Raw genomic sequence first — 57671 nt, forward strand, 5'->3', positions numbered from 1 at the left:
ACCCTCGCCCATCACGAACCCGTCGGCGCCCGCGCCGAACGGGCGACAGACCCCGTCCCGGGAGAGCATGCCCATCTGCGCGTACTGAATGTGCCGGGCGGGGTGCAGGATCAGGTTGACGCCGCCGGCGATGCCCGCCGCCACCTCACCACGGCGGATCGCCTCACACGCCTGGTGCAGCGCGACGGCCGAGGAGGAACAGGCGGTGTCCACGGCCAGGCTGGGCCCGGTGAGGTCGAGGTGGTAGGAGACGCGGTTGGCGATCTGGTAGTTCTCGGCGTAGGGGAAGGGCGCGTGCCCGGTGACGGCCGCGGAACGGCTGAGCGCCGCGTAGTCGTTGGCCATCACCCCGACGTAGACGCCGACGTCGGCGCCGAGACTGGCGCGGGTGTGTCCCGCGTCCTGGACCGCCTCGTGGGCCACTTCGAGGAAGAGCCGCTGCTGCGGATCCATCATCTCCGCCTCGCGTGGGGCGATGCCGAAGAACTGGGCGTCGAACCGGTCCACGTCCGCCAGCAGAGCCGCCCAGGCGGAGTACGTCGTTCGCGGGCCGCTGGCCGGACTCAGGTAGCGGCTGTGATCCCAGCGCTCGGACGACAGCTCCCGGACCGCGTCGCGGCCCTCGGTGAGCAGATCCCACAGTTCGTCGACCGTGTCGGCACCCGGATAGCGGCCGGCCAGCCCAACCACCGCGACGGCCTCGTCCACTACTTCCGTCGTGTCGCCGGACGGCACGGCGACGGCCGACGGCGGCGCCTGAGTCGCGCGCGTCTCCCGCGGGCTGTCCGCCAGGGAACGGGCCAGGTCGTCGATGCCACGGTGCTCGAACAGCAGCGTCGTGGGCAGTTCGCGACCCAGCCGTTTCTCCAGCGCCACCGTGAGGTTGACCGTGTCGAGCGACGACAGGTGCAGCGCCTCGAACGTGGCGTCGGTGGTGACCGGGACACGCGGATGCGCCAGCGTACGCGCGAACACCTCCCGTACGGCGGTGCGTACGGCGTCCAGGTCGGTGGTGTCGGAGGAACCGCCGGCGGCCGGGCGCCGCCCGGCGCCCTCGGGAGACGGTTCGGAGTCGGTGCCGTGTACGCGTTGGTTCAGCGCCGCGAGGTCAGGTACCCGTTCGGCCAGTTCGGTCAGGGTGGCGAGTCGCACCGGGTCAAAGGGTGCGCTGGCCAGCTCACGTTCACCGCCCGCGGCCTCCTCGGGGGCACCGGCCTCCTCCGGGCGGAAGGTGATGGCGGCGGTGTGCTCGACCGGCATCCGGTAGCACACGGAACCGTCGTCACGCCGCCGGGCGTGCTCGGCCGCCACGGACTCCAGGAAGGCGTGGGCCGGTTCGTTCTTCGGCGTGGGCCGGAACTCGGCCTCCAGGAAGCGTGCTCCGTCCGCGCGGGCCAGTGTGCCCAGTCGGGCCAGCAGCTGGTGTTCGACACCACGGCCCAGCACCCGGCAGCTCATCAGGAAGGTGTCGAGTACGACGGTGTCGCTGTCGCGGTCCTGCCGGGTGAGCGCCGCCCCCACCAGTCCGTAGTCGCCGAAGCGGTCGCGTACGTCGGCGACCCAGCAACGCGCGTCGGCACCGTAGTCGGTGAGCACGCCACGGATCTCCGCCTCGGTGCGCCGGATGGTGGAGAAGTTGAACTGGTTGGTGCGCTGCGTGAGTTGGGCGACCCGCGCCAGGTCGCTGTCCGTGGCCCTTCGCACGTCGATGGTCAGGTCGAGGTCCGCGATGAAGTCGGCGAAGCTGAGCGTCGTCCGTCGAAGACCCTCCCGCTGACGGTGCGCCGTGTAGGTGTCGGCACGCCTCCGGTCCTCCGCGGTGACCTCCGGGCTGTCGAAGGCCCAGATCCGCTCCAGTAGGCCGGGAACCTGACCTGGTTGGTCCGCGGGGAAGGTGAGGGCCAACACCTGGGGGCACGCGGAGCGTACCGAGGCGACCTCCACCGGGTTGTCGTCGAGGAACACGAAACTGTCGAGTCCGAGACCGAGTTCGGCGGCGAGTGCGGCGAGACCCCGCGCCTTTGGCTCCCAGTTGATCCGCCAGGCGGCCAGGTGCTCCCAGCGCAGCGGCATCGTGGTCCGGCGTCGGAACACCTCGGCGACGCCGTCCTCGTCGTTCTTGCTGGCGAGGCAGATCAGGACGCCGCGCTCCCGCAGCCGCAGGGCCCACCGCTGGAGCTCCAGGTGGGCGTCGTCGAGGATGACGCCGTCCGGCCCGTCCTCCCCGCACACCCCACGCCACAGGGTGTTGTCGCAGTCGAGCACCAGCACCTTGAACGGAGCGGAGAGAAGGCCGTGCGCGGAGCGCGTCAGCGCGGTGCCCAAAGCGGTGTAGGCGGGGTCCGTGTAGGGGATGTGGGCGTGAGCGAGCCGGGCGGGGTCGTGGTAGTCATCCGTCTCGTAGCCGGCGCCCCACCGGTCACCGCCGGTAAGGTGAACCCCGCTCAACTCGGCGAGTTCACGGTTCAGTGTCTCCCTCGCCTCATCGAGCGCGCGAGCACGGCCCCCGACCGCGGACGAAGGCTCGGGGGGGCAGATGTGCACCAGCAGCGGGGCGCCTCGCGCGGCGGCGTAGGACCCGGCGGCGGCCACGAAGTCGTCGACGGTACGGGCGAGGTTCCCCTCAGCCGCCACCCAGTCCTCCGGGCGCAGCAGCACGGCGTTGCAGCCGCCGTCGTTGCGACGGAAGGCACTCCGCGGGTCGAGGAGTTCGCGGAACACCTGGCCGTACGAGGCGAATTCGAAGCGGAGCCCGAGGCGCCTGCCCCAGTACTCCAGTACGGGGGCCAGCGGGTCGGAGGTGAACGTGCCGGCGATCACCAGGGCCGGACCCACGTCGTGGTCCGGTTCCGTATCGGGCGGCCCCGGTCTGGAGGTGGGAACGGACCGGGCCGAACTCGGCGGCGTCTCGTCGTTCGCGGCCCGCGCGTCAGCCCCCGCGTCCGCCGGCGCGTCGTCCCCCACGTCCGCCAACGCCTCGGTCCGCGCGTCCGCCGACGCCTCGAAGGTATCCAGCAGGTGTGCCCGGCCGGGTTCGGCCTCCTCCAGAACGCGGCCCACCACGGCGGCGGCGACCGGCTCGACCGGCGTGCCCCCGCGCTGCCCCGCGATGCCGCCCGACAGGGACGTCGCCAGCCGGGGCGGCCGGACGATGAGGAACCTCGCCGTGGGGTACTCGACGGCGGCGCCGTGCAGGAGACCCTCCACGGCGTACTTCGCGGTGACGTAGTGCGAGCGCCCGGCGGGTGGTTCGATCACCCACTGGGAGGACAGGGCGAGCACCCACCCATGGTTGTCCGCCACGTCCCTGGCGAAGGCGGACAACGGACCGCGGGTGAGGGCGAGGCTGTCCGCGACGTACGCGTCCGCGCGTTCGCCCGCCGCCGCGTCCAGGCCGAGGGTGTTCACCGGTGGGCAGGCGCTGAGCAGCAACACGTCGAGGCGTCCCTGCTCGTCGATGACGCGTTCGCGTGCCTCCGCGCACCAGGCGGGATCGGACCAGTCGCCCTGGAGGAGACGCAGCCGCCCGGACGCCTCTCCCAGGCCGGAACGCACCGCCTCGGCTTCCGCGCGGCTGCGGTGGTATCCGCCGTACACCGTGGCGCCCCGCAGTACGAGTGCCTGGGTGAGGGCGGCCCCCAGTCCACGACTGGCGCCGACGACGAGTGCCACCCGCCCGCTGAGCGCCGTGTCGGAACGTCCCAGGTTCTCCAGCACGCCCTGTGCCCGGGGGGCCGGTGGCTCGTCGCGTACCAGTGCCTCGGCGTCGACGGTCCCGGTGAGTCCCGGCCCGGACACCCGCCCGGTCAGCTCCAGGCGACCGAACCTGGCGTCCACGGTGGTGACCTCCGCGTGCGCCCCGGGTACGGACGTCGCCGCCCCCGACCGGAGGCTGACGGCGTAGCGGGAGGCGAGTGCGGGCCGCCCGGGCGCCTCCATCCCGACCAGGTAGCTGGCCCAGCCCAGGAGCGCCGCCAGCGGCACGGTGACTCCGGCGCGTGCCGCGCCGCTACGCTCCAGCAGTTGGTCGTACGCCACCTCGTCGGGGGCGAACGCGGCCGTGGTCAACTCGCCCGGCGTCAGGTCGTCGAGGGCGCGTACCGCGGCGACGCGGCGCGGCGTCCCGGATGCCGGTGGCAGCTGCCCGGTCGTCGGCGCCGCGTAACCGACCTCAAGGTCGAGGACGGGACGGGCTCCGTCCGTGATCCGCACCCGCGCCCGCCCCTCACCCGGTTCGGTTGTCGCGGTGTAGTGCTGTCCCGTGAAGATCGGGGCGTGGAAGCGGGCTTCGAGGGAGGCTGCCTCCTGACCTTCCGCCGGCTCGGGGAGGGTGGCCAGCGCCCGCAACACACCGAGGGCGCCGTGCACCACGGGCTGGCCGAAGGAGGTGTGCCGCGCGTAGACCTCGTCGGTGTGCAGCGGGCTGTGGTCGCCGCTGGCCCGCGCGAAGGTCTCGACGTCCTCGCCGACGACACGGAACGGGATCGCGGATGTGGTTGGCATTCCCTGAACCCTTTCTGCGGTCAGCTGGTGGCCATGGCCGGAACCGGCCGTTGGGCTCGGATTTGACCGATCAGACCGGTGAGTACCTGGCCGGGGCCGAGCTCGTGGAACTCGGGCTCGGGCTGGTCCAACAGGAAGTCGACGGAGTCGCTCCACCGCACGGGGCTGGTCAGCTGCCGAGTCAGCAGGTCGGGGATCTCGTCGTCCTCGTAGGGCCGAGCGGTGGCGTTGGAGATCACCGGGATACGGAGCCGGACGAAGCGGTATCCGGCGAGGAACCGCTCGAACTCCGTGGCCGCCGACGCCATGTGACGCCCGTGGAAGGCGCCGCTCACCTTGAGCGGGAAGACGGCCTTCGCCTCGTCCTTCAGCAACACGCTGGCGGCGGCTAGGTCGTCCGCGGTACCCGAGAGGACCGTCTGCTCGGGCGCGTTGAGGTTCGCGACGTCGACTGGTGGAGCGTCGTCCCGCTCCAGGACGCTCCGCACCTGGTCGGCCGTCAGGCCGAGCACCGCGGTCATCCCTCCGGGAGCCGCCTCGGCCATCAGCGTGGCCCGGCGGGTGACGAGTTCGAGCCCGGTGACGAAGTCGAAGGCGCCCGCGGCGAACAGGGCTACGTACTCACCGAGGCTGTGGCCGGCCACGAAGTCCGGGGTGACACCGGACTCCCGGACGCGTTCGACGTACGACAGGGCACCCACCGTGTACATCGCGCACTGCGTGTAGCGGGTGTCCGCGAGCAGTTCCGGCGGGCCTTCGAGACACAGCTCCTCGATGGAGTAGCCGAGGACGGCGTCCGCCTGCCGCACGAGATGCGGGTAGCTCTCGAAGAGTTCCTTTCCCATGCCCAAGCGGTGCGCGCCCTGGCCGGGGAAGACGTGGATGACCGTCACATCAGTCCTTTCTGCGGGACTCGACCGGGTCGGCCAGGCGAGGGAGGCGTCCGGGGGTCTTCGTGTGGACTCGGACGGCCCGACACTCGCCAGCCGTGCGTGGTGCGGCCGCCGTGGCTGCCGCGGCTGCCGGGCGTCAGGGTGGGCCCTCGGTAGCCGGGTGTGCGGAGGCCGGCCCGGAGACACCGGGGAGTGCCGCGGTCTCGTCCAGCCGGCGCTGCCACAGCTCCGCCGCACCGTCCATGAGGAGTTCGGCCAGCTCGTCGACGTGCCGTGCCCGCCAGCTCTCCCGACTGGTGCCGCGCAGCATGCTGTTGAGCGCTCCCAGGGAGGGGCCGCACGCGATCTGGTAGTCGACGCGCTGTTCCGCGGATCCGTTCATGGCGAGCCGTGAGGAGTGCACGAAGTACCACTTGAAGGTCAGGATCATCCGCAGCTTCGGGTCGTGCTCGGCGGCGACCAGCTGGTCCGGGTCGCTTTTCCGCAGGTACTCGGAGGTCTCCTCCCACACCTCCTCGAAACTGCGGTGGAAGTACTTCGTCTGGATCTGCCGGGCTGTCCTCTCGTCCAGATCCTCGAGGGAGTCGTGCCGCAGGGTCAGCTCGTACAGCTTGTTCGCGCGGGTCGGGAACAACAGGCCCTTGCGCAGGACCTGCGCCTTGGCCCCGATCTCCAACATGTCCCCGGCCGGCACGATCGCGGTGTCCTGTACGCCGGCCTGCTGGAGCATGTCCTTGACGGCGTCGCTGGTCCCCGCCTCGACGGTGCACTGGTTGATACTGCCGGTGAGGACGAAGTCGGCGTTCATCATGAAGGCGGCGGCGACCGCCTCCGGCGTGCCGATCCCGCCGGCGACGCCGATCCGTACGCTCGCGGCTCGCGGTACGGTCTCCGCGGCCATCCGGTCGCGGAGCCGCGCGATGTCCGGGAGCAGGGTCACCATCGGTCGCTGGTCCGTGTGGCCGCCGGAGTCGGCCTCCGCGCAGATGTCGTCCGCCATGGTGATGTGGGTGGACAGCTCCGCCTCCTCGGCGGTGACCCGTCCGGCCCGCAGCAGGTCGCGGACGATCCCGGCGGGCGGGGGGCTGAGGAACGCCTCGGCTGTTTCGGGCCGGGACACCTTCGCGAGCACCTTGTGGGGTGCCGTCACGCCGCCGTGCGGAGCGCGGGTCAGCCCGGTGACCCGGTAGCGCACCAGGGCGGGCGACATCTGGATGAACGAGGCCGCCTCCAGACGGGGTACGCGGTGCGCGAGGAGGAGGTCGACCATCTCCTCCTCCTTGTGCGGGGCGCCGGGCGCGGACAGCAGGTTCATCCCGTACGCCCGGTCCGGCCCCAGGGCACCGTTGAGGTTCCGGATCACCTCCTCGACCCTCTCGGTACGCACCCCGCCGGTACCGAAGTAGGCGAGCAGCCCGGCCTTGGCCATCCGGGCGACCATCGCCTGGGAGGCCGTCCCCTTGTACATCGAGCCGGCGACGTACGCGTAGCGCACGCCGTGGTCGCCCCGGAACTCCGCCGACCCCAGATACTCCGGCGGCAGTCGCCGCGCCGTCGGGGGCGCGGCGGTTATGGTGCCCTCCTGCTCCATGTGATTCATGTCCTGTCCGTGTCCTCGCCCGCGCGCCGCGCGGAGGAGTCGATGGTCACTTGGACTGGCGGAACCGGCCGTGGGCCGCGGACCGTTCGCTACTCGGCCGCTTTCTCGAACCGGTCGAACACGGCGGGGACCTCGGTCGCGAGATGGCTGTAGAGGTGTTCGAGCCGCACCAGCCGCTCACGACGCTCCTCGGAGGCGCCGTCGAGGACCTCCAGGCCCCGCTGGAGCACCTGGTGGAACTTGGGCATGTGGACGAGTGAGTGACGCACCGCCTTGGGCCAGTTGTGCTCCGGCAGTACGAGCCGGTAGTCGTCGCCACCGGGCTCCTCGTGCTTCTCGAAGACACCCGGGGTCGCCAGCAGTTTCGCCGCGTGGTCGACGTCTCCCGCGGTGACGCCCAGCGCTTCGACGATCTGGCTGACCCGCTGCTCGGCGGGGTCGCAGATCATCATGTAGCCGAAGACGTAGCCGGTGTTCCAGGCCATGTTGTCGATGCGCCGGTAGTGCTCGGCCACCTTGTGGACGAAGGCGCGTTCCTTCTCGGTGAGGCTCGCCGCCGGTGGCGGCTGGTCCGCTTGCTCGGTCATGGTCGTCCTCTCGCGTGGCGGGTCTGCGGGGCGCGGTCGCGTGACGGCACGCCCGTCAGGGGCTGACGGTGGTGGCCGGTGGTTCGTACCGGTCGAAGACCGCGGGAATCTCATCGCCCAGGTAGCGGAAGAACTGCTCCATGTTGACCAGGCGGCGACGTCGCTCCTCGGAGGCGTCGGCGAGGGCTTCGAGCCCGTACCGCATTACGGAGTGAAAGGACGGCAGCGCGAGCATGGCCTGCTGAACGGTCTGGGGCCAGACCTCGGCGTTCATGGCCAGCGAGTACTCACCGTCCGGCAGTTCCGTGCGCTCCAGCACTCCCGGGGGCACCAGGAGCTTGTCGATATGGTCGACGGCCTCGCGGCTGACTCCGAGCACCTCGCACAGCCGGCTGGCGGGCTGTTCGACCGGATCGCTGATCATCAGCCATCCGATGAGGAAGCCGTGCTCCCACGCCATCCTGTCGGTGTCCCGGTAGTGCTCCGCGACGCGGTTCACGTAGTCCCGCTCGTCTTTGGTGAGCCCAGGAGTCGCCGGCTTGTCATCGCTGAGTGCTGGCATGTAACGCCCCTTCACGGTATCCGGTGGACGAATCGTCGGTGGACGAGTCGCGTCTGAGCCTCGCGCGCGCGGCTCACTCGGACACCAGGGTTCACCCCCAGCATTCACCGCCTGTGACCCCCGGGAACGGGCCCCGGGATCGCGGGTACGTGCCGACAGCGGACCGTGCGCCTGGTCAGCGAACCCGCCCGGGTGGCGAGCCGGGGTCTCATTCCCAGCCGTCGAGAGCCTCCTGGACGGTGGAGACGATCCCGGCGTCCAGCGTCGTGGCCACGTCGATGTCCGTGGTGCGGCCGAGTCCCACGTCGCGCACCGCCGCGCTCATCCGGAACGCCACTCCGTGGACGTACCGGATGTCGCTCCGGAAGGACCACTCGGAGCCGGTCGCGGGCGTCCCGTCCGGCCGGTGGACCCGCACGGGTTCCCCTTCCGGCCCGAAGCCGAACGCGTCGAACGGGAACCGCTGACCCTGGCCGATGGCCTTGGTGTACGACTCCTTCAGAGTCCACAGCCGCAGCAGCCCCGAGGCGCGTTCACGCGGTGGCAGCGCGTCGAGGTCCCCGCGTTCCCGCACCGTGCAGACACGCCTCTCCAACCCGGCCGCGCGGAGTCGCCGGTCCGCCGGTTCGGCGTCGACACCGATCAGCCCACGTGTGGTCAGCCCCACGAGCAGCAGGTCCGCGGTGTGACTGAGGCTGATGTCGATCTGGTCGCAGCCCCGCACCGCGGGACGCCCGGTCGGCCCGCGGGTGAGTTCTATCTCGGCTACGTCGGTGCACAGCGCCACGGCCACCGCGTGCCCGAGCAGCAGGTGGGAAGCGGCACGGCGCTCGCGTGCCGCGGCGTGTGCCAGCTGGCGTCGGCCGGTCCGGCCGCCACCGACGGCCGTCGACAGGGTCTCGTTGTCCGCCGCCTGTGGACGCCAGTCGGGGAGCCGCCCGTGGACGAGCACGCTGCCGTGCGCGTGCAGGGTCTCGCGCGCCTCGATCCACTCGTCCCGTCCATCGGCCGTCACCGCGATCGACGCGCCCAGCCCGGCGACGCCGTACGAACGCCGCCTCACCGGGGGTGGCCCGTCAACCTGGCGCCGTACAGGTCGTAGTGACGCCCGTCGGCGAACCGGGCCAGCACCTCCTGGTGCACGCGGGAGGAGCACTCACGCGGCAGTTCCACGTCCCCAACCCCGAGCAGCCTGCCGATGCGGTGCAGCGCGGCCGTGGGCCACGCGGGATCAGCGAGGAACGCGTCGTCACCGCCATGCTGCTGTCGCCAGACACCGAGGACGGCGGCGGCGGCGAGTACCAGCGCGTAGCGCTCGGCCAGGGCGAACCACCGCGCACCGACGGGCTCCCCCGGAACGGACGACGGTAGCCCTAGCACACCGTCACGCAGAGCGGACAGCTCAACGATCATCCGATCGGTCAGGGTCCGCAGGGTCCGCGGCACCGGACCACGGCCGGGCAGGGCGACGGCCACGGCCAACAGCGTGGCACTGAGACTCTCCCCACCGCTGGCCACAGCGAGTTCACCGAAGTGGAAGGGCGGCATCCGGGCGCCCGGTACGAACAGTTCCGCGGGCGCCTCGTCCCGCGTGAACCAGGAATCCCGGGCGAGCCGCTTCAGCTGCGGAATGATCGTCGCCTGGCACGCGGCGGTGTCGGCGTGTCCCAAGCTGAGCAGTGACAGATCCCCGAGACGCTTCCGGAACACCACCGCCGTGCCGTCAACGGCGTGGAACCCCGCCCCCAGGATCGTCGCCATGTCGTACATCGTCCGCGGGAGAATCCTCGGCAGCAGCGACTTGACCGCGGCCGAGTGGATACCGGCCTCCGTGGGCGCCAGTTGCAGCGCCCGGGTGGCCACCAGCGCCAGGCTGTCGTAGACCAGCAGGTCAACGAAGGCTCCGGCGAGCGTGCTGGCCACGTACCGCTGCTCCGGCCGGGTCGTTCCGACATCTCCGGCCCGGTGCGTGCCACCGGCGAGGACGGTGGCGTGTAACGAGGCGTCCACCGTCGGGACCGCGAGTGAGGCGGTGAGAGCCCGGCTGATGTGCCAGGACCGCAACGCGGTGGCCATGCCGCCGCCCGGAGGGCCGAGAAGCGCGCCAGGCGGCGCCGGACACGCGTCGAACCGTGCCCCGGCGTGGAAGTACGCGCGCGGGCCCGACGGTCCGACGGTGGACGGGGCGGTGACCCGGTACCGGTCGGCGGGCAGCCGGCGTGGGTCGAGAAGCAGCGCTGACTGGGCCGCGTCGTCCTGACGTTCGCCAGTACGGCAGAAGAGGACGAGGCCGTCCGCCCGTCGCAGATTGTCGACCACGGGCTTGTTTCCGGTGACGAACAGGTCTCCGACGCCCCGGCCCACGCTGAGTGAACCACGAAGAACGTCGTTGGTGTGCGCCGTCTCGTGGTGGGCGACGGACACCCTCGACCCGTCCAACAGCAGCCGGCCCAGCCAGGACCGCTGCTCGGCACTACCGCTGAGCCATACCCCGGAGGCGGCCAGGAAACTGCTCAGCCCGTAGCCCATCCCGAGGGCCGCGTCCCGGCGGAACACCGGTCGCAGCACACGCACCAGTGCCTCGGGGGAGTCGAACCGCCCACCCAGTTCGCGGGGTACGAACTCCGCGCCCATGCCGGCCTGGTCGAGGAGCGCCTCCGCCTCGGCCGGCACCACGCCGGCCCGGTCCGCGGCCAGCAGCGCCGGGTGGCCGGCCGGGTTGCCCGGCGCGGTCGGATCACCGAGCAACGCCTCGACCAGATCGGCCCGCGACCGCGCGGGGGCGTGCCGAGCGCCCGACACGGCGCGGTGCGTCGCGTGTGACCGCGGCACCCGGTCCGGAGGACTCACCGGAGGCACGCGTCAGGACGTGGGCTGCGCTCGTACACCACACGGGCCGACCAGGGCACGCGGCAGTTCCGAGCGGCGGGCGATGCCGAGCTTCGCGTACACCTGCCCCAGATGCCATTCGACCGTCTTCACCGTCACGAACAGTGTCTGTGAGATCTCCTTGTTGCTGAGGCCCGTGGCCGCCTTCCGCGCGACCCGCTCCTCCGCGGGCGTCAGCGGCACTCGCGGCCCGTCGCCGACCTTCGCCAGCCGCGTCCCGGCGAGCCGCAGCTCGGAGCGTGCGGTGTCCTCGATATCCGCGGCACCGATGCCGTGCGCCAACTCCAGCCCCGTGGTGAGGCGTTGCCGGGCCTCGGTCCTGCTGCCGGCGCGGCGCAGCGCCGCGCCGAGTTCGACGAGCGTACGCGCTCGCTCCAGGGTGTCCGGGACGTCGGTCAGCAACTGCTCGGCCTCCTCAAGCTTGGCGATCGCCGCCGTTCCGTTCAGCAGGGCCGCGAGTGTACGCAGCGCCGCCGCGATCGGCCTGGCGGCCCCGAAGTCACGGCACCGAGCGACCTCCTCGACGGCCAGGGTACGGGCGACACGCACACCCCGGGTGGCGGCCAGGCCACGAGCGGCCTCCGCGAAGTACTCGCAGGTGGCGGACGGATACAGCCAGTTCTCCGCGAGGGCCAGCTCTCGGCAGTCGAGCAGCTCGCGCAGCCCCTCGTCGAAGCGTTCCATGCGAATCCGGAGGCGTCCGCGTGCCAGCCGCAGGGGGACGAACTGCGCGGCGTCCGAGAGCTGGCGCGCGAAGCCGGTCACCGCCAACAGCTCATCCGCCTCCTCCTGACGGCCGGTGTCGATCAGGCAGTGCACCGCGACGGCGGCGGCCAACGGGGCCGCGGCGACCGCCAGGGACCTGTCGCCGTGGTGCCGCAGCACAGCGCCGGCGGCTTCCTCCGCCTCGGCGAGCCGTCCGGTGTCGAGGAGCACCCGGGCGTGCAGACTCTTGGCCGTGGCCGCCGCCAGGAGGTGCCCGGAGTACGAGGCGGCCGTCATGACGTCGGTGAGGACACGTTCGGCGGCGGGAAGGTCGTCACACTGGGCCAGGGTCCACGCTCCGACGGACACCGGGGGCAGCTCGGTGTCCCGCGGTGGCAGCCGTGCGCCGCTCGCGACCGCGGAGGAGGCCAACCGGGCGACGCGTACGGCGGGCCGGCCACGGTTCCAGGCTTCGATCGCGGAGTGCGCCCGAAGCGCCTCGCCCGAAACCTCCCGTACGGTCATGGAGCACCGGTGCTCCCGTCCCGGGGTCATGCGGAGCAACACCCGCGCGGCGGCCCGCGAGTGGCCCGGTACCGGCTGGGTCTCGTCGTCGCCCCCCTTACCGCCGCGGGACCCGGTTCCCAGATACGCCTGGACGACGTCCGCGGCCTCGCACTGGCGTCCGGAGGCCGCGAGGGCCACCGCGAGATCGGTGCGCACCGCGTGCGAGATCGCCGCCCCCCGGAACCGGTGCGACGCCTCCGTCAGATGGTCGACCGCCTCCGGCTCCCGCGCCTGCAACTCCACCAAGCCCAGTTCCGCCAGTGCCGACACCCGCAGGGGCTCCGGAGGTTCCGCCTTCGGCACACACCGCAGATAGCGCGCGGCGTCGGTGGGGGTTCCTCCCCTGACCGCCGCCCGGGCCGCGGAGCACAGCACCTCCGCGGCCCACGACGGCGCGCCCGAGTCCGTCCGGCACAGGTGCTCGGCGACTGTCGCGTCGTCAGCCCCGGCGGCGCGCAGCGCGAGCGCCGCCCGTTGGTGCGCCGCCGCCCGTTCCCGCGGCACCATGTCGGCGTACACCACGTGGCGCGTGACCGAGCTGACGAAGGAACAGGGCACGCCCGGCTTCAGAATGTGCGCGTCCCGAAGTCTCTCGATCTCGTCGTTGATCTCGTCCTCGGGGATGTCGGCGACCAGGGCGCAGTGCCGTGGGTCGGCGTGGTTCTCCAGCACGGCGACGGCGTTGGCGAGCGCGAGGGCTCCCTCGGACAGTCCGCTGAACTGCCGGCGGATGTCCCATGCCAGTCGGGTCGGCGTCAGTAGGGGGAGACACGGCACGGCCGACTCGACCGGTTCGACACCGCGAGCCGCCATCTCCTCCACCAGTTCCGTGAGATGCAGCGGATCGCCCTCGGTGAGCGTCATGCAGGCGTCCACGACGGCCTCGTGCGGCGCGCGGTCCAGCCGCTCGGTCATGATCTCCCGGACGGCCATCGCGCTCAGCGGAGAGAGCCGGGTGACGGTGGCCGAGGGTGCGGCGGAGACGGCGGTGATCAGGTCCTGGGTCACGCACGGCTGTGACGGCACGGGCGTGCTCGCCAACACGACCAGGACCGGTTCGCCCTCCAGCCGGTTGGCCAGGTAACTGACAAAGTGCACGGAGAACGGGTCCGCCCACTGGACATCATCGATGACGAGCATCAGCGGCCGGTCCGAGGCGAGATTTCTGCACAACCAGTATAAGCCGTGTACCGAAGAATACAGCGAGTTCTCACCACTACCCTCAAGCTGCCCTTGCGGACTGTCCTGGTCGTAGTCGAACAATGTGCCGATCAATGTCGCCGGACCGGAAAGCGCCGCCCCTCCGTCATCCTTCCCGGCGGCCACCGAAACAAGCGAGCACTCGAAGAGCTGACGTACCACGACCCAGGAGAAGTTCTGCTCGAACCTACTGCCCCGTGCGTGCAACACCCGGAACTCCCGGGACTCCGCCTCGTCGCGTGCGTACCGCAGCACACTGCTCTTTCCCAGGCCCCGTCCCCCCTCCAGGATGAGGACCCCGCCGTCTCCGCTGCTCGCCCGACCCAACGCGGAACGCAGCAGGTCGATCTCTTTCTCCCGCTCCAACAACCGATGATTCCGTTTCATGAGCAACTCCCCCTTGCGCAAAGAACAAAAACTGGCTGGCTTCGCGGTGCGGTAATCAGCGGGAAAAACCCGAGGAATACAACATGATCAAGAATGAGATATAGCAGAACAGAGAGGTGATCACGCCCAATAATACCCCGTGTCGTGTCACCCGGAGCGACAGCGCCCCAGGAAGGTTGCGCATAGTGCTTCACTTAAAGTGGCCATCAGCTGCTGGCTCTCGGCAAGTGACGACATTGAACCCCGCCCACTCGTGCCAGGCAAGGGACCCGACACGTTTCAAAGCCTGAGCATTCTCGTCGGAGGCTTCCGAGCGGTATCAGCCCGAGAAATCCGTCATGAGTACTTTGGACGCTCTATCCACGGAATGTCACCTGATGGCACCGCACGGCGCCATGTCGGCGCGGGGATCCGCGACTCCCCGCGCCGAGAGCCGTGCGGTGGCTGGTCGGGCGCGGAGCCGCGGGACAAGGCCGGCCCAAGAGTCGCTTAAGCCGTACCCGCGAGGGTGATCACGCCGCGGGTCACCTCGGACAGGTCCGGCGATGGGTCCGTTCGTACGGTTGGTGGCCGGAGAGGGGAGAGCACATGCGCGTCCTGTTCGTCACGTTCCCATGGCGGACCCATTTCCAGCTCAACGTGACGATGGCGTGGGCGTTGCACACCGCGGGCCACGAGGTACGGTGCGCGAGCGGCCCGGAGCTGACCGACGTCATCACCGGCTCGGGGCTGACGGCGGTGCCGGTCGGCTCGGACGAGACGGTGCAGGAGAAGCTCGCCCGGGCGCAGAAGGAGGGCCGGCTCCCCACTCCGGAACAGCTTCAGGAAATGGCCCCCATCGACATGGCCGAGGAACGCCCGGAGATGCTCACCTGGGAGCGTCTCACATTCCTCTCCGGAATCGTGGCGGGAAACGGAAGAATTCTGAACGACTCGATGGTCGACGACCTGGTCGACTACTGTCGGTGGTGGAAGCCGGACCTGGTGGTCTGGGAGGCATCGAGTTACGCGGGATCGCTCGCGGCCACCGCGGCGGGGGTACCACACGCGCGGATGCCGTTGGCTCTCGACGCGGACGCCCTGATGCGCCGTAACTTCCTGCGGCTGCGGGCCCAGCAGAACCCGGCGGACCAGGAGGATCCGGTTCGGGACTGGCTCACGGAGTGGGCCGAGAAGTACGGCTTCCCCTTCTCCGAGGAGTTGGTGACCGGGCAGTTCTCGATCGATCAGATGCCGGAGTCGATGCTGGTGGAACGCGAGGTGCCACACGTCGGGTTCCGCTACGTACCGTACAACGGCCGTGCCGTCGTGCCCGGTTGGATCCGCGCTGAACCGCCGGCTCCCCGTGTGCTGGCCACGTTCGGAGTGAGCATGCAGGACATGCCGGAGTTGCAGGCCCTCTCCGTCGAGCAACTGCAGGAGACCCTGGACCTGTGCGCCGACCTCGAGATGGAACTCGTCCTGACTCTTCCGAACGACATCCGCAACGAGCTCGAGAGAATCCCCGAGAACACGACGGTCGTGGAATTCGTCCCGCTGAGCGTGATCATCCCGTCGTGTTCGGCCGTCATTCACCACGGAGGAGTTCCGGCCTTTTCCGGGGCACTGACACATGGCATTCCCCAACTCATGATCAGTCGCATCGCCCCGGACGCCGCCCCGCGTGGGCGGGCACTTGAGGAAGCCCGGGCGGGACTCTGGCTGCCGCCCGAGGAGACAACCGCGGCGGATATCCGGGAAAAGCTCGTGCAACTGCTGGAGGATCCGTCGTTCCGATCGGGAGCGGAGCGGCTCCAGCGGGAAATGCTGGCCCAGCCGTCACCCAACGACGCGGTACGCGAGGTGGAGCGGCTTGCGGCCACCCGCGGTTCCCACTGACGCGACGTGCGCTGACATCAGGAGAGTTGCGGGTCACGGCCCGTGACGGAGACCGGGGAGGAGGCGGGGAACGTCCAGTGGTCCTCATCGTCGGCGGTCAGAATCGCCCGGTGCATGTCCCGGAGGGCACGGCCTGGCTCCAGTCCCAGCTCGTCGTGGATCGTACGGCGGGCTCGCTGGTAGACACGCAGGGCATCCCCACGACAGTCGCTGCGGTGGAGCGCCAGCATGAGCTGACGGTGAAACGTCTCACGCAGTGGGTTCTCCATGCTCAGCAGATAGAGGTCGCTGATGAGTTCGCGGTGCAGCCCCAGTTCCATACGCGAGTCCATCAGCATCTCCATACACTCCAGACGCGTCTCGCTCAGCCACGTCTGGAATCCCTGAAGAATCGGCCCGGGCGGCGTGTCCTCCAGGAGTGCTCCCCGGCACAGGGCCAGGGCCTGCTCCAGGCTCTGCGTCGCCGACGCGTAATCGCGCTTCGAGATGCCGTGTCTTCCCGCTTTCACAAGACGCTCGAACTCGTGCAGGTCGAGTTGCCCGGACTCCAGGGTCAGCATGTAGCCCGGTGGCCTGGTGAGAACCGGGCCCGGGGTTCCTCCGGGACGCTTGAGCATTTTCCTGATCTGGGAGATGTACACGTGCAGGCCCGCCGTATCCCGCTGCGGAGGCTCCTCCCCCCAGATTTCCCGGATCAGCTGCCCGTTCGTGACAATCTGGTCGGAACGTATGAGCAACACAGCTAGCAGCATCTCCACCTTGGGTGCCGAAACGGTCGTTGTGCTGTCACCGTCGACGACCCGCAGTGGGCCCACTATCTCGTATCGCACGCTGTACACCCCCGCTACCTGGAAAGGCGATGACCGGATCGCATGATCCCGCCGGTGGCCGAGACGGCTCAAGAGGAGGAAGCACCGGTATGAGCGGCGGCGCCCTGCCCGGGGTGATGCTGGGGTGCCCACCGGTGCACCGGACGTCCGGAGTTGCCGATACTGAGCCGCATCTTCCATCGACAGCCGAGTCGGTCCGACAGCGATGCCGGAGGCCGTTGACGGAGAGGGGGCTTCTTCTCCACCTGACCGGCCGGGTGGTTCGCGAAGCCGTCCGTACCCCTACTTTCCTTACGGATTCCACCGGGAGGACCTGTGCCTGACGACAGCAGCGCCGAGCTGAAGCTCGCGGACATCCTGTTCGCCCCCGACCGCGAGAAGGCCTTCGCCGGGTTGCTGGACGGCCCACCGGTCCGCCGGGCGAAGTACCTCGACGGCACCGACATCTGGCTGGTCACCCGGTACCAGGAGATTCGCACGGTGCTGACCGACGAGCGCTTCAGCAACGACGCCACCAAGCAGTCGTCGACGGACCTCGCGAGCAACATCGGACTGCCCGAGGACGTGGCGCCCTACTTCACCCACACCCTCGGCACGTACGACCCACCCGGCCACACACGACTGCGCCGGCACGTCGCGCGCGAGTTCAACGCACGCCGCGTGCGGGAACTCCGCCCGCGAATCAAGGAGTTCACCGACGAGCTGCTGACCGCGATGGCCGACCGGGAACAGGCCGACCTGCTTGAGGCACTGGCCCGCCCGTTGCCCCTGAACGTCATCTGCGAACTGCTCGGGGCTCCAGCCAGCGACCGGCAGCAGCTGCATGACGCGTTGTCAGGCATGACCAGCGGCGACCTGGAGAAGATCGGCGCGGCGGCCCGCACCCTGGCCGGCTACTTCCAGGGACTCGTCGAGGAGAAGCGGAAGAGTCCGGGGTCGGACCTGCTCTCCGGGCTCACCGCCGCGCACGACCAGGACGATGGCCGGCTCAGCAACGAGGAACTGATCTCGATGTCGCTGAGTCTGCTCTTCGGCGGACGCGACACGACGTTCAGCCTCATCGGCAACGGGGCCATGCTGTTGCTGACACACCCCGAGCAGCTTCGCTGGGTGCGGGAGGACCCGGATCGAATGTCGCACGCGGTGGAGGAGCTGCTGCGTCTCGGCGGCCCGGCGGACATCGCCGTTCTGCGCTACCCCCTGGAGGAGGTGGAGTTGGGCGGCGAGACGATCAGCCCGGGCGAGCCGGTGCAGGTCGTCTACGCTTCGGGAAACCGCGACCCGGAGCAGTTCGAGGACCCACACCAGCTCGACGTCCGTCGAGATGACAGGTCACACCTGTCCTTCGGCCACGGGGTGCACCACTGTGTCGGTGCCGCGCTGGGCCGAGCCGAAGGTGAGATCGCGCTGCGCACTCTGTTCACGCGCTTCCCCGACCTCACCCTGGCGGTCAGTCCCGAGGAAGCGGTGTACCAGCCGGGCATGACACGCGCGCTGGCGACACTTCCGGTCAGGCCCGGCCGGTCCGTCGAGCCGGCCCCCTTCGAATAGGTCGCGTCGTTCGGATCTTCGGGGAACAGGGAGCCCCCAGACGCCCGAACCTCGGCGGACGGCCACCACGCGCTGTCGCGGGCGGGGGCTCTCGTTTCGTGGCCTCGTTGCTGCCACAAGCCCGCGCGACAACGGGCCAGGCGCCCGACCGTACGCGGTGGTGATCGCGTCGCCCGCGCTTAGAACGGCTTTAGCCCGCCCGGCGACACTTCCCGCTGGAGTGTGAGCAACCGACCGCGGCTGGTGGAGAGGATGCCATGACAGGAAGATTCCAGGTCAGTCGGCAGTGGGAACGCATCGGTGAGTTCTGGGTCACGGAGGAGGCCTCCGCTGACCTGACGGACTTCAAGTCGGACCGGAGGAACTACAAGATATCCCTCTGGGATCCGAACACCAACGGAGTTCGGTATCTGAAGGCCCTGCTCTACGACCGCGCCACGCGGCTGGGTCCGGAGGAGTGGGAGAAGGTTCGTCGCATCAGGAACCGTGAGGTCGGGAACCCGAACACGGTGCGCGTCGACGGCCAGTCCGTGTGCATGGACTACCTCCAGGCGGTGCTCGAACTCGGCTTCATCGAGAAGGAGGTCGACCTGACGGGCGGCAACGTGGTGGAGATCGGAGCGGGTTACGGACGCACCTGCCACGCCATGCTGTCCAATCACGACCTGTCCTCCTACTGGATCGTCGACCTCCGGAACACTCTGCTGCTCAGCCGGCGGTATCTGCGGGAGGTGCTGGACGACGGGCAGTTCGCGAAGGTGCGGTTCGTCGAGAACGACAGCATCGACACCGCGCTAGGGTCCGAACGTTTCGACCTGGCCGTCAACGTGCACTCCTTCACCGAGATGACCCCGGCCACCGTTCAGGACTATCTCGACCTGATCGACAGCCGGTGTGCCGCCTTCTTCGTGAAGAACCCGGTCGGAAAGCACATGGACAAGACCATGGATGGCCACCCGGAGGGTGAGGAGGCGGTGCGGATGGCACTGGAGACCGGCCCGCTGCGGCAGGTTCTCGACATCCATGACAGCGAGGCGGTGCGGGCGGCGGTCCCCGAATTCGTCTCCGCGTACCGGCCCGGGGACGACTGGACATGCGTCGCTGACGGGCAGGGCGTGCCGTGGAGTTACTTCTGGCAGGCGCTCTACAAGAAGGACGGCGGCGCCCTCTGACCCGTGCTGAGCCGTGCCTGAACAGTCCGTGCCTCGCACGCGCCCGTCCGTCGGGCGGGACCTTCCTCTGGGGAGCAAGGGATGGCCCAACCTCAAGTGTCCGCGCACTACGGGGAACATCTGCCGGCGACCGGCCAGCGGGTGGTCGTCCTGGGCGGCTCGGGCTTTCTGGGACGGCACATCTGCGCGGCGTTCGCCGCGTCAGGTGCCGCCGTGGTGGTGCGGGTCTCGCGCCACGCACGGGATGTCCCGTGGACCAGCGGCTGTCGGGCCGTGCGGCTGGCCCCCGGTGAGGACGTGTCGGCCCAGTTGGCCCGGCTGTGCGTCGACGAGAGAGCGACGGTACTGGTGAACGCCGCGGGCGCGGTCTGGGACAGTACCCATGAGCACATGACCGCGCTCAACGCCGAGTTGGCCGCGAGGGTCGCGGAGGACGTGGCCAGACTGCCGTCGCCGCCACGGTTCGTCCACCTCGGAACCGCCTACGAGTACGGCCCGTCGCACGCCGGCGACGTGATTGACGAGGAATGGCCGCCGAAGCCGGACACGGTCTACGGCCGCACCAAACTGCTCGGGTCACGGGCGGTCGTACGGGCGGCGCGGGAGCGCGGTCTCCATGGGACGGTGCTGCGGGTCTCCGTGGCCTGCGGTCCCGGTTCCCCTCCCAGCAGTCTTCCCGGGATCGTCGCCAGACACCTGGTGTCCGGCGACGAGGAACTGCGGCTCACGCCCCTACGCGCCCACCGTGACCTGGTCGATGTCCGGGATGTCGGGGAGGCCGTCGTCGCGGCGGCACTGGCGCCGCGATCCGAGGTCGCCGGGCGTGTCATCAATATCGGTGGTGGTCGGGCCGTCCCGGTGCGTCACCTCGTCGACCTGATGCTCTCGTACGGCGACCGCCCCACCCGGGTCGTGGAGGAGCGGTCCGCCCACAGCACCCGCTCGGACGCGTCGTGGCAGCGGTTGGACATCTCGCGAGCGCGGCGGTTGTTGGGCTGGTCGCCGCGCCGCCCCCTCGGGGAGTCGGTGCGCGACCTGCTCGCGGCCGTGGGGGTACCGGACGTAGGCCCTCACGTGAGCGAGTCGGCGGAACGGAAGGCGCAATGGTCAACAGAGGGGCCCAGATGAGCGATCTGACCACGGACATCCTCGACGGTGTCCGCAAGTACCACCAGGACCGCCAGGAACAACGGGAGTTCGTTCCCGGTACCACCGAGATCTGGCCGTCCGGTGCCGTGCTGACCGAAGAGGACCGGACCGCTCTGGTGGAGGCGGCCCTGGAGATGCGGATCGCCTCGGGAGGGATCTCGCGCAGGTTCGAGTCGGCCTTCGCGCGCAGGATGAGGCGTCGGAAGGCTCACCTGACCAACTCGGGGTCCTCCGCGAACCTCCTCGCTGTCTCGGCGCTCACGTCACACCTCCTCGGGGACCGGCAGCTCCGGCCCGGTGACGAGGTGATCACGGTGGCGGCGGGATTCCCGACCACGGTCAACCCGATCCTGCAGAACGGTCTGGTACCCGTCTTCGTGGACGTCGAGCTGCGGACGTACAACACCACGGTGGAACGCGTCGCGGAGGCCATCGGGCCGCGCACCCGGGCGATCGTCATGGCGCACACGCTGGGCAACCCCTTCGAGGCGGCGGAGATCGCCCGACTCGCCGAGGAGCGGGAGTTGCTGTTGGTCGAGGACACCTGTGACGCGGTGGACTCCACCTACGACGGGCAGCGTGTCGGGTCGTTCGGCGACCTGTGCACGGTCAGCTTCTACCCCGCCCACCACCTCACCATGGGCGAGGGCGGTTGCGTGCTGACCTCGAACCTCGTACTGGCCCGGATCGTGGAGTCACTGCGGGACTGGGGTCGGGACTGCTGGTGTGAGCCGGGGGAGAGCGACACCTGCCGCAAGCGGTTCGGCTACCAGATGGGCACGCTGCCGGCCGGCTACGATCACAAGTACATCTTCTCCCACGTGGGATACAACCTGAAGTCGACCGACCTGCAGGCCGCGCTCGGTCTGAGCCAGCTTGACAAGCTCGACGGGTTCAGCTCGGCGCGGCGGCGCAACTGGCGCCGGCTGCGCGAGGGGCTGGCGGACCTGCCGTGGCTGCTGCTGCCCGAGCCGACACCGCGTAGTGACCCCAGCTGGTTCGGGTTCGCCCTCACCGTCGATCCGCAAGCACCGTTCAGCCGGGCACAGTTGGTTTCCTTCCTGGAGGCACGCAAGATCGGCACCAGGAGGCTGTTCGCGGGTAATCTGACCCGGCATCCCGCGTACGCCGACCGGCCCCACCGGGTGTCCGGCGATCTGGTCAACAGCGACCTGGTCACCGAGCACACGTTCTGGGTGGGCGTGTACCCCGGCCTCACCGAGGAGATGATCGACTACGTCGTCGAGTCCATCACGGAGTTCGTGGGGAGCCAGCGGTGACCGGCGTTCGAGAAGCGCCGACCCTGATCCGGGCCCGAAAGGACGTCGACATCACCGGACGCCTCGCGAGGTCGGCGGCGACCTTCCGGGGCCCGGCGGGGGAGGTGGCCGAGGTTCGGGCCTGGCTGGAGCGGCGACGCGAGGCGGTCCCGTTCACCGTGGAGCGGATCCCGTTCGCCGAGCTGGAAAGCTGGTCGTTCGCCGAGGACACGGGCAATCTGACGCACCGAAGTGGCCGGTTCTTCACCGTGGAGGGGCTGCGGGTCACCGTGGGCGGGCCGCGTTTCGAGCGGTGGTACCAACCCGTCATCCGACAGCCGGAGGTCGGGATTCTCGGCATCCTCGCGAGGGAGTTCGACGGGGTGCTGCACTTCCTGCTACAGGCCAAGACGGAGCCCGGTAATCCGAACAGGCTGCAGCTGTCCCCGACGGTGCAGGCGACCTGCAGCAACTACGGCAAGGTGCACCAGGGTGCGGCCGTCCGGTACCTGGAGCACTTCACGGAACCGGGACGGGGCCGGGTCCTGTCGGACGTGCTTCAGTCCGAACACGGCTCCTGGTTCTACCGCAAACGCAACCGGAACATGATCGTCGAGGTGGCCGAGAAGGTGCCGGTACACGAGGACTTCCGCTGGCTGACCCTGGGCCAGGTAGCCGAGCTTCTGCACGACGACCTGACCGTGAACATGGACGCGCGATCCGTCCTGGCCGCGCTCTCCGGCCGACACGCGGAGCGGGCCCTGCACTCCGACGTCGACGTGCTGTCGTGGCTCGCTCGGACGCGCGCCGCGACCTCCCTGCGCGCCGAGACCGTTCCACTCGCCACAGTGCCCGGCTGGACCCACACGCCGTCCTCGATCCACCACGAACACGGGCGCTACTTCCGGGTCGTGGCGGTCTCCGTCCAGGCGGGCAACCGGGAGGTCGCGCACTGGACACAGCCTCTCTTCGAACCCCGGGACCGGGGAGTCGTCGCGTTCCTGAGCCGTACCTTCGAGGGCGTGCCGCACGTGCTCGTGCGTGCCCGCACCGAGGGCGGCTTCCTCGACACCGCCGAGTTGGGCCCCACGGTCCAGTGCACGCCCGGCAACCACAGCCACCTGCCCGCCGCCGAACGACCCGCCTTCCTCGACGTCGTGACGGACCCGGAACCCTCCCGCGTCCGCTACAGTGCCCTGCACTCCGAGGAGGGCGGTCGCTTCCTGAACGCGCTCAGCCGCTACCTCGTGATCGACGCCGACGAGAGTCAGGCGCCACTGGTGCCGCCGCCGGGATTCCGGTGGGTCTCGTACGGGCAGCTTGACGCCCTCACCCAACACAGCCACTACGTCAGTGTGCAGGCCCGGACACTGTTGGCCGGTCTGCACGCCACACCCGTCGAGGCCGCGCCGAACCACTGGGCCGCCGCGTCATGACCCGACGCACGCGACCCCGACCAGTTGAGCCACCTGGTGGTGGAGGCGGTTTCGCGTGGCCGCGCCGGATCAGACGGTGACCCGGCGGGCCACCCGCTCGACCTCGCTGACCAGCCGTGCCTGCCGCAGGCTCGCGTCGTCGTGGTCGACGGCGGCCCCCGCCCCGCCACGTACGGCGTCGACGAAGCTCCGGACAACGTTCGCGAACTGATCGTCGGCGCGTGTCACGATCTGCTCACGGTGGTCCTGCCGCTCGAACCGCAGCACCGGCTGGTACGTGGTCGGCGGCGTGAAGGCCCGCTCCAGCACGAGCCGGCCGCCGCTGCCGGCGAACTCGCAGCTGGTCCGGTAGGAGTGCTCCATCCCGAAGGCAAGGTCCACCGTCACCCCGCCCGCCGCGCACGCCAGGACACGTCCGGAGATCACGGTCCGCGTGCGCGCCTGAAGACGCAGCACCGCATGAACGACCTCCACGTCCGGCCCGAGGAAGTGCGACGCGGCCCGGATCGGGTAGACCCCGAGGTCCAGCAACGCGCCGCCGCCCACCTCGGGTTGGTATCGGATGTTCTCCTCGGGCAGCGGCGGGATCGTGAAGACGCTGGAGAAGTCACGTAGCTCGCCGATGGCCCCGCTGTCGAGTTCCCGGCGCACCCGGGCATGCTGGGCGTGCTGGGGAAAGGCCATGTTCTCCCTCAGCACCAGCCCCGCCGAGCGGGCCAGCCGCAGGAGTCTTTCGGCGTCCCCCGGGTCGGCGGCCAGCGGCTTCTCCACCAGCACGTGCTTGCCCGCGCACAGCGCCTTCTCGACCCACTCCGTGTGCAGCATGGCGGGCAGCGGAACGTACACCGCGTCGATGTCGGCGGAGCCGAGCAGCGCCTCGTACCCGTGTACGGCGGCACAGCCGAACTCGCGCGCGAACCTCGCCGCCCTCGCCTCGTCCCGGCTGGCCACAGCGGTCAGTTCGAGTCCGGGCTCGGCGGCCAGTACCCGCAGCATGCGGCGCCACGCGATGTCCGCGCAGCCGAGCACGCCGCAGCGCAGCGACGTCGTCAATGCTTCCACGGTACGGTCTCCTCGCGCCATTGGGTTTCCTCGCGCCGCTCGGTCAGCTCGACTTGGGTCATCACGCCGAGAGCGCTCGTTCGACGAGCGGCTCCCACCAGGAGCGGTGACTCCGGTACCAGTCGACCGTCTCCGCGAGTCCGGAGTCGAAGTCGTGCAGGGGACGGTATCCGAGCTCGTTCCTGGCCTTGTCGTCCCGGACCGAGTAGCGCCGGTCGTGACCCCTGCGGTCCGTGACGTGGCGCACTCGACTCCAGTCGGCTCCGAGGCTCGCCAGCAGACGGGCGGTCAGCTCCCGGTTGCTCAGCTCGGTACCGCCACCGATGTTGTAGACGGCGCCGGGGCGGCCCGCGGTGCGTACCAGTTCCACCGCCCGGCAGTGGTCCTCGACATGCAGCCAGTCGCGCCGGTGCGTCCCGTCGCCGTAGAGCGGGACGTCACCGCCGTCGAGCAGACTCGTGACGAAGCGCGGAATGACCTTCTCGGGGAACTGCCGTGGACCGTAGTTGTTGGAACATCGGGTGACCCGGACGTCCAGGCCGTGCGTACGGTGGTAGGAGAGGGCCACGAGGTCGGACGCCGCTTTGGAGGCCGCGTAGGGCGAACTGGGGGCGAGCGGGTCCTCCTCGGTGCTGGACCCGCACTCGACCGAGCCGTAGACCTCGTCGGTGGAGACGTGCACGAAACGCTCCACCCCGTGCCTCAGTGCCGCGTCCAGGAGGACCTGGGTCCCGGTCACGTTGGTGTGGACGAAGGCGCTCGCGGCGCTGACTGAGCGGTCCACGTGGGACTCCGCCGCGAAGTGCACCACCTGGTGGGCGTGTCCCATGAGCCTCGTGACCAGGTCGGAGTCGCAGATGTCGCCACGGACGAAGGTCAGCCGGGGATCACCGAGGTCGAGGTTGTCGCGTGTGGCGGCGTAGGTCAGCTTGTCCAACACCGTGACACGGGACACCCCGGAACGCCGATCGGCGCCGGGCGCGAGGAGCATCCGCACGTACGCGGAACCTATGAACCCGGCGGCGCCCGTGACCAGGATGTTCACATGCTCTCCAGGAAGTCGGTGGGCGGCATGCCCACATCGAACGAACGGGCTCGTTCCATGACGTAGTGACCGTACGGCGAGTTCCCCATCTCGGCGCCGAGCGCGTAGCAGTCGTCCGTACCGATGAAACCCATGTACATGGCTATCTCCTCCACACAGCCGAGGCGTGTGCCCTGGCGGTGCTGTACGTCCCGTACGAAACGACCCGCGTCGAGCAACGTCTCGTGGGTACCGGTGTCGAGCCAGGTGACGCCTCTGCCGAGCCAGACCAGGTCCGCCCGATCCTCTTCCAGGTAGGCGCGCAGCACGTCGGTGATCTCCAACTCGCCCCGGGCGGAGGGGCGCAGCTCCTTCGCGATGTCCGCGACCCCGCCGTCGAAGAAGTACAGGCCGGGTATCGCGAGGTTGGAACGTGGATGCCGCGGCTTCTCCTCGATCGAGACGAGGCCGCCCCGCTTGTCGACCTCGGCGACGCCGAAGTGCTCCGGGTCCGCGACCTGGTGGCCGAAGAGAACACACCCACGCAGCTTCCGCGCGCTGCGGCGGAGCGTGGAGGGCAGGTTCGCGCCGTGAAAGAGATTGTCGCCCAGAATCAGCGCGCACTCCTCGCCGCGTATGTGGTCGGCCCCGACGTTCAGCGCGTCGGCGATTCCTCGCGGCTCCTGTTGAGCGGCGTAGTCGATCCTCAGGCCCAGCTTCTTTCCGTCCCCGAACAGTTCACGGAACAGCGAGAGTTCGGAGGGGCGGCACACGATGAGAATCTCGTCGACGCCCGCCAGCATGAGAACGGAGAGCGGATAGTAGATCATGGGTTTGTCATAGACCGGAACGAGTTGTTTCGATCCCACGAACGTCAGGGGCTGTAGTCGGGTCCCGTTTCCCCCCGCCAGGATGACGCCCTTCATCGATGACGCCCTTCTTCAGGTACGGAGGATGGGGCCGGGGCAGCCACGGGTTCGCCACCCGCGGGTTGTCCCGCCAGTCCGGGAGCGCCCTCCGGCGGATGCCGGGCGGGCACTCGGGGAAACACGTCAGCCACGTCTCCTCCGGTGTTCGGGGGTTTCAGGACCGGTGCACCGAGGCGGCGGTACCGCACCCACGGCGTACGCCAATCCTCGACGAGTTGTCCAAAGCGTCTCTAATGCGGGTCGGAACCGCCGGTCACCGGGGCTCCGTCCGGCCCGGCGGATGGCCCGCGCGCACACGACGCCCCCGCCCCGGCCCGCGGAGACGGGCAGAGGCGGGGGTCTTCGAGCGCGACCGGTTCGGGGGGGACCAGTCGCGCCCGGGCTTTGGTCAATCGGTCAGCTGTTCACGTCTCGCCGGTTGAACCGGATGGTGCCGACGGTCAGGAACACCGCAGAGAGAATCACCAGCGCGGCGATGTGACCCCACTGGAATCCGTACCGCAGCGGCTCGCCACCCATGTAGTAGTACAGCGGGGAGAGGTACTTGATCCACTCGGCGTCGAACTGGGCGTACAGCGAGTTGGCGACGTAGGCGATGACGCCGACCACGGTGGAACCGACCAACACCGCCACCTTGCTGCCGAGAGCGGTACCGATACCGAAGGCCAGCGCCGCGAAGGTGACGGCGAGCAGGAACAGTTGCAGGCACTGGGCGAGAAGCTCCACCGGCGTGACGCTGGTGAGTTCGGCACTGTCGCGGATGGCGAGCAGTGCCAGCCAGACGACAAGGCTGATCCCCAGGGCACCCACCGCCGCGTCCGCGAAACGGTGCAGTACGAGCTTGGTGCGGGTGATGGGGTGAGCGAGCGTCAGGTCCATCTCGCCCGACTCCTCGTCGCTCGCGGTGCTGCGCAGGCCCGCGGTAACTCCGTAGATCATGGCGAGCAGCGGCAGAATGAGACCGAAGACGGTGGCTTGCAGATAGCCGGCGGCTGAGCCGTCGATGTTGAGGGACTCACGCACCCCGGCGGGCATGCTGTCGGTGTTGTTCTTCTGGTCGGGATACGTGCTGGCGTATCCCATTCCGATGACCGCACAGCCGATGGCCCAACCGACGAGACTGCGCCTGCTGTTGTTGAGGGAGTGGATAAAGAGGGCGGAACTCATGACAGGAGTCCTTTCCGGTCCGGTTCGCAGGGCCGCTGAATGGTACGAAGTGGCTCAGGCATCGTGGACCGGAGCGGGACGCGGGGCTTCCTCGGCACCCTCGTAGTAGGAGTGGAACAGGTCGTCCAGGGCGGGCTTGGAGACGTGCAGACCGGTGACGGTGTGATGGGCGATGGCTTTGACCAGGACGTCCGGACGGCCGGAGAACTGCCCGGTGAGTGAGGTGCCCTCGCTGTCGAGGCGCAGCCCGTCGGCGCCCGGCATGTTGGCGAACGCGTCGGAGGGCACGGGGCTCTCGAAGGTGACCTCTATGTCCCGGACGGCGTCCGACCGTAGGTTGGTGACCTTGTCCAGCGCGACCAGGGACCCGTCACGGATGATGGCGACGCGGTCCGCGACGGCCTCCACCTCGCTCATGATGTGGCTGGACATGAAGACCGACTGTCCGTCGGCGGCGGCTTCCGTGATCAGGTCGAGAAACGTCTGCTGGACCAGGGGGTCGAGTCCGGAGGTGGGTTCGTCCAGGATCAGCAGCTCCGGCTTGTGCATGAGGGCCTGGACCAGGCCGACCTTCTGCTTGTTCCCCTTGGAGAGTTTCTTGATCTTCAGCGTCTGGTCGAGGCCCAGTCGCTCGGCCAGCTCGTCGACTCGCTCATTCGGCACCCCGCCCCGCAGCGCGGCGAGAAAGCGCAGGTAGCCGCGGACGGTCTGCCGACCGTCACAGACGAAGTCGCCGGCCAGGTATCCGACCCGACCTCGCACTTCGACCCCGTCCGCCAACGGGTCGCGGCCGAGCACCCTCGCCGAGCCCGAGGTGGGTCGGATCAGGTCCAGCAACAGCCGGATGGTCGTCGTCTTGCCCGCGCCGTTCGGACCCAGGAAGCCGAAGATCTCTCCCGGCTCGACCTGGAAGGAGAGGCCGGACAGGCCACGGCGCGTGCCGTACGTCTTGGTGAGCTCGCTGAGCTCGATAGCCTTCGTCACAACTCTGACTATGACGAGTCTTCAGTGATCTGTAAAGACTCTGAGAGTCGAGAGTCATATCGTTATAGTGAGAAGACCATGGCCGCGCACACTCAGGACGCTTCGCGAGGAAGCACGAAGGAGTCCCGGATGGACCAGGACGCTGAACTCCGAGCCACCGCCGAGAAGCTGGCGCTCTCCCTCGCCGAGGGCGGGATGCAGCGGACGATGGCCCGGGTGATGACCGCCCTGCTCTACACCCAACAGGAGACGATGACCGCGGGGGATCTCTGCGAGCGGCTTCAGATCAGCACCGGAGCGGTATCCGGCGCGATCAAGCAACTCGTACAGGTCGGCATGATCGAACGGGTGCCCGCGCCCGGCAGCCGACGCGACCACTACCAGTTCCGAGGGCACGCCTGGGCGACGATGATGAGCAACCAGAACGCGATCCTGAAGGTTCTGGAGGAGGCCGCCGCGGAAGGTCTCCGGATCGTGGGCAAGGACACTCCGGCCGGGCACCGACTCGACGAGATGCGGGACTTCCACGCCTTCATGCAACGTGAGATGACCTCCCTCTTCACCCGGTGGTGCGAGCAGTACGAGACCCCGGCCACACAGTCGGAGGCGCTGCGCTGACAGCACGGCTCCGCCTCCGTACGCCGGCGGTGCGCCCGCTTCGGGCGATGACCACGGGTCCACAAGCCCCGGGGCGTTGCTGGGGTCTCCCCCGGGGTGACTCCCCGGCACCGGAGAACAGACTGGACCGCTGAAAGTCAGCGGACCCGGCTTGGTCGTGTCGTTTGGATCTTCGGGGAAGAGGGAGGCCCCAGGCAGCGGGGCCGGGTACGTGCGGCTGCGAGGCGGAGGAGCGCGCGGCGGTGCTGTGTGCGACGACGACGCGGCAGCTGTGCGTACCCGGCCCGGGGACCCCGCAGAGATCCGGGCGACACGACCAGCGCCTCGCCCGTCGGAACGCAGACGCAGGAGGGAACTCATGGCTGACCAGTCCGCGACACCGCCGGCGTTCTTCACCGACGGTGGTCCCGCGTTGTACGCGTGGATGCGGAACGCCCGGGACAACACCCCGGTCAAGTTCGACGAGACGTCGCAGTGCTGGAAGGTCTACCGGTACGAGGACGTCCACCACGTGCTCACCGACTGGGAAACCTTCTCCAACGACATGTGCCGTATCGTCCCCGAGCACCACTTCACCAGGGGAAACCTCTCCACCATGGACCCGCCGGTGCACAAGCAGCTGCGTGGCGTGATCAGCCAGGGCTTCACGCCACGCACCCTGGCCCAGTTGGCGCCACGCATCGAGGAGCTGGTCAAGGAGCTGCTGGACGAGGTCGGTGACCGGAACGAGATCGACATCGCGCGGGACCTGTCGTACCAGTTGCCGCTGAACGTCATCTCCGAACTGATCGGCGTCCCGCGGGAGGATCGCGGGATACTCCAGCGCACCGCGGACGCACAGCTCGCGCTGACCTGCGAGAACCCCGCTGACAGCGACTTCGTCGTCCAGGTGCAGAAGGCGATGGAGGAGCTACAGGCGTACATCAAGGACCTGATCTCCGTCCGGCGCGCCGCCCCACGTGACGACCTCATCAGCAAGTTGGTCACCGCGAGGGTCGAGGACCGCGCACTGGACGAGGAGGAGATCGTGAACTTCACGGTCCTCCTCCTACTCGCCGGACACCTGACGACAATGTCACTGCTGGGCAACATGATGCTTACCCTGAGCGAGCACCCGGACCAACTGGCGGAGGTACGCGCCGACCGTTCGCTGGTGCCCAACGCCATCGAGGAGGTCCTGCGCTACCGCACCCCGGTACCCGAGGGCGGTCGGGTGACCAACCGGGACGTCGAACTGGGCGGCACGGTCATCCCGGCCAACAAGATGGTGCTGTGCTCGCTGATCTCCGCCAACCGGGACGAGCGAGAGTTCCCCTCCCCGGACACCTTCGACATCCGGCGTGGCTCCAACCCCCAGCTCGCCTTCACCACCGGCATCCACTACTGCCTCGGCGCCCACCTGGCCCGCCTGGAAGCCAAGATCGCGCTCAACGCCGTCCTGGACCGGTACGCCCAGTTGAATCTCACCGAGATCGCGTGGTACCAGTCGCACTCCCTGTGCAACCCGAAGCACCTGACCTTCGACGTACAGCGCGCATGACGTCGGTCCGCGAGTCCTTCGAACAGTGGATCCTACGCCCCCAGGCCCGCGCCTCGGCACCGCTGCGTCTGATCTGCGTGCCCTACGCGGGCGGCGGATCCGCCGCGTACCACACCTGGGCGCGGGAGTTGGGCGACGCGGTGGAACCATGGCTGCTGCGCCTACCGGGACGGGAGGCACGGCTGCACGAGCCACCACTGGACAACGTGGAGGAGATCGTGCGGCGGGCCGCCGCGGCCTCGGCCACCGAACTGCGGGAGCCGTTCGCGGTGTTCGGTTACAGCGTCGGGGCCTGGATCGCCTTCGAACTCGTACGGGAACTACGCGACAGGTACCACCTGCGAGCCGCGCATCTGGGAGTGGCGGCGCGACCCGCTCCGCAGATCCCCAGGAGCCGTCCCCTCATGCACACGCTCCCGGACGACCAGTTCCTCAACGTCCTGGAGCGCCGCTTCCAGGCGATTCCACCGGTGGTCCGTGACTCCCCCGAGCTGCGGGCCCTCTACCTTCCCGCGCTGCGGGCCGACACAACGGTGCTGGAGACCTATCGACACCGGCCCGGACCGCCCCTGGACTGCCCGATCTCCGTGTTCGGCGGCACGGAGGACTTCGACTGCCCCGAGTCCGACCTGGCGGCCTGGGGCGAACTGACGACGGGAGACCACACGGTGCGGATGCTGCCGGGCGGGCACTTCTTCCTGCACACCAGTCAGTCCCAGCTGCTGGAGGCACTGTCGCTGGACCTGTGCCGCTCCCTGGTGCCCTGAGCGGACACGGCGTACGGCCACGCGGTACGGGGAGCCGGTGGCACGGGAGCGCCACCGGCCCGACCCGCTCTCCCGCGCACGTCGACAACCGGACCGCTTTCTCATCAGTTCGGGCTCGGCACGCCATCCGTCGTCAGGGACACCGTCGTGGTGCCGAGCCGGGGCAGGGGTACCGGCAGGGAACCAGCGTTACCTTGAGCGTTTTCCAACTTCAGTTTGAGCCAGTGAGGTGGAGGGTGAGGACCGCTTGGACAGGCTGGCGATGCGGTGGTGGAGCATCGCAGTTTGCGCACGAGCCGGCGGGTCCACTGGCGGCACTCACGCGCGAGCGTTCGGTCATCGCCGCTTCTCTTGATCAGGCCCTGACCCACTCGGAACGGCAGGCCTTGCTCGTGCCGTTGGCACCACTCTTCAGACAGACCGTCATCTTCACGTTCATGCCATCGGGAAGACCGATCTTCCGTTCTTTGCAGGTTCCAGCGCTGCCTGCCGCATCCACTCGGTTACCGTTCAACCAGCCAACAGCTCGGTAGCCGTCCGCATCGATGTCGCACACCTCGAACCGGTTGGACCCTTCGCTGTACCACGCGCTCCCGCCCGGGTCGCCGTCAGTCGTCCTGATGTACCAAGTCCTGTTCGCCTCCACATCCGCATAGGCGGGGGCCGCCAGAACGCCCGTGCCGGTGAACGCGAGTGCTGCGAGAGCAGGCAGCACTGATGCTCGGATGAGTCGCTTGCGCGTCCTTGCCATGGAGTCTCCAATCCCCCTGGCGAAAAGGGAGGCTTGACAGCCACAAGCCACCAGCGCTTGCCATGACCGAATGGCTGCCGTCCCCTCCTGCCCCTCGGGCTTCGCCTCGTTGGTCGCTACTATGACAGAGCAGGGCACAGGACTGCGAGGTGCCCGGATGAGTTCGTGGCGGGCGCCCGGTGGCATTCGCCTCGGAGGATTCTGCCCTGAGACCACCACCACCGCCCGCCGGTGGCGGCAGTGAGTCTCTTTGAAGTTCCCCCCTCCCGGCACTTTGTTTACGGGTCTCCAGGTTGGGGTCGTCTGTTGCGGTTCGTTCGTTCTGATCGGTCTCCAAGGCGTTGGGCTGGGCTGATCAGTGACCGAGCCGCTCGGCCAGCGTAGTCAGCGCCTCCGTGCCCACCAGATCCCCTGGCAACAGTGACACGTCGCACAACGGTACGTCCGGAACCTCTTGCCGCAGGCGGACAAGGTGCTCCTCCTCCCGCTCCCGCCGCTGGGTGAGCAGTGCGCTGGTGTCCCCGGGCGAACGGCGGTTGGCGACGAGTGCGTTCACCTCGACACCGAGGTTGGTGAGCGTCTGATACATCTCCACCGTCTCCGCGACAGGGAGCAGTTCGGCGGCCAATACGATCACGACCCCGGTCTGCGCCGAGTCCGTCATCACCTCACGCAGCCGGACGAAGCGGTTACGTCGGCGCAGCAGGATTCGACGTAGCTCGGCGTCGCGGTCGGTATCCTCGCCGCCGCCGAGACCGCGTACCGCCGCGCCGAAACGCTGCGACCGGTCACGATTGGCGAGCAGGGTCTCCGTCCAGGAGGTGAGCTGCTCGGGCAGCGTAAGCAGCCGCAGCGTATGGCCGGAGGGAGCAGTATCGAAGACGACGAGGTCGTACTCGGCCTCGCCGAGTTCCACGGCCTCGGCAATCCGTTCCAGCACCGCTGACTCGTGGGTACCGGGAGCTTGCCGGGCCGCCTCCAGGTGCCGGGCCGCTGACGCGTGCATCCGTTCGGGGAGCAGGCGTCGCATCGTGCCAGCTACAACGGACAAATGCTGCTCGACCGTACGCTCGGGATCGATCTCCAGTCCGTCGAGGTAGCCCGTGGCCCCGGTCGCCAGCCCGGAAGCAAGCTCCCCGGGGTCAGCGAGGCGCGTGGGCTCGTCCCCTACTCGGCGCTCCCAGAGGTGTCCGAGGTTGTGCGCGGGATCAGTGGAAACGAGCAGCACACGGGCACCCGCCCCGGCACGACCCAGGGCGAGAGCCGCCGCGATCGAGGTCTTACCGACCCCGCCCTTGCCACTGACGAAGACGACCCGACGCGAGGCGATGAGGTCTAGCAGCATCCGATGTGCTCCAGAGGCGAACGGTCCATACCCATGCGCCGGTGCCAGGCGTGGAAGTCCTCGTAGAGAAAGGGCATCAATTCGGCTGTGTAGTAAGCCGCTGGGTCCGGCACACCCAGTGCCTCCGCGAGGATGATCATCCGGAAGAGATCATCCTCCTCCCGCCGAGCGCGGGCGAAGGTACGCCGATACGGACCAGCGTAGAACTCCTCCAGCCCGGCCCGGAACGAGGCCCAACTGGACGTCACTCGTTCACCTCGACCCTTTCCCTCACATCCGCGTCCGGTGCCTCCGGATCCTCCTGAGACGCCCGCCGCATCGCGATCACCGCCTCGAAAGCGACCCACAGGGCAGCGATGATGATGACGACATCGACGGTCAGCAAAAGCCAGTCCCGAGCATCGTAGAGATCACCCAGCTGCACGAGGGCGGCCCAGAAAGCCATCACGAACACGACCACGAGCGGCACCAGCGCAGGCACCGGATTACGTCGCTTCCGAATCAACATGACCGCGACGATCGACAGCGTCAAGGAAGCCAGCAGCTGGTTACTGGTACCGAACAGCGGCCAGATACGCAGGCCACCAGCACCTTCAGCCCCCTGGCTGAAGGTGAGTCCCATACCAGCCACGAGCGCGATGAGCGTACCAACACCATTGTTGATCCTCACCTTTCCGACCTCACCGGCTTCCTGAACGACGAAGCGCAACAAGCGCACACCGGTGTCCATCGTGGTCGCGGCGAACAGAATCGCCATCGTGGCCAGCACTGTCGAGCTCAACGAGGCCGGCAGACCCAGACCACTGTTGACGATCTCACCACCACCCGTGACGAACGCCCCGACGCCACCCTCGCCGAAGGCACTGTAGACGGCCTCCCAGTCGGCCAGGGTGCGGAAACCCGCGGTGGCGGCGATGATCGCGCCGAGAGCCAGCATGCCCTCGCCGACAGCCCCGAAATAGCCCACGAAGCGGGCGTCGGTTTCCTTGTCCAACTGCTTCGAGCTGGTTCCCGAGGACACCATGCCGTGGAATCCGGAGATCGCACCGCATGCGATGGTGACGAAGAGGAGCGGCACGATGTCGGGGGTGTCCGCGGGCACGGCGTCGTTGAAGGCCGGGGCCACGATCGTCGGAGCGCTCAGCAACACCGAAACGAACAGGATGCCGAGTCCGACGAAAAGCTGCACGCCATTGATGTAGTCACGCGGCTGGAGCAGCACCCATACGGGCAGCAGGGAGGCGATACCGGCATAGACGAAGAGGGCGATAATCCAGAAGGTCGCCGGGGACATCCCCAGGATGGGGTCGGGCAACTCCACCGGGACGGCGTCACCAAGGAGGATCAGGCCATAGAGCGCCGCGACACCGATCACGGTGACCAGCCCGAGGCTCATCCTGTAGCGGTAGACCGCCTGTCCTACCAGCAACGCCACCACGACCGCACCCCAGGCGGGGATCACCGCCGAGGGAGTGGAGATCAACAGGTCCTTGATGACCACCGCGAAGGCCGCTACCACCATCAAGAGCAGCAGGAAGATTACGACGAGGAACAGGTTCGCGCCCCGGCCACCGATGTAGCGGCTGGAGAGCGTGCCCATCGAGCGCCCCTTGTTCCGCACCGAGGCCCACAGGGCGCCGAGGTCGTGCATTCCCGCGAAGAAGACGGTGCCGAGAGTTACCCACAGGAAGGCGGGCAGCCAGCCCCAGATCACTGCGACCGCGGGGCCAACGATCGGCGCAGCGCCCGCAACCGAGGTGAAATGGTGACCCCACAGGACGAACTTGTTGGTCGGAACGTAGTCCACACCGTCCTGCAACTCGTGCCCGGGCGTCTTGAAGGACGCGTCGAGCTGGTAAACCCGATTTCCCAGGAATTTCGAGTACAGGACATATCCACCCGCGAGAATCGCGAGGCCTATCAGGAGCAGCGGAAGGGCATTCATGCAAAAACTCTCTGGACTCTGGGGACATGAGACCACTGTCCGCACAAGACGTGCACATGGCGGACATATCGTGGGAACGACGCAGCGTGACCCTCCTTCGACAGCAAGAAAGGGTTGGCGGCCCGAGCAGGGAAGTCAATGGCTGACCTCCCACCACGTACCCGGCAGAGTACTCGAGCGGATGATCCAGGCGAAAGAGTTCCATAACCGTCCGTTCACAACGATCGGGTGTCGCTCAACCAGGACACTCATGATCCGGTAGTACCCGGCTCACGCGGTCCGGGTGTCTTCTCGGCAATCGAAGACTGCGACACCATTCCATCGCTCACCCCGACGGCCTCCGCGCCGAGCCAGCAGCTACGGTCTGCCGAGTCCCACTCGTCTCGCTACGAATTGAGATACTTCCTCTGTACAACCGTGCGGAACCCTTAGAGCTTGTCTCACGGGACTCATAATCCGTCAGGCGTGGGTTCGAGTCCCACCCGTGATGTCGCGGGACGCCGGAAACTCCCGGACCCGCGGACCCACAGCTGTGAGTTCGGGGGTCTCCCGGTCGGGCTGTGTTGGCGTGTGGGCGTCCTCCCGAGTGGATGTCCTTCTCGGAGCGAGTACGGCCACGTTCATTACATTGGACTGTCAGGACCCCGGTGTGGCGGGCGCTGGTGTTGTGTCAGCCCAGGTGGGCGAACAGCGTCCTGGGCTGGGGGTGGCTGGAGTTGGCCACGGTGAACGGCCACACGGCCTGAGGCGCGCCTCGACCGGTCGGCGCCCCGTTCGCGACACCCGCACCGGGCACGATCCGGTGATCGACGACAGACACGAGGAGCAGCAATGAGTACGGGTGCCATAGCAACCATCCCGCAGGAGGCGCTGGACGAACTGCGCTCCGCTGTCGGCGAGTCCGTCCTCGTCTCGGCCAAAGTTCGCCGGGACCTCCGGCTGGCTGCTCATCCTCGCGTTCGACGGCGCGCCCGAACTCGTCGACGCCCAGGAGAAGATCGTCCTGCGGCATGTGCGGGAGCAGGACGGTGAGGTACTCGGCCCCGAGCCCGGCGTGAACTGGGAGCAGCGCCGCTTCGACTACTCCTGGTCGACCGACGCCGTCGGCAGGACGGGCGGGGTCGCCGAGGCCATCGAGGTAACCGCCAACTGGTCGGAACTGCCCGCGCTCCACGAGCGCCTCAAGAAGGCCGCCGCCCCGCACATGCCGGAGTTCATGGCGCACGTCAGCCATGTCTACGACCAGGGCGCGGCGCTCTACGCCATCGTCCGGGGCGACTTCGACTCCGACGAGCAGGCGCTGGAAGCGTATGACGCCGTGTGGAAGGCCGTGATCGAGGAGAGCTTGCGCGCGGGCGCCGTCATCGGCCACCACCACGGGGTGGGTCTGGAGCGCGCACGTGGATGGAGCACGCGCTGGGCTCCGGCCTCGACCTGATGCGCACCCTCCAGAAGTCCCTCGACCCGTCCGGAATCATGAACCCGGGCAAGGCCGGCCTCTGAGCCACCACGAGCGCACGGGGCGGGGTTGACGGCTCCGGGGCTTCGGCTGCCGATCCGGGATCGCGGTGGCCTGGTGGGCCTTCGCGGCCGGCGCTCCCGAGGGATTCCGCCTACCTCCCGCCGCCGAACCGGGAGGCCGGCACACACGTCTCTACCTCCAGAAGAGCAACGTGGCACGTTCGTTCCTTCAGGAGGCATCTCTTGGCGTCACCGCTTCTCCCCGGCGATCCGGTGCAGTTGGGCACGTACTATCTGGACGGCCGACTCGGCAGAGGCGGCCAGGGCGTCGTGTACGACGGGTACGACGCCGCCGGCACGCGAGTGGCCGTCAAGGCGCTGCACGGGGTGAGTGACGGCGACCGAGAGGCGCTCCGCAGGGAGATACGGGCGTGGCGCCGCGTCGCCCCCTTCTGCACCGCCAAGTTGCTGCACGAGGACCTCGACGGTCCGGCCCCGTACGTCGTCAGCGAGTACGTCGCCGGCTCGGACCTGCGGCGTGTGGTCGAGGGCCGTGACGGCGACTCGTCCGATCCGTACGCCGCCGAGGAACTGCGTCGGCTGGCGATCGGCGTGGCCACCGCACTGGTCGCCGTCCACCGCGCGGGGGTGGTCCACCGAGACCTCAAGCCCGAGAACGTGCTGCTCAGTCCGGACGGCCCACGCGTGATCGACTTCGGCATCGCCCGGGTCGTAGAGGGGACCTCGACCGCCGGTCTGCCCATGGGGACTCTCCGCTACATGCCGCCCGAGCGCTACCGCGGCGCGCACGGCGACGGCAAGGTCGACGTGTGGGGCTGGGGCGCGGTGGTCCTCTTCGCGGCAACCGGCCGGCACGCTTTCGACGGTACGAGCGCGGAGGCGCTGGCGTACCAGGTCGCGACGCACGAACCCGACACCTCCGCACTGGAGGAGCCGCTCCGTTCGCTCGTATCTGCGGCGCTGTCCAAGGAACCCGACGACCGGCCGACTTCGGAGGAGTTGCTGTTGTCCCTCGTCGGTCGCGCCGACCTCGCCGACGTGGTGAAGGAGGTCGGCCCGGGCGACGCGCACGCACGCGGCGGGTCCGGCGAGCGATCGCGCCCCGAGGTGGCGGAGGAGGTGTTCAACGGCCTCGACGGCGCGGCGCGGGAGACCGTCTCCCCCGTGCTGCTGCGTCTGGTCGCGCCCGGGGAGCGTGCCGAGGACACCCTGCGCTCGGCACGCCGCACGGAGTTCGCCGACGCCGGGACCGCGGACGTGGACACCGAGGCGGTCCTGCGCGCTTTCACCGAGGTGGACATCCTGGTCTGGGAGGGCGACACCGTCACCCTGTCCAGTGCGGCGCTGATCCGGTCCTGGCCCCGACTACGCGACTGGGTCGAGGCCGAACGCGAGGGCCTGGGCACCCACCAGCGACTGTCCGAGGCGTCCCGTGCCTGGGACGACCACGGCCGCAGGAACGGCGACCTGCTCCAGGGCACCGCTCTGGAACGGACCCGCAACTGGGCGGCAACCGGCCGCCGCCGCCTCACCCTCAACCGCACCGAACGCGACTTCCTCGCCGCCGGCTCCGGACTGGCCCGCCGGCGTGGCCGGTTACGCGTCCTGGTCAGCGGTGTACTGGCCGTGCTGCTGATCGTCGCGACCGGCGCGGCGCTCGTGACGTTCGACCAGCGACAGACCATCGTCGGGCAGCGTGACCGTGCCGCGTCCGCCCAAGTAGCGGGCGACGCCCAGTCGTTACGCCGCTCCGATCCCGAGCTGGGGCGGCGACTGGCGGTGGCGTCGGCGCGCCTGGCCGACACACCCGAGTCGTGGTCGGCGCTGCTGACGCTGCGCAACCAGCTGGAGGAGGACGCGTTCAAGCCACTCGACTTCGCCGCGACGGAGTTCGCTCTCGACTCCACCGGGCGTACGCTCATGGCCGCCGGGGGCACGCGCGTGGAGTTCTGGGACGTCCGGGCCCGTGAGAGGACCGGCACCTATACCGCCCCGGCCAGGGTCCACCGGGTGGAGCTGTCCGAGGACGGCGAGGTGGCCGCCGTCCTCACGGACGACGGACGTACCCGCCTGCTCGACGCCGACTCCGCCCGCCCGCGCGGCGGGCGGACGTACCGCACCACCAAGCAGGACGGACACTGGCCGGGCATACGGCTCAGCCCCCGTGGCACCTACCTGATGACCGGGACGTCGCAGTCGGATGACTCGGACACGCTGAAGTCCACACTGGACGTCTGGGACACCCGCGGCACCGACCGTCGGCTCACCACCGTGACCACCCGCGAGCCCGTCTTCCTCCTGTGGGACTCCTCCTTCTCCCCGGACGAACGAGTGCTCTCCGTGCCCGGTGACGGCAAGGGCGAACCGTTCACCTGGATCGACACGCGCACCAAGGAGGAGCTGCCCGTCCAGCTCCCCAGCGCGATCGAGGCGAAGGACATCCAGGGGCCGGTGGTGTTCAGTCCGGACGGGAAGAAGGCGGCGCTGGCCACGAAGGGCGAGATCAACGTGTTCGAACGCGACACCGGCTTGGGCACCGAGTTCAGCGGCGCCGAGAAGTACACGGACTATCCGCTCCGTTTCAGTCCCGACGGCCGGTTCGTGGCGCAGAACGGCACCGTCTGGGACACGGAGTCGCTGGAGCGCGAGAGCGTCATGCGATACACCACCACCCAGAGCGAGTGCCATCCCTCGACAGCCCTGCGTTTCACGGCCGACGGCTCGAAGCTCCGATGCGCCGGGACTGACGGGGTCGTACGGACACTCGACGTCAGCACCGTCACCAAGTCCACGAAGCGGTCCGACGCGTACTACGAAGAAGGGGTGGTGAGTGCCGATCAGGGCACGATCGCGCTCCGCGAGACCGGCGGCATCGACATCCTCTCCGCGTCGACACGGACCAAGCGCCTGACCGTGACCTCCCGGGCGCGCCGCGAGAGCGAGTTGGTGCACCGCGTCGAACTCAGCCGCGACGGTCGTCGGCTCGCTGTCCTCTCCGAGGAGGAGATCGAGATCTGGGACATCTCGGGAAAGAAGGCCGCGCCGCTCGGCGGACTGCCAATTCGCGACGTCGACCCGAACAAGACAGGGACGACGGCCTTCGCCTTCTCTCCCGACAACGAGTCGTTCGCCACCCTGGACGTGGCGCCGGACGGCACCAACGTGCTCTCGTACTGGGACCTCGGCACCATGCGACGCGTCCGCGAGGTGCGCGCCGACCTCGGAGCCGCCGACAACGGCTCCGCCGTCTTCTTCCACCCCGACGGCGGGTCCGTGTACGCCGCCCCGAACTTCGGCAGGGTCGCCTTCCCCTCCGGTCGGGTCCTCTCCAAGGGCGCTCCGAGCCTGGAGGTGGACTCCGTCAGCGAGGACGGTACGAAGCTCTACTCCCATCCCCGCGGCTTCCGGTCGTACCTGCGGACCTGGGACGCGCGTACGCTCCGTCCCGAGGGGAACGACGTGCGTACCGGAGCCGTGTCCCCACCGCTGGGCGCCCAGGAGCGGGCCACCGCGGTCTCGCCCGACGGGCGGCTGTTCGCGACGATGCACGAGTCCGGGCACAGGTACCAGGTCAGGATCTGGGACAGTCGCACCCGGGCCCAGCTGGGCATCGCGCTCGCCGGTTCCGCCGAGGAGATCCTCGCGCTGACCTTCACGCCGGACAGCTCGGCGCTGACCGGAGTGGACCGGGGTGGCCGGTTCTTCACCCACCCCCTCGAGCCCGAGCGGCTCATTCGCGACCTGTGCGCCGAATCGGGCCCGCTCACGGAGAAGGAGTGGGAGAAGCACATTCCCGACGTGCCCTACCGAAAGACCTGCTGACCCGACAGGCGACACCGCCCGCTGAGACACCCCGGCACCAGTGCGGTGCCGGGGTGCCCGAGACGGCCGGAAACCGAGAGGTGCGTCGCGCGGCGGACCGGCCGGCTTCGCTACCGGTCCTCCACGAAGCGGGCCAGCACGTTCCCGGTGACCCGGGCGACGTTGTTGTCGTAGCCGTTCCACGCGAGGCTGCCCGCCCAGCAGATGGAGCCCACCGAGAAAACCGCGCCGCCACCGTCGATCTCGAAGTAGGTGAGATCGGAACGGACCAGCTCGTTCTCCGTACCGCCCTGGCCCGGGGCGGTCATCAGCAGTTCCTCCTGGGTGATCTGGTAGCGGTCGTCCAGTTGCAGCGAGGTGGCCAGGCGCAGCGCGTGCGCGGGGGTACCAAGGTCGAAGCCGAACCGGTCAACCTCGTCGCCCGCCGCCCCGCCCAGCACGTGACCGAAGTCGCCGATCACCTCGTCCGTCTCCAGGCCCTCGAAGACGAACGCCGCGCGCTCGTCGTGACTGTCCGGCAGCCGCCGGTATCCGGCGGCCCGTCCCCAGCCCTGGGATGCCATGCCGACGCCCACCAGTTGCTGCGGCACGTAGCCGTTGAACCGCCAGAGACCGCCGTGGTCGCCGGTGGAGCTGTGCGTCAGCTCGCCGGGTGGGGAGTCCCAGCACCGGGTGCCGGAGTTGCCTCGCCGCACCTCGATCAGGTGTGGCCGGTCCTCGAAGACGCTGGTGACCCAGTAGAAGCCGTTGCCGCCCAGGTACATCAGCCGCCCGCCGTCGGCCAGGTAGCCGGACAGCGAGTCCATCATGTCCCGGCTCCAGTACTCGGGGTGCGAGCCGGTCACCACCGTGCGGTAGCGGGCGAGGAGTTGCGGCCCCTCGCGGTGCAGGTCCTCGTCGAGGGCGACGTCGAAGTCGTACGAGCCGTCCTCGTGCCTCTCGGCCAGGGAGCGCAGCCAGCCGAGGACGAACAGGTCGGCCGCCAGGTGACGCACGTGTCCGGAAAGCCAGTTGTGGTAGTGCGGTCGCAGGTTCAACACCGGCCGCAGCCGGGACGAGTAGGCGACGCCGCTGCCGTCCGAGTGCGTGTCGTAGAGCGACTTGCCGACCTCGTCGTGACGCACGATGAACTCGTCCTGCGGCGCCAGCTCCATCGCGTGGATCATGAAGTCCTCTTGCAGCCCGGACTCGAAGAGCCGCTCGTTGGCGTACGCCTGGTAGGTGAAGCTGGGCACCAGGAAGAGGACCGGAGCCGTGGCGTCCGCCGGGCGGCGGACGAAGAAGGGGATGTAGTCCACCTCGCCGTCCCCCGTGCCGCCTTCATCGCCGTCGCGCTCACCGTCCTCGTAGAGGCGCAGCCGCAGCGCGTAGGCGCCGGGCGGGGTGTCCGCCGGCACCTCCCAGGTCAGCGAGACCTCCCAGCCCGCGTCCTCCAGGTCGTCCTCGTGGAAGTGGACGGCCGCGTACTGCTCCGGGGCGACGGCGAAGTCGGTGACGCGCCCGTCCCACCGGCTGGAGGTCACCGCCCGCTGCGGAGCCTGCCTCAGCCGGCCGTGCCGGTTGTTCCCGGAGACGTCCCGGAGCCGGCTGGTGGCGAAGTCGGCGCCGAGGTCGTAGTCACAGACCAGCGCCTCCGGACGGACCGCTCCACGGCCCCGCGCGAGCGCCACCTCCCGCGGGTCCAGCGTACGGGCGTAGCAACGCGGGTTCTCGACCTTGCCGTTGAAGTGCTGGTCGAGGTAGCGCGCGCCGTCGATCCGTACCGGCGTCGCGGCGAGGTACGTCTCGGTGAGCCCGGCGCCGCCGAAGCGCAGCGTGGCCGGGGCCTCGGCGGTGTCCAGCTGCGCGGTCCGCTGCCAGCCGGTCTCCTGGGCGACCTGCAGCCGGGCCTCGCCGAGGGTCGTGTCGTAGGAGGCGCTGACGAAGAACCAGCAGCCGGTGCGCAGCTCCACCGGCGACTCCAGGACGGCCTCGGTCCCCCCGGCCCCCTCGGCTTCCTCAGCCCCCTCGGCGCGGAGGGTCAGGACCAGCCGCCCCCCGGCGCTGACGGCCAGCTTCACCAGGTGCCGCTGGTCGGTGTCGCCGGAGGAGAGGAGCACCTGCTCGTGCCCGGCCTCCGGCAGGGTCGGCTGGAACCGCAGTTGGAGGGTGAAGGAGCCCTCGCCGAGCCAGTCCGCGGGCAACGGCAACTCGCCGTACGAGCCGGGGTCGGTGAGCTGGACCGTGCCGGGGTGGGTGCCCTCGCAGGCGGTGGGGACCGGTCGTACGGGCAGGTCCGTCGAGCGGGGGTCGGTCATCCCGCCGAGCAGCTCCACGAGGTCCGCCTGGTACTCCGCGCGGTTCGTGCTGACGTGGAAGGCGATCGCCTCTCCTGCCCGCACTCCCCACCGGTCGGCGTAGCCGGTGATGTTCAGGATGTCGTCCCGGTCGTTCAGCCGGAGGTGGTCGCCGTCAGACGTACGCATGGTCGTGCTCTTCCTTCCTGCCGTGAGCGGTGGCGAAGAACTCCTCCACCTTGGGGTCGATCGGTTGGCGCCTGCCGAAGACGGTTGCCGCGATGCCCACCACGGCGCTCACCGCGATGCCGACCGGACTGACCAGGTGGTAGGGGAAGTCGCCCAGCAGCGCGACGACGACGTACACCACACCGGCCGACAGCGAACTGAGCGCGGCCAGCGTGGTGAACCGCTTCCAGTAGAGGCCGGCCAGGATCGGGAAGGCCAGCAGCGCGGTGAACACCGAGACGTAGGTCAGGACCAGCAGGATGTTGCCGACGAAGGAGAGCGCGAAGACCAGAGTCGAGACCCCGAGCGCCAGGAACACCAGGCGGCTGGAGAGGACGTAGAAGCGGTCACTGCGTTCCCGGAACAGGTACCGCTTGATCAGGTCGTTCACCACGATGGACACCGCGGAGTTCCAGATCGCCACCATGGTGCTGATGCCCACCAGCAGCAGGGTCACCAGCAGCAGGCCCTGGATGATCGGCGGGGTGTACTCCAGCACCAGCCTCGGCAGGGCCTCTTCGGGCTTGTCGAGGTCGGGCATCAGCACCCGGCTGAACATGGTGGTCAGCGCGACCAGGCCGTACAGCACCACGATCAGCGCGGTGTTGACCAGCATGGCCCGGTAGGCGACCCGCTCGTTACGGGCGGAGAAGATCCGCTGTCCGTACCAGGGGGCGGCGACGTAGAGCATGATGTTCTGGAAACACCAGGTCAGGATCGCCGCGAAGCCGTAGTCCTCCAGGTCCCAGATCGGCTCGAAGGAGAGGTACCGCGGGTCGAACACGCCGCTCAGCTCGCCGAAGCCGCCCGAGTTGAAGTAGCCGACGAAGAAGAGCACCGGCACGAACACCAGGATCATGACGTAGGCGACGACGTCGAAGGAGATGGCCGTCATGAAGCCGCCGGCCAGGGCCAGCACCAGACAGACCGAGGTGATCACGATGACGGTGGTCAGCGGGTCCACGCCCAGCAGCACCGAGGCGACGACGGACAGTCCGGCGAGGTAGGTGGCGGGCGCTATCCAGGTGAAGGTCAGCGTCACCAGGCTGGCCAACGCCCGGGTGGTCTCCGCGAGACGCCCGTGGAAGCGGCGTTCGAAGAACTCCGCGATCGTCGAGATCTCCAGGCGGCGGTAGGGCTTGGCGACCGTCCACGCGTAGATGCTGAAGACGAAGACGAAGATGAAGGACGTGTACCAGAGGCCCACGGTGCCGTAGAGGTACGCGACTGAGGCGCCGCCGATCAGCGTGGCGGTGTTGAACTCCGCGGCGCCCAGTGTGGCCACCAGTGCCGCGAACCCGGTCTTGCGCCCCGCCAGGTTGAAGTCCTGATAGCTGTTCACCCGACGGTAGGAGCGGTACGCCAGGTAGATCAGCAGGGCGGTGAAGGCGATAACGATCGCGAACTTCTCGGTCATAACACTTCCTTGGTCATGTGCCTCCACGACAAGCGCGCTGAGGGCCGCGGAGGCGGAAGCTCTCGAACCCGGGGTTCCGGGCCATGGGGAGTGGGGAACGGGCGGGGAGCCCTGGGTGGAGAACCGTCCGCACTGTCCGCACTGTCGTGACGGGCAGTGAATGACGCTGACTACTAATGACTGGACACGTGGATTTTTGCCAGTCTGACGAGCCATAGTGACCGCTTCTGTGGTCTTTGGCAAGCCCCCTCCGCAACTCGCCGGCCCACCGAGCCATCCGACCGACCCGCGGGCGCTTCTCGCCCGTACTGGTCACCGGCGGGTACGAGATATCCGCACCTGGTCACCCGAGGAACCCTCGCCTTGACTCTGCGAAGCAGCGCTGGCCATACTTCGCAACAACCGACCACAAGTTTCCACAGAAACGGCCCGAACATGCTTGCAGCCCAGCGGCACTCCCGTATCTCGCAGGCGGTCCAGGGAGGCGGCGTGGTGTCGACCGTCGAGTTGGCGAACTCCCTCGGCGTCTCAGCCGAGACCATCCGCCGGGACTTCGCCGAGCTCGAGGGCAAGGGTCTGCTGATGCGGGTCCGCGGCGGCGCCACCCGCACCGACCACCTCAGCAGCGAGCCGCCGTTCGTCGAGCGCTTCGGCTCGGCGGGAGAGGCGAAGGCCGTCATCGGAAGCCTCGCCGCCGAACTCCTCCGCCCGGGACAGACCGTCGTCATCGACGTCGGCACCACCGCGACCCACGTCGCCCGGGCGCTGGTCGGCAACTTCTCCGGAGTCGTGCTGACCTGCTCGATACAGGTCGCGAACGAGCTGTCGGAGGCCACCGGCATCGAGGTCCACCTCAGCTCCGGTCGGATGCGCGCGGGGGACCTCGCCCTGTCCGGACCCACCACACAGAGCTTCTTCGAGGACGTCTACGCCGACGTCGCCTTCCTCGGTTCCGGAGGGGTGCACGCCGAAGCGGGGCTGACCGACTTCTACCTTGACGAATGCCATGTCCGGCGCACCATCATGCGGAACTCCGCGACCCACTACGTCCTCGCCGACTCGACGAAACTCCAGCGCATCGCCCCCTACCGGGTGGCTCCGTTGGAGCGGGTCGACAGGCTGATCACCGACCAGCAGCCGCCCGAGGAGCTGGAGCGCGCCATCACCGTCTCCGGCGGCGAGGTCATCCGGCCCGGGCTCCCGCCCGCCGAGACCGGCCACGCGGGAGCGCGGGAGCGCGGAAACGGAACCGACGAGGAGCGGACATGACCACCGTCCTCGCGATCGACCAGGGAACCTCCGGCACCAAGGCGATGGTCGTGGATCCCGCCGGTGCCGTACGCGCCGTGTCCGAACTCCCCGTACGGCCCCGCTACCTCCCGGGCGGCGGTGTCGAACAGGACCCGGCCGCGCTGCTGGAGTCGGTGCTGGCATCCGGGCGGGCGGCGGTGGCCGAGGCGGGGCTGCCGATCGACTGCGTCTCGCTGGCCAACCAGGGCGAGACCGTGCTCGCCTGGGACCCGCGTACGGGCCACCCGCTCAGTGAGGCGATCGTCTGGCAGGACCGGCGGTCCGCGGGGATCTGCGCCGGGTTGGCCGAGTGGGCCGAGCTGATCGCGGAACGCACCGGCCTGGTGCTCGACCCGTACTTCTCCGCGCCGAAACTCCGCTGGCTACGGGACCACCGCGGCACCGAGGGCGTGGTCACCACCTCGGACAGCTGGCTGCTGCACCAGCTCACCGGCGAGTTCGTCACCGACACCACGACCGCTTCCCGCTCCCTGCTCACCGACCTCGGGACCGGCACCTGGGACCCCGAGCTGCTGGAGTTGTTCGGGCTCGCCGACGAGGCGCTGCCCAGGATCGCCGCCTGCGACGAGATCGTGGGCGAGACCCGCGCCTTCGGCGCCCCCACACCAATGGGCGGTCTCGTCGTCGACCAGCAGGCCGCGCTGCTGGCCCAGCGCTGCCTGGCGCCCGCGGAGGCCAAGTGCACCTTCGGCACCGGCGCCTTCCTGCTCGCGAACATGGGCACGGTGCCCACCCGGTCCAGCGCGGGGCTCGCCGCCTCGGTCGCCTGGCGGGTGCGCGGGGAGCTGACCTACTGCTTCGACGGCCAGGTCCCCACGGCCGCCTCCGCGGTGCGCTGGTTGCAGGACCTCGGACTGCTGCGTGACGCGAGCGAGTTGGACCGGACGGCCGCCGCCGACCCGGCGGGCGTGCTCTGCGTGCCGGCGCTGGCCGGACTGTCCGCACCCTGGTGGGCCCCCGAGGCCAGCGCGGCGCTCACCGGCATGACACTGTCCACCGGCCCGGAGCACGTGGTGCGCGCCGTACTCGACGGAATCGCCGCCCAGGTCGCCGAACTCGCGGACTGCGCGGCCCGGGACCTCGGCGAACCGCTGCGGCGACTGCGGGTCGACGGCGGCCTCACCCGCAGCGGGGTACTCATGCAGGCGGTCGCCGACCTGCTCCAGACGCGGGTCGAGGTCTACCCCTCGGCACACGCCACCGCGCTGGGCGCGGCGGGCTTCGCCCGAGCGGCCGCCCAACCGGGACTGCCACTCGCCGACGCGGTGATCGGTTGGGAGCCGATCACTAGCTACACCCCACGTATGGGCGCCGACGCGGCCGGCGAGTTCCGCGCCCACTGGCGCCACGCGCTCCAGAACGCCTCCATCAGCAGGGAGACCGCATGAACACCCCGCCCCGCCCCGGGCACGCACCCGTCGACGTGGCGGTCATCGGCGCCGGAGTCGTCGGGTCGGCCATCGCCCGGGCGCTCTCCGGCCACGAACTGGACGTGGCGCTGCTCGACGCCCGCCAGGACGTGGGCGACGGCACCAGCAAAGCCAACACCGCCATCCTGCACACCGGCTTCGACGCCACCCCGGGCACCCTGGAGTCCCGACTGGTGCGGGAGGGATACCAGTTGCTGCGGGAGTACGCCGACCGCACCGGCGTGCCGTACGAGCCGACCGGCGCCGTCCTGGTGGCCTGGGACGACGAGCAGCTGACCGCGCTGCCCGGGCTGCGCGAGAAGGCGGAACGGAACGGCTACCGGGAGACCGAGCTGATCGACGCCGAGGAGGTCTACCGGCTGTTGCCGGGGCTCGGCCCCGGCGTGCTCGGCGGCCTCACGGTGCCCGGCGAGTCGATCATCTGCACCTGGACGACCAGCCTCGCGCTGGCCACCGACGCGGTGAACCGCGGTACGCGGCTGCTGCGCGCACACCGCGTGGAGTCGGTGTGCCCCGGCGACGGGTACACCGTGCTGCACACCAGCCAGGGCGAGATCCGGGCCCGCTGGGTGGTCAACGCCGCCGGGCTCGGCAGCGACACCCTGGACGCGCACTTCGGCTTCGACCGCTTTCACCTGAACCCCCGGCGCGGCGAGCTGCTGGTCTACGACAAGCAGGCCCGTCCGCTGGCCGACCGGATCGTGCTTCCGGTGCCGTCGAAGCTCGGCAAGGGCGTGCTGATCAGCCCGACCATCTACGGCAACGTGATGCTCGGGCCCACCGCCGAGGACCTCACCGACCGCACCGACAGCTCCACCACCGAGGACGGCTACGCCTTCCTGCTGGAGAAGGGCCAGCGGATCATGCCCGAACTGGTGCGCGAGGAGGTCACCGCCGCCTACGCCGGCCTGCGCGCGGCCAGCGACGTCCCCGACTACACCGTCGAGGTGAGCGCGGAGCGACGATACGCGGTGGCGGGCGGTATCCGCTCCACCGGACTGACCTCCGCCATGGCGGTCGCCGAGCACCTGGTGCGGCTGCTCGGCGAGGCCGGGCTGCCGCTGACCGTACGTCCGAACCTGCCCGCTCCGCCGGTCATGCCGAACATCGGCGAGGCCGCCACCCGGCCGTACGAGGACGCGGAACGCATCGCCCGGGACCCGGAGTACGGCGTCGTGACCTGCTTCTGCGAACGCGTCACCCGGGGCGAGATCCGGGACGCGCTGAACAGCACCATCCCGGCGCGGGACCTCGGTGGCCTACGCCGCCGCACCCGCGCGATGAACGGCCGCTGCCAGGGCTTCTACTGCGGCGCGGAGGTGACCGGCATGCTGGAGGACGCGCTCGGTCAGGAGGGCGACCCCGGGACCACGCCCACCGGGTGCCGCTCGCTCCCGACCGCGCCCTCGGCGGACTGCCGTACGGCTCCGGACGGGCGCGGAGACATCCGGTGCCGCGCGGCGGCCGACGGCGAGAGCCCGGCGGGGACCCAGGCCGGGACGGGGACCGACACCGCGAACCAGGCCACCGAAGCCACCAGGCCGGCCGACACCACCGGCGAGGAGAGCAAGCGATGAGCACGGCACGTACCCCGTTGGAGCCCGAGGTCGTCATCGTCGGTGCCGGTCCCGCCGGGCTGCGGGCCGCCCAGGAGTTGGCACCCACGGTGTCCGGCGAGGTCCTGGTGCTGGACCGCGAACAGCGAGCCGGAGGCATTCCCCGGCACTGCGCGCACACCGGCTTCGGCATCCGCGACCGGCACCGGATGCTGGGCGGCCCGGCCTACGCCGAGCGGATGGTGCGGGACACCGAGGAAGCCGGCGCCGTGATCCGTACGAGCGCGATGGTCACGGGCTGGTCGTCTTCCGGCGGTCTGGAAGTGACCACCCCGGACGGCCTGCTGGAGGTACGGGCCCCCGCGGTGGTGCTCGCCACAGGTGCCCGGGAGCGGCCGCGCACCGCCCGGCTGATCCCGGGCGACCGGGCGGCCGGTGTCTACACCACCGGCTTCCTGCAGAACCTCGTCCATCTGCGGCACCGCGGGGTCGGCCGCCGTGCGGTGATCGTCGGCAGCGAACTGGTCAGTTGGTCGGCGGTACTGACGCTGCGCCACGCGGGCTGCCGGACCGTGCTGATGACCAGCGAGCACCCGCGGCCCGAGGCGTACTCGCTGTTCTCCGCGCCGGGCAGGCACCTGCTGCGCGTGCCGGTACGCACCCCCGCCAGGGTGAGTCGCGTCCTCGGCGGTTCGCGGGTCGAGGGGGTGGAGGTGGAGGACCTGGACACCGGCGCGCGGCACGTCGTCGAGTGCGACACGGTCGTGCTCACCGGGGACTGGATTCCGGACAACGAACTGGTCCGCTCCGCCGGGCTGGAGCTCGACCCGGGCACGCTCGGCCCCGTGGTGGACGCCGAGTTGCGTACCGCACGCCCGGGGATCTTCGCCGCGGGCAACCTGCTGCATCCCGTGGACACCGCCGATATCGCGGCGCTGGACGGCCGGCAGGTCGCCGCGAGCGTGCTCGACCACCTGGCCGGACGGACCCCCGGGGAGCGGCGGGTACGGGTCGTGGCCGACGCCCCGCTGCGCTGGATCTCCCCGATGGTGCGCCGGGTCGGGGACCGCGCCCCGGCTCGCAACCGACTGCTGGCCTGGGCGGACCGCTATGTTCCGGCACCCCGGGTGGTCGTCAGCCAGGGTGGACGGGTGGTGGCCCAGCGGCGGCTGTTGTGGCCCGCGGTGCCGGGGCGGGTGTTCCGTATCCCGGGCGATCTGCTCAACGCTGCCCGGCCGGACGGCGGCGAGGTGCGGGTGTCGATCCGCTGAGCCCCCGCCGGGCGGCGGCCTGGCTCGCGGCTCGCCGGACGAGCGCAACCCGCCGGCCGGCCGTCTCCGGGGCGGCGTTCTTACGGAGCTACGCCCGCGCCAGCGCGGCGTCGTCAGCGGCGGTGTCGGCGTCGGTCCAGGCGGGTCCGTCCGGCGGGTTGTCGAGATGCCAACGGACGGACCGGGCCACGCCTTCGGCCGGCGTGCCGGGTGCCCAGCCGAGGACGGCCTGGGCACGGGCGACCGAGACGAGCAGGTGCTGGGCCGGGGCGGCGGTGAGTGTGAGGTCCGGCGGCAGTGCCGTGTCGGGGACCCGGACGAGTTCGGCCTCCGCACCGGCGGCCTCGATGATCTGGGTGAACCAGGTCGACACCGGCCAGGTCTCGGTTTCCCCGAGGTTGAACGTCCGCCCGTCCGCCGCCCTGGTGTCGAGGGCGGCCAGCACGCCGGTGGCGATGTCGTCGACGTGACCGCGGGTCCACAACAGGTTGCCCGCCCCGATCGGGATGCGCCGACATCCGGCGCGCAGCCGGCGCAGCACGGCGTCCTCGCGGCGTTGCCAGTCATGCGGGCCGTAGATCAAGGGCAGTCGCAGCACGGTGGCCCCACGCGGGCGCCACCGCTCCTCGACGTCCAGCTTGTCGTAGTCCTCGGGCACGTCCGGGAGTCCAGACCCGCGGTGCGGGTAGCGCTGGACGCGCGGCTCGGACTCCTCGGTCAACGGCAGCGGCGCCTCGCAGCGCCCGCTGCCGAGGCCGGCGAAGGCCTGGTAGACGTCCTGGCTGGACAGTACGACCGTCGGCACCTCGGGCAAGACCGGCAGTACGGCGTCCACCGCCGCCCCGGTGAGCGCGCAGCTGTCCAGCACCGCCTCGGGGGCGAACGCCCGTATCTTGTCGGCGTGTTCGGCCAGGTCATGGCGGTCCGCCCACAACTGCCGCACCGGGACCCACGGATCGGGCACGCTGCGGCCTCTGCTGACGACCAGCACCTCGTCGCCACGGGCGTGCAGCCGCTCGACCACTCGGCGGCCCAGGAACCACGTTCCTCCCAGTACCAGTACGCGCATACCGACGACGCTCGCACGGTGGACCCACGCCGCACAGTCGATATCGCTGCGAGCGTACGAGCGTCACGGACCCACCGGACCCGCCGGCCCCGCGAGACACACGGGACCCGCTGCCCCCACGGGTGCCAAGGAACCCGCCACCGCGCCCACCCGTACGGCCCGCCTCGCGGTGCGCCCCGGCCAGGGGCACGCGAAGCTTGCGGAGGTCCCGGCCGCGTGCCAGCCGTAACGGCCTCGCCCGACCCGACCGGTACGCCGCCGGGCCGGTACCCAGGAGTCCGACAACCCGAGCCGAAGGAGCGCGCCGTGGCGACACCTCACCCGTCCGCTCGACAGGACCCGCCCGTCCGCGCCGTATGGCCCTCCCTGCGGGTCGCTGACTGGACGGACACCCGGGACACGCTGCACATGTGGACGCAGATCGTGGGCAAGGTCCGGCTGGCCCACGCGCCGTTGATCAACCACTGGTGGCAGGTCACGCTGTACGTCAGCCCGCGGGGCCTGACGACGGGGCCGGTGCCCTGCCCGAGCGGGTCCTTCGACATCGAGTTCGACTTCGTCGACCAGGTGCTCCGCGTCCGCTCAAGCAGCGGGGCGAACCGTGTCGTGGCGCTACGGCCCAGGACGGTCGCCGACTTCTACCGGCACACGATGGACGCGCTGGCCGAGTTGGGCATCGAGACCCGGATCCAGAACCAGCCGAACGAGGTGGACCCGGCGATCCCGTTCACCGAGGACGACGAGCACGCCGCGTACGACCCGGAGGCCGCGCGGCTGTTCTGGCGGCAGTTGGTACAGGCGGACCGGGTGATGAGCGAGTTCCGTTCGCACTTCGTGGGCAAGGTCAGCCCGGTGCACTTCTTCTGGGGCGCCATGGACCTGGCCTGCACCCGCTTCTCCGGGCGGTCCGCCCCGGCCCACCCCGGTGGCGCGCCGAACTGCGGCGACTGGGTCATGGTGGAGGGCTACTCACGCGAGCTGTCCAGTTGCGGCTTCTGGCCCGGTGGCGGGGAGGAGGGCGCCTTCTACGCCTACGCCTATCCCGAACCAGCCGGCTTCGCCGAGCACCCGGTACGCCCGGCCCAGGCGTACTACAGCCAGACGAACGGCCAGTTCCTGCTGCCGTACGAAGCGGTGCGCACGGCAGCCGACCCGGATCGCGCGCTGACCGACTTTCTGCACAGCACCTACGAGGCGGCCGCCGACCGGGCGGGGTGGGATCGGGCGAGCCTGGAGGACGACCCCGGGCGCTGGGCGCACTTGCGGGGTCGCTCCGTGGGTGAACGCTAGGCCGCGGACGACGGCGGCACCTCGAGGACGAAGAACAGGAAGCAGGGCTTGGTCGAGAGATCGTGGAAGCCCTCGGGGAACAGCTCCTGGGCGGCCGGGTCGGGCCGCGGCTCACTGAGGGCGGAGAGGCGAAAGCCCGCCGCGGTGAAGGACTCGGTCATCGCGTGCAGGGGCTTGCGCCAGAATCTCATCGGGACGGTCTGCCCGCCGAACGTCCAGTCGAAGGCGTAGTCGGTGGTCGCGAAGTAGTCGGGCCGCGCGTCCTGGAGCGTGTAGGCCACGAAGGGGTGGTCCACCGAGGCGATCAGCCGGCCACCGGGCCTGAGCACGCGTCGCAACTCGGCCAGCGTCGGCCCCCAGTCCTCCAGGTAGTGCAGCACCAGTGAGGAGACCACGTCGTCGAACGCGCCGTCGGCGAACGGCAGCGGGTCGCTCAGATCGGCCAGGCGCAGGTCCGCGTCGTCCCCCAGTCGCCGCCTGGCCAGCTCCAGCATCCGGGCGCTGGTGTCGACACCGGTGACGACGGCGCCGCGGTCGCGCAGCGCGGCGGACAGTGGGCCGGCGCCACAGCCGGCGTCCAGAATTCGCCGACCGGCCGCCTCTCCGACGAGGTCCAGCATCGCCGGACGAGCGTAGTGTCCGTTCACGAGGTTGTGCTCGTTCTCCGCCGAGTACGCCTCGGCGAAGCTGTCGTAGTCGTTCACCCGGGACGGATCAGCGGACGGGGCGGGGCGCTCGGGCACGTCGGATACGCCTTCCATCGCCGTAGCCTAACCGGGTCGGGCGGCCGCTCAGACACGCCCCGGCGATCGACATGAGGCAGCGGAAAGGGTGGACGGTCGGTGGCGGTCAGTCCTGGCCCTGGTCCTGCTCCTGATCCGTACGCTCCCGCCCGGTGCCCGGGTGCAGGAACCACTCCCGCGCGGCGTCGGCGGCCTGCGCCAGCGTCCCCGGTTCCTCGAAGAGGTGAGTGGCGCCCGGCACCACCTGCACCCGGTGAGGGGCCGCCAAGCGTGCCGCCGCCGCACGGTTCAACCGCAGCACTCCGGTGTCTTCGCCGCCCACGATCAGCAGCACCGGCGCACGTACCCGTGGCAACGCGTCACCGGCCAGGTCGGGCCGCCCGCCCCGGGAGACCACGCAGTGCACGCGGTCGGGTCGCTCGGCGGCGGCCACCAGCGCCGCCGCCGCGCCGGTGCTCGCGCCGAACAGACCCACGGGCAGTTCGGCGGTCGGAGGGTGGATGCGCAGCCATTCCAGGGCGGTGGCCAGGCGATGCCCCAACAGGCCGATGTCGAAGCGGTGTTCGGCGGTGACCTCGTCGACGCGCTCCTCCTGCGGGGTGAGCAGGTCCATCAGTACGGTGGCCAGGCCCGCCGCCTGGAACACCTCGGCGACGGCCCGGTTCCGCGGGCTGTGCCGCGAGCTGCCGCTGCCGTGGGCGAACAGCACCACCGAGCGGGCCGACTCGGGCAGCACCAGGTCACCGGTGGTCGCCTCGCCGTCGGCGGGCAGTGAGATCTCCTCCGCCATCACCGGTGCTCCTTTCGTACGGCACCGCAGCGTGGGGTCGGTGCCGGTGCGGTATCGGTACGGGTCTCGTTTCCGGTTCCGGTGCCGGGTGACCCGGGACGCGCCCGGTATGCGGGCGGCTCCGCGAGCTGCCCTGCTCATCCTCGTGATCGGGTGCACCGTCCAGCGCCGAGTCCAGCACGCGGTGGACCCGGCCGCGGTACGCCCCGAGGACGGTGTGGACGAGACCGTGCCGAACCGTTCGACGGCACCTCGCCCAGCGCCGTGAACCCGCCTGGCCCACGCCCCGCTGCCCGCACGGCGCGAGCGTCGGATACTGGGGGCGTCCCTGGAGTACGGCCGTGCGCCCGGGGCACCCGCCCCGCGGTATGCCGTACGCCGGGGCCGGCCGGCGAACCCACGCGGAAGCGGAGCGCGCGATGACGGAGACGGTGGACGCCGTGGTGGTCGGCCTCGGGCCGGGCGGCGAGACGCTGGCTGGAGAACTGGCCGAGGCGGGCCTCGAGGTGGTGGGTGTCGAGTCCCACCTGGTGGGTGGCGAGTGCCCGTACTACGGCTGCATTCCCAGCAAGATGCTGATCCGTGCCGCGGACTCGCTCGCCGAGGCTCGGCGGGTGCCCCGACTGGCCGGCACCAGCACGGTCTCCCCCGACTTCCCGCAGGTAGCCGAACGCATCCGGACGGAGGCGACGACGGACTGGGACGACGAGGCCGCCGCCCGACGGTTCACCGACAAGGGCGGTCGTCTCGTACGGGGACGCGCGCGGATCAGCGGGCCGCGCTCCGTACACGTCGACGGGCAGGAGTTCACCGCCAAGCGGGCGCTCGTGCTCAACCCCGGCACCGAGCCAGCGGTGCCGCCGGTCCCGGGCCTCGCCGACACGCCGTACTGGACCAACCGGGAGGCTCTGCGCGCCGTACGCGCGCCGCGCTCGCTGGCGGTGCTCGGCGGCGGCGCGATCGGGCTGGAACTGGCGCAGGGGTACGCCCGGTTCGGGACGGAGGTCCTCGTCGTGGAGGCCGCCGAGACGCTGCTGCCCGCCGAGGAGCCGGCGGCCGGTCGGCTGCTCGCCGAGGTGCTGCGCGAGGAGGGACTGACGGTGCGTACGGGCGCCTCGCTGCGCGGCGTGCGGCACCAGGACGGCGCCTTCACGCTGGAGTTGGACGAGGGCGCGCACACCGTGGAGCGGCTGCTGGTCTCCACCGGGCGGCGCACCGACCTGCGGGCGCTGGGCGTGGCCGAGTTGGGGCTCGACCCGGACGCCCGCGGCCTGGAGCCGGACGGGCAGCTGCGGATCGCTCCCGGGGTGTGGGCGATCGGGGACGTCACCGGCAAGGGGGCCTTCACGCACATCTCGACGTACCAGGCCGCCATCGCCACCCGCGCCATCCTCGGCCAGCCGGGACCCGACGCGGAGTACCACGCCGTGCCGCGGGTCACCTTCACCGACCCGGAGGTCGGCGCGGTGGGCCTGACCGAGGCACAGGCGAGGGATCGGGGGATGTCCGTACGGACCGGGATGGCCGAGCTGCCGGAGAGCCCCCGCGGGTGGATTCACGGGGCGGGGAACGCCGGCTTCGTCAAGCTGGTCGCGGATCGCGACACGGACACCCTCGTCGGGGCCACCAGTGCCGGGCCCAGCGGCGGCGAGATGCTCTCCGGCCTCACCGTGGCCGTACACGCCGGCACTCCGATCAGCCGGCTGCGGCGGATGATCCTCGCCTATCCGACCTTCCACCGGGTGATGGAGACCGCCCTGGACCAGCTTGACTGACCCCGCTGTCGCTGACCGGACTTCCGTCGTGCCGCCGATCCGGCCCGTAGACCCCGCCCGTTTCGGCGTGCGCGGCACGGAAGGACGGGGTCTGGGGCGTCACTCGGTGAAGCAGTGGCCGTTGGCAGTCGAACGCCCAGCCGGTGCCGCAGCTGTCCGGGTCGTTGTTGCAGGCGGTACGCCCGCACTCTCGGCCAGAATTGCGGTGTCACTTGCCGTCGAACAGGAACAGAGCTCCTTCGGGGACACGTCCTCCTCCGCGTCGGCGGGGCCGAAATCGGCGAGTACCGCACGGCCTCGGAACGGCCGAACTCCCGCTTCGCCGCCTCCTCCAACGGTCGGGCGACTTCCGCCCGCTCGCCCGGCCCACGACGGAAGAGGTCGGGAACCACCCGGGACGCCTCGTCCAGCACGGCCTCCCGCCCAGTCGTCAGTTCCGTGTGCGCGGACCGATAACGGGTGATGTGCTCGGACCATGCCCTGCCCCGTTCCGCCGGGGACAGTTCAGCCAGGACGGCTTTGCGGTAGGGCACCGAGTGCTGCGTGATTCCCGCGTACGTACGGGGCAACCGGTCCTTGTTCGCGGCGACCCAGGAGCGTGCTCGGCCAGGGCCGCGCCGGCGCCACGGGCCAGCGCCCTCATCCGTACCACCGGCGGTGTCGGAGGGGTGTGCCATGGTGGACCGGTGGAGTTGGAGGACCTCGTCCGGCTGCGTCGGGCCCGAGACCTGATGGACCGCGAGTACGCGGAGCCGCTCGACGTGCCGGCGCTCGCCCGCGCCGCCCTGATGTCGCCGGGGCACTTCTCCCGCAGTTTCCGCGCCGCCTACGGGGAGACGCCGTACGGCTACCTCATGACCCGCCGGATCGAGCGGGCCAAGGCGCTGCTGCGGCGGGGCGACCTGTCGGTGACGGAGGTCTGCTTCGCGGTGGGCTGTACCTCGCTGGGCTCGTTCAGCTCGCGCTTCACCGAGCTGGTCGGGGAGAGTCCCAGCGCCTACCGGGACCGTCCGCACGACGCGGGCGCCGCCATCCCGGCCTGCGTGGCCAAGATTCACACCCGACCGGTCAGGAACGGAGAAGCGAAACCCGGCTCGGCTCCGTAGCGTGAAGCACATGGACATCACACTCTCCACCTGTTTCATCGCCGTCGACGACCATGACAAGGCACTCGCCTTCTACCGGGACGCGCTGGGCCTCGAGGTGCGCAACGACGTCGGGTTCGAGGGCATGCGCTGGGTGACCGTGGGCTCGCCGGAACAGCCCGACGTGTCCGTGGTCCTGGAGCCGCCGCTCGCCGATCCGAACGCCTCGCCCGCCGACCGGCAGACCATGGCGGAGCTGTTGGCGAAGGGACTGCTGCGCGGGGTCATCTTCGACACCGCTGACTGCGACGCCACCTTCGAGCAGGTGCGCGCCGCGGGCGGCGAGGTGCTCCAGGAGCCGGTCGACCAGCCGTACGGGGTACGCGACTGCGCCTTCCGCGACCCCTCGGGCAACATGCTGCGCTTCACGCAGGCGCGCGGAAAGTGAACTGAGCGCGAGCCGACGTCGCCCCAGGCCCCGAAGCGCGCAGCCGACCGGGCGTCGACCGCGTGGCGAGGACGTAGCACACTGCTGGGCGCCGGCCCGCCGACAGCCGGCCGGTGTCCAGCCGGGTCACGCCGGATGGTCAAGCCGACCCCATGGACACCAGGAGCGAGCATGAGCAGGACCACCGGGACGAGCACACGGTCGCCGGCACCGCAGGAGGCCGACAGCCACGACAGGATCCGCGTGCACGGAGCGCGGGTGAACAACCTCCGGGACGTGAGTGTCGAGATCCCGAAGCGCCGGTTGACGGTGTTCACCGGGATCTCCGGTTCGGGGAAGAGTTCGCTGGTTTTCGGGACGATCGCCGCGGAGTCACAG

Annotated in this window: 43 protein-coding genes and 1 pseudogene (2 of these 44 running past the window's edge); 20 read left to right on the forward strand and 24 right to left on the reverse strand. The window is 69.8% G+C overall.

The annotated features are described in order from the left end of the window. From AN216_RS28245 to AN216_RS14040, 8 genes are all read right to left on the reverse strand, one after another. Window positions 1-4503, reverse strand: partial view of an SDR family NAD(P)-dependent oxidoreductase gene (locus AN216_RS28245; protein WP_070197005.1) — the start only. 8352 nt of this gene lie to the left of the window's left edge; the window shows 4503 of its 12855 coding nt (coding positions 1-4503); its start codon is at window positions 4501-4503; its stop codon lies off the left edge, out of view. 20 nt (window positions 4504-4523) lie between these two features. Further along, window positions 4524-5396 (reverse strand): ACP S-malonyltransferase, encoded by an 873-nt coding sequence (gene fabD / locus AN216_RS14010; RefSeq protein WP_212732701.1) that lies wholly within the window; start codon window positions 5394-5396, stop codon window positions 4524-4526. Window positions 5397-5532: 136 nt separating this feature from the next. Then, window positions 5533-6996, reverse strand: a complete 1464-nt coding sequence (locus AN216_RS14015; protein ID WP_212732702.1) for a PfaD family polyunsaturated fatty acid/polyketide biosynthesis protein — start codon at window positions 6994-6996, stop codon at window positions 5533-5535. Between the two features lie 89 nt (window positions 6997-7085). Further along, a complete protein-coding gene (locus AN216_RS14020; protein WP_070197007.1) occupies window positions 7086-7583 on the reverse strand; it encodes a hypothetical protein in 498 nt (165 codons plus the stop codon). A 55-nt stretch (window positions 7584-7638) separates the two neighbouring features. Further along, entirely contained in the window at window positions 7639-8145 is a 507-nt protein-coding gene (locus AN216_RS14025; RefSeq protein WP_139140922.1) for a hypothetical protein, read from the reverse strand. A gap of 208 nt (window positions 8146-8353) precedes the next feature. After that, complete coding sequence (locus AN216_RS14030; protein WP_244502460.1) at window positions 8354-9208, reverse strand: 4'-phosphopantetheinyl transferase family protein; 855 nt, start codon at window positions 9206-9208, stop codon at window positions 8354-8356. Next, complete coding sequence (locus tag AN216_RS14035) at window positions 9205-10947, reverse strand: acyl-CoA dehydrogenase family protein (protein WP_079166576.1); 1743 nt, start codon at window positions 10945-10947, stop codon at window positions 9205-9207. The genes AN216_RS14030 and AN216_RS14035 overlap by 4 nt, the downstream gene beginning before the upstream one ends. Window positions 10948-11007: 60 nt before the next feature. Beyond that, the gene (locus AN216_RS14040) at window positions 11008-13893 is read right to left on the reverse strand and encodes a helix-turn-helix transcriptional regulator (protein WP_070197009.1); all 2886 of its coding nucleotides are present in this window, start codon (window positions 13891-13893) and stop codon (window positions 11008-11010) included. A 588-nt stretch (window positions 13894-14481) separates the two neighbouring features. Here AN216_RS14040 and AN216_RS14045 point away from each other — a divergent pair. Continuing rightward, window positions 14482-15771: an activator-dependent family glycosyltransferase gene (locus tag AN216_RS14045; RefSeq protein WP_070197010.1), complete on the forward strand. Its 1290-nt coding sequence runs from the start codon at window positions 14482-14484 to the stop codon at window positions 15769-15771. A 17-nt stretch (window positions 15772-15788) separates the two neighbouring features. Here the strand turns inward: AN216_RS14045 and AN216_RS14050 are convergent, their stop codons facing one another. Then, the gene (locus AN216_RS14050) at window positions 15789-16601 is read right to left on the reverse strand and encodes an AfsR/SARP family transcriptional regulator (RefSeq protein ID WP_070197288.1); all 813 of its coding nucleotides are present in this window, start codon (window positions 16599-16601) and stop codon (window positions 15789-15791) included. Window positions 16602-16916: 315 nt separating this feature from the next. On the opposite strand from AN216_RS14050, the gene AN216_RS14055 reads away from it, so the two are divergent. The 5 genes from AN216_RS14055 (at window position 16917) to AN216_RS14075 (ending at window position 23168) form a co-directional block, all read left to right on the forward strand. Further along, entirely contained in the window at window positions 16917-18152 is a 1236-nt protein-coding gene (locus AN216_RS14055) for a cytochrome P450 family protein (protein ID WP_079166577.1), read from the forward strand. Between the two features lie 257 nt (window positions 18153-18409). Further along, entirely contained in the window at window positions 18410-19324 is a 915-nt protein-coding gene (locus AN216_RS14060) for a putative sugar O-methyltransferase (RefSeq protein WP_070197011.1), read from the forward strand. A gap of 81 nt (window positions 19325-19405) precedes the next feature. Next, on the forward strand, window positions 19406-20452 hold the full coding sequence (locus AN216_RS14065) for an NAD-dependent epimerase/dehydratase family protein (RefSeq protein ID WP_079166578.1): 1047 nt from the start codon (window positions 19406-19408) through the stop codon (window positions 20450-20452). Then, on the forward strand, window positions 20449-21753 hold the full coding sequence (gene rfbH, locus AN216_RS14070) for a lipopolysaccharide biosynthesis protein RfbH (protein ID WP_070197013.1): 1305 nt from the start codon (window positions 20449-20451) through the stop codon (window positions 21751-21753). Before AN216_RS14065 ends, rfbH begins: the two co-directional genes overlap by 4 nt. Next, the gene (locus AN216_RS14075) at window positions 21750-23168 is read left to right on the forward strand and encodes an NDP-hexose 2,3-dehydratase family protein (RefSeq protein ID WP_070197014.1); all 1419 of its coding nucleotides are present in this window, start codon (window positions 21750-21752) and stop codon (window positions 23166-23168) included. Before rfbH ends, AN216_RS14075 begins: the two co-directional genes overlap by 4 nt. A 69-nt stretch (window positions 23169-23237) precedes the next feature. On the opposite strand, the gene AN216_RS14080 is transcribed toward AN216_RS14075, so the two are convergent. The 5 genes from AN216_RS14080 to AN216_RS14100 form a co-directional block, all read right to left on the reverse strand. Further along, on the reverse strand, window positions 23238-24230 hold the full coding sequence (locus AN216_RS14080; protein WP_244502461.1) for a Gfo/Idh/MocA family protein: 993 nt from the start codon (window positions 24228-24230) through the stop codon (window positions 23238-23240). Window positions 24231-24291: 61 nt separating this feature from the next. Beyond that, window positions 24292-25275, reverse strand: a complete 984-nt coding sequence (gene rfbB / locus AN216_RS14085) for a dTDP-glucose 4,6-dehydratase (RefSeq protein ID WP_070197016.1) — start codon at window positions 25273-25275, stop codon at window positions 24292-24294. After that, window positions 25272-26180: a glucose-1-phosphate thymidylyltransferase RfbA gene (gene rfbA / locus AN216_RS14090; RefSeq protein ID WP_070197017.1), complete on the reverse strand. Its 909-nt coding sequence runs from the start codon at window positions 26178-26180 to the stop codon at window positions 25272-25274. Before rfbA ends, rfbB begins: the two co-directional genes overlap by 4 nt. 399 nt (window positions 26181-26579) lie before the next feature. Further along, window positions 26580-27350 (reverse strand): ABC transporter permease subunit, encoded by a 771-nt coding sequence (locus AN216_RS14095; RefSeq protein WP_070197018.1) that lies wholly within the window; start codon window positions 27348-27350, stop codon window positions 26580-26582. 54 nt (window positions 27351-27404) lie between these two features. Then, window positions 27405-28334, reverse strand: a complete 930-nt coding sequence (locus AN216_RS14100) for an ABC transporter ATP-binding protein (protein WP_070197019.1) — start codon at window positions 28332-28334, stop codon at window positions 27405-27407. A gap of 129 nt (window positions 28335-28463) precedes the next feature. On the opposite strand from AN216_RS14100, the gene AN216_RS14105 reads away from it, so the two are divergent. The 3 genes from AN216_RS14105 (at window position 28464) to AN216_RS14115 (ending at window position 31259) form a co-directional block, all read left to right on the forward strand. After that, entirely contained in the window at window positions 28464-28952 is a 489-nt protein-coding gene (locus tag AN216_RS14105) for a GbsR/MarR family transcriptional regulator (protein WP_070197020.1), read from the forward strand. A gap of 358 nt (window positions 28953-29310) precedes the next feature. After that, a complete protein-coding gene (locus AN216_RS14110) occupies window positions 29311-30492 on the forward strand; it encodes a cytochrome P450 (protein ID WP_070197021.1) in 1182 nt (393 codons plus the stop codon). Next, window positions 30489-31259 carry a thioesterase II family protein gene (locus tag AN216_RS14115; protein ID WP_070197022.1) on the forward strand — a complete coding sequence of 257 codons (771 nt, stop codon included), beginning with the start codon at window positions 30489-30491 and terminating at the stop codon, window positions 31257-31259. The genes AN216_RS14110 and AN216_RS14115 overlap by 4 nt, the downstream gene beginning before the upstream one ends. A gap of 355 nt (window positions 31260-31614) precedes the next feature. On the opposite strand, the gene AN216_RS28680 is transcribed toward AN216_RS14115, so the two are convergent. The 4 genes from AN216_RS28680 to AN216_RS14130 form a co-directional block, all read right to left on the reverse strand. Next, complete coding sequence (locus AN216_RS28680; RefSeq protein WP_170843122.1) at window positions 31615-32010, reverse strand: hypothetical protein; 396 nt, start codon at window positions 32008-32010, stop codon at window positions 31615-31617. Between the two features lie 355 nt (window positions 32011-32365). Continuing rightward, entirely contained in the window at window positions 32366-33355 is a 990-nt protein-coding gene (locus tag AN216_RS14120) for an ArsA family ATPase (protein WP_070197023.1), read from the reverse strand. Then, window positions 33346-33603 carry a cory-CC-star protein gene (locus tag AN216_RS14125; RefSeq protein ID WP_070197024.1) on the reverse strand — a complete coding sequence of 86 codons (258 nt, stop codon included), beginning with the start codon at window positions 33601-33603 and terminating at the stop codon, window positions 33346-33348. Before AN216_RS14125 ends, AN216_RS14120 begins: the two co-directional genes overlap by 10 nt. Next, window positions 33600-35300, reverse strand: coding sequence for a carbon starvation CstA family protein (locus tag AN216_RS14130; RefSeq protein WP_070197025.1), 1701 nt, complete (start codon window positions 35298-35300; stop codon window positions 33600-33602). The genes AN216_RS14125 and AN216_RS14130 overlap by 4 nt, the downstream gene beginning before the upstream one ends. A gap of 949 nt (window positions 35301-36249) precedes the next feature. On the opposite strand from AN216_RS14130, the pseudogene AN216_RS14135 reads away from it, so the two are divergent. After that, window positions 36250-36803, forward strand: a pseudogene (locus AN216_RS14135) (FAD-linked oxidase C-terminal domain-containing protein). A gap of 201 nt (window positions 36804-37004) precedes the next feature. Beyond that, window positions 37005-40604, forward strand: coding sequence for a WD40 repeat domain-containing serine/threonine protein kinase (locus tag AN216_RS14140; protein WP_070197026.1), 3600 nt, complete (start codon window positions 37005-37007; stop codon window positions 40602-40604). 110 nt (window positions 40605-40714) lie between these two features. Here AN216_RS14140 and AN216_RS14145 read toward each other — a convergent pair whose 3' ends face one another. Next, window positions 40715-43069 carry a N,N-dimethylformamidase beta subunit family domain-containing protein gene (locus AN216_RS14145; RefSeq protein ID WP_070197027.1) on the reverse strand — a complete coding sequence of 785 codons (2355 nt, stop codon included), beginning with the start codon at window positions 43067-43069 and terminating at the stop codon, window positions 40715-40717. Next, window positions 43056-44525: a sodium:solute symporter family protein gene (locus AN216_RS14150; RefSeq protein ID WP_070197028.1), complete on the reverse strand. Its 1470-nt coding sequence runs from the start codon at window positions 44523-44525 to the stop codon at window positions 43056-43058. The genes AN216_RS14145 and AN216_RS14150 overlap by 14 nt, the downstream gene beginning before the upstream one ends. A gap of 435 nt (window positions 44526-44960) precedes the next feature. Between AN216_RS14150 and AN216_RS14155 the strand changes: the two genes are divergently transcribed. Genes AN216_RS14155 through AN216_RS14170 form a run of 4 tightly spaced genes read left to right on the forward strand, consistent with a single transcriptional unit; the run spans window position 44961 to window position 50093 of the window. After that, window positions 44961-45794 (forward strand): DeoR/GlpR family DNA-binding transcription regulator, encoded by an 834-nt coding sequence (locus AN216_RS14155; RefSeq protein WP_070197029.1) that lies wholly within the window; start codon window positions 44961-44963, stop codon window positions 45792-45794. Then, window positions 45791-47224, forward strand: coding sequence for an FGGY family carbohydrate kinase (locus AN216_RS14160; RefSeq protein ID WP_070197030.1), 1434 nt, complete (start codon window positions 45791-45793; stop codon window positions 47222-47224). Before AN216_RS14155 ends, AN216_RS14160 begins: the two co-directional genes overlap by 4 nt. Continuing rightward, a complete protein-coding gene (locus AN216_RS14165) occupies window positions 47221-48843 on the forward strand; it encodes an NAD(P)/FAD-dependent oxidoreductase (protein WP_079166580.1) in 1623 nt (540 codons plus the stop codon). The genes AN216_RS14160 and AN216_RS14165 overlap by 4 nt, the downstream gene beginning before the upstream one ends. Further along, complete coding sequence (locus tag AN216_RS14170) at window positions 48840-50093, forward strand: NAD(P)/FAD-dependent oxidoreductase (protein ID WP_070197031.1); 1254 nt, start codon at window positions 48840-48842, stop codon at window positions 50091-50093. The genes AN216_RS14165 and AN216_RS14170 overlap by 4 nt, the downstream gene beginning before the upstream one ends. Window positions 50094-50181: 88 nt before the next feature. Here the strand turns inward: AN216_RS14170 and AN216_RS14175 are convergent, their stop codons facing one another. Then, complete coding sequence (locus tag AN216_RS14175) at window positions 50182-51162, reverse strand: NAD-dependent epimerase/dehydratase family protein (protein ID WP_070197032.1); 981 nt, start codon at window positions 51160-51162, stop codon at window positions 50182-50184. A 408-nt stretch (window positions 51163-51570) separates the two neighbouring features. On the opposite strand from AN216_RS14175, the gene AN216_RS14180 reads away from it, so the two are divergent. Then, entirely contained in the window at window positions 51571-52452 is an 882-nt protein-coding gene (locus AN216_RS14180; RefSeq protein ID WP_420855743.1) for a DUF5996 family protein, read from the forward strand. Here the strand turns inward: AN216_RS14180 and AN216_RS14185 are convergent. Together AN216_RS14185 and AN216_RS14190 are read right to left on the reverse strand one after the other, a co-directional pair. Further along, window positions 52449-53213, reverse strand: a complete 765-nt coding sequence (locus AN216_RS14185; RefSeq protein ID WP_070197034.1) for a class I SAM-dependent methyltransferase — start codon at window positions 53211-53213, stop codon at window positions 52449-52451. The two genes, AN216_RS14180 and AN216_RS14185, sit on opposite strands and share 4 nt — an antisense overlap. Window positions 53214-53301: 88 nt before the next feature. Continuing rightward, on the reverse strand, window positions 53302-53985 hold the full coding sequence (locus tag AN216_RS14190) for a dienelactone hydrolase family protein (RefSeq protein WP_070197035.1): 684 nt from the start codon (window positions 53983-53985) through the stop codon (window positions 53302-53304). 419 nt (window positions 53986-54404) lie between these two features. Here AN216_RS14190 and AN216_RS14195 point away from each other — a divergent pair, with 419 nt between their 5' ends. Further along, complete coding sequence (locus tag AN216_RS14195) at window positions 54405-55760, forward strand: dihydrolipoyl dehydrogenase family protein (protein WP_070197290.1); 1356 nt, start codon at window positions 54405-54407, stop codon at window positions 55758-55760. Here the strand turns inward: AN216_RS14195 and AN216_RS31060 are convergent. Then, on the reverse strand, window positions 55709-56437 hold the full coding sequence (locus AN216_RS31060; protein WP_139140924.1) for a bacteriocin fulvocin C-related protein: 729 nt from the start codon (window positions 56435-56437) through the stop codon (window positions 55709-55711). The two genes, AN216_RS14195 and AN216_RS31060, sit on opposite strands and share 52 nt — an antisense overlap. 9 nt (window positions 56438-56446) lie before the next feature. On the opposite strand from AN216_RS31060, the gene AN216_RS14200 reads away from it, so the two are divergent. The 3 genes from AN216_RS14200 to AN216_RS14210 form a co-directional block, all read left to right on the forward strand. Further along, window positions 56447-56866 (forward strand): helix-turn-helix transcriptional regulator, encoded by a 420-nt coding sequence (locus AN216_RS14200; protein ID WP_070197036.1) that lies wholly within the window; start codon window positions 56447-56449, stop codon window positions 56864-56866. Window positions 56867-56876: 10 nt separating this feature from the next. Next, entirely contained in the window at window positions 56877-57293 is a 417-nt protein-coding gene (locus AN216_RS14205) for a VOC family protein (RefSeq protein ID WP_070197291.1), read from the forward strand. Window positions 57294-57464: 171 nt separating this feature from the next. After that, window positions 57465-57671: the beginning of an ATP-binding cassette domain-containing protein gene (locus tag AN216_RS14210; RefSeq protein ID WP_070197037.1), read on the forward strand. 2199 nt of this gene lie beyond the right edge of the window; only the first 207 of its 2406 coding nucleotides appear in the window; its start codon is at window positions 57465-57467; its stop codon lies beyond the right edge, outside the window.

The sequence above is a fragment of the Streptomyces oceani genome (assembly GCF_001751245.1).
Classification (GTDB): Bacteria; Actinomycetota; Actinomycetes; order Streptomycetales; family Streptomycetaceae; genus Streptomyces; species Streptomyces oceani.

What these genes read in the sequence shown, in the direction of transcription:
- AN216_RS14015 (WP_212732702.1), bottom strand. Translation starts at nt 6,996, where the DNA reads ATGAATCACATGGAGCAGGAGGGCACCATAACCGCCGCGCCCCCGACG.
- AN216_RS14020 (WP_070197007.1), bottom strand. Translation starts at nt 7,583, where the DNA reads ATGACCGAGCAAGCGGACCAGCCGCCACCGGCGGCGAGCCTCACCGAG.
- AN216_RS14025 (WP_139140922.1), bottom strand. Translation starts at nt 8,145, where the DNA reads ATGCCAGCACTCAGCGATGACAAGCCGGCGACTCCTGGGCTCACCAAA.
- AN216_RS14040 (WP_070197009.1), bottom strand. Translation starts at nt 13,893, where the DNA reads ATGAAACGGAATCATCGGTTGTTGGAGCGGGAGAAAGAGATCGACCTG.
- AN216_RS14045 (WP_070197010.1), top strand. Translation starts at nt 14,482, where the DNA reads ATGCGCGTCCTGTTCGTCACGTTCCCATGGCGGACCCATTTCCAGCTC.
- AN216_RS14060 (WP_070197011.1), top strand. Translation starts at nt 18,410, where the DNA reads ATGACAGGAAGATTCCAGGTCAGTCGGCAGTGGGAACGCATCGGTGAG.
- AN216_RS14065 (WP_079166578.1), top strand. Translation starts at nt 19,406, where the DNA reads ATGGCCCAACCTCAAGTGTCCGCGCACTACGGGGAACATCTGCCGGCG.
- rfbH (WP_070197013.1), top strand. Translation starts at nt 20,449, where the DNA reads ATGAGCGATCTGACCACGGACATCCTCGACGGTGTCCGCAAGTACCAC.
- rfbA (WP_070197017.1), bottom strand. Translation starts at nt 26,180, where the DNA reads ATGAAGGGCGTCATCCTGGCGGGGGGAAACGGGACCCGACTACAGCCC.
- AN216_RS14095 (WP_070197018.1), bottom strand. Translation starts at nt 27,350, where the DNA reads ATGAGTTCCGCCCTCTTTATCCACTCCCTCAACAACAGCAGGCGCAGT.
- AN216_RS14105 (WP_070197020.1), top strand. Translation starts at nt 28,464, where the DNA reads ATGGACCAGGACGCTGAACTCCGAGCCACCGCCGAGAAGCTGGCGCTC.
- AN216_RS14110 (WP_070197021.1), top strand. Translation starts at nt 29,311, where the DNA reads ATGGCTGACCAGTCCGCGACACCGCCGGCGTTCTTCACCGACGGTGGT.
- AN216_RS14115 (WP_070197022.1), top strand. Translation starts at nt 30,489, where the DNA reads ATGACGTCGGTCCGCGAGTCCTTCGAACAGTGGATCCTACGCCCCCAG.
- AN216_RS28680 (WP_170843122.1), bottom strand. Translation starts at nt 32,010, where the DNA reads ATGGCAAGGACGCGCAAGCGACTCATCCGAGCATCAGTGCTGCCTGCT.
- AN216_RS14120 (WP_070197023.1), bottom strand. Translation starts at nt 33,355, where the DNA reads ATGCTGCTAGACCTCATCGCCTCGCGTCGGGTCGTCTTCGTCAGTGGC.
- AN216_RS14130 (WP_070197025.1), bottom strand. Translation starts at nt 35,300, where the DNA reads ATGAATGCCCTTCCGCTGCTCCTGATAGGCCTCGCGATTCTCGCGGGT.
- AN216_RS14145 (WP_070197027.1), bottom strand. Translation starts at nt 43,069, where the DNA reads ATGCGTACGTCTGACGGCGACCACCTCCGGCTGAACGACCGGGACGAC.
- AN216_RS14150 (WP_070197028.1), bottom strand. Translation starts at nt 44,525, where the DNA reads ATGACCGAGAAGTTCGCGATCGTTATCGCCTTCACCGCCCTGCTGATC.
- AN216_RS14155 (WP_070197029.1), top strand. Translation starts at nt 44,961, where the DNA reads ATGCTTGCAGCCCAGCGGCACTCCCGTATCTCGCAGGCGGTCCAGGGA.
- AN216_RS14160 (WP_070197030.1), top strand. Translation starts at nt 45,791, where the DNA reads ATGACCACCGTCCTCGCGATCGACCAGGGAACCTCCGGCACCAAGGCG.
- AN216_RS14165 (WP_079166580.1), top strand. Translation starts at nt 47,221, where the DNA reads ATGAACACCCCGCCCCGCCCCGGGCACGCACCCGTCGACGTGGCGGTC.
- AN216_RS14170 (WP_070197031.1), top strand. Translation starts at nt 48,840, where the DNA reads ATGAGCACGGCACGTACCCCGTTGGAGCCCGAGGTCGTCATCGTCGGT.
- AN216_RS14175 (WP_070197032.1), bottom strand. Translation starts at nt 51,162, where the DNA reads ATGCGCGTACTGGTACTGGGAGGAACGTGGTTCCTGGGCCGCCGAGTG.
- AN216_RS14180 (WP_420855743.1), top strand. Translation starts at nt 51,571, where the DNA reads ATGTGGACGCAGATCGTGGGCAAGGTCCGGCTGGCCCACGCGCCGTTG.
- AN216_RS14185 (WP_070197034.1), bottom strand. Translation starts at nt 53,213, where the DNA reads ATGGAAGGCGTATCCGACGTGCCCGAGCGCCCCGCCCCGTCCGCTGAT.
- AN216_RS14190 (WP_070197035.1), bottom strand. Translation starts at nt 53,985, where the DNA reads ATGGCGGAGGAGATCTCACTGCCCGCCGACGGCGAGGCGACCACCGGT.
- AN216_RS14195 (WP_070197290.1), top strand. Translation starts at nt 54,405, where the DNA reads ATGACGGAGACGGTGGACGCCGTGGTGGTCGGCCTCGGGCCGGGCGGC.
- AN216_RS31060 (WP_139140924.1), bottom strand. Translation starts at nt 56,437, where the DNA reads ATGGCACACCCCTCCGACACCGCCGGTGGTACGGATGAGGGCGCTGGC.
- AN216_RS14205 (WP_070197291.1), top strand. Translation starts at nt 56,877, where the DNA reads ATGGACATCACACTCTCCACCTGTTTCATCGCCGTCGACGACCATGAC.